This window comes from Kitasatospora sp. NPDC094016 (assembly GCF_040304045.1).
Classification (GTDB): Bacteria; Actinomycetota; Actinomycetes; order Streptomycetales; family Streptomycetaceae; genus Kitasatospora.
Window position 1 is genome coordinate 138,830 of record NZ_JBEOUK010000011.1, and the last position, 57,312, is coordinate 196,141.

Genomic DNA, 57,312 nt, shown 5'->3' on the forward strand with positions numbered 1-57,312 from the left:
GCCGGGAGCCGCCGCCGGGCGCCGTGCCGACCGCCGAGCCGGTGTGCAGGACGACGCCCAGTGCGCCGATCGCGTGGCCGCGGCGCAGCGAGTGCCGCAGCGAGTCGGCTGAGCGCTCGCGGGTGGCCGGGTTGTCCGAGCCGAAGTTGATCAGGTACGGGGCGTGCACCCAGGCGGGGAGCGCCTGCTCGGCGCAGGCCGCCCGGAACTCCTCGTCCTGTGCGTGGTTGCCCGGCGGAGTTGCCCAGCCGCGCGGGTTGGCCACGAACACCTGCACGGTCTCGGCGCCGACCCGGCGCGCGTACGCCAGCCCCGTTCCGGCCAGTCCGCGGGCGGCCACCGGGACGTGGGCGCCGACCGGGTTGCGGAGGGTGCCGAGGTGCGCTGCGGGTGCGGTGGTCATGGCCCCGAGGATGTCACGCCGCAGGCCGGCGGTGGTACGCGGCCCGGCCGACGGTGCCGGAGGCGGTCCGAGGGCGTGCCGTGCGGCCCGGCCCGGAGCGCGCCGCGCCGTACGCGCCACGCCGGGCCGTCCCACCACCGGCCGACGCCCCGTCAGTCCCGCAGCCCAGCCCTGGTGGCGGGCCCACTCGGCGGCCCATAGCGTCGAGTCGGCCGCACCCACCGGCCGTCACCACCCCCGCACACCGTGCGACAACAGACACCGCGTACCTAGCGCGCCGCCCGGCAGGCTCCGGCCGCACCCCGGCGAGCGCGCCGGAGAGAACAGGTCACCACTCATGCCCACGCGACGGGTCCACCACTTCGCCGCGGCCACCGCCGCCGCCACCGCCCTGACCACCGTCCTCGCCGGCCTGGCCGCCGTGCCCGCGGCCCACGCCGCCGACGGCCTGCACGTCGTCCAGCCGGGCGAATCGATTCAGCAGGCCGTCGACGCCGCCCTCCCCGGCGACACCGTCCAACTGCTCGCCGGCACCTACCCCGGCAGCGTCCGCATCACCACCCCGGGCCTCACCCTGCGCGGCGCCGGCGCGGACAGCGTGATCACCCCCGGAGGCGGTACCGAGAACGCCTGCGCCACCGCCGGACACGGCCTCTGCGTGGACGGCACCGAGACGGCCCCGCTGCCGGACGTCACCATCGAGACCCTCGCCGTCACCGGCTTCCGCAAGAACGGCATCGACGCCAGCGGCACCACCGGCCTGACCGTGCGCGACACCTACGTCCACGACAACGCCCAGCAGGGCATCAGCCAGGAGATCTCCACCCGGGCCCGGATCGTCGGCAACCGCGCGACCCGCAACGGCCAGTCCGGCGTCTTCCTCGCCAACTACGCCTACCGCGAGGGCGGCGCGCCCGACACCGGGGGCACCGTCGTGGAGGGCAACGAGCTGACCGAGAACCGGGTCGGCGTCACCGTCCGCCGACTGCGCGGGCTGGCCGTCCAGGACAACGAGCTCCGCGGCAACTGCGCCGGCGTCTTCGTGGTCGGCGACGAGGGCGTGCCCCGGGCCGGGGACCTCGACGTGCGCCGCAACGAGGTCGTCGCCAACAACATGTTCTGCCCGGCCAACCCGCGGCTGGGCGCCATCCAGGGCGCGGGCATCGTGCTCACCGGGGTCGAGGACGCCCGGGTCACCGACAACGAGGTCCACGACAACGTCGGCAGCTCGGACTTCTCCGGCGGGATCGTCCTCTTCAAGAGCGTCGTCGGCGTCGCCAACGCCCGCAACACCGTCGCCGACAACCACCTGAGCGGCAACAGCCCGGCCGACATCGCCGACCGCGACACCGGCGAGAACGCGTTCGCCCGCAACAGCTGCGCGCGGTCCGAGCCGTCCGGCCGCTGCTGAGCCGCGGCACCCGCACCCGGTACGACCCGCATCCGGTACTGCCCGCCCCCGGCACGCGCCCCCGGCACCCCCGCCCCCGTCGACAAGGAAGACCTCCCATGACGATCGCACCGCCCCCCACTCCCCAGGCCGCGATGCGCCTGCGCGAGCTCGTCTTCGGCGCCGCCTGCGCCGCCGCCGTCCGCGCGGCCGCCCGGCTCGGTGTCGCCGACGTGCTCGGCGACACCCCGACCAGCGTCACCGATCTCGCCGCCGCTCTCGACACCGAGCCCCTGCCGCTGCGCCGCCTGCTGCGCGCGCTCACCTGCTACGGCATCTTCTCCGAGACCTCCGACGACCGCTTCGAGCACACCGAGATGTCCCGCCTGCTGCGCGAGGACGCCCCCAACTCGCTGCGCTACATCTCCCTCTGGTGCACCGAGCCGTGGACCTGGGAGGCCTGGCCCAAGCTGGACGAGGCGGTCCGCTCCGGCCGCAACGTCTTCCCCGAGCTGTTCGGCAAGGAGTTCTTCGACTACCTGCACAGCGACGCGGGGGACTCCGCGAAGGTCTTCGACAAGGCGATGACCACCTCCAGCCGGCAGTCCGCCCACGACCTCGCCGAGTACCTGGACCTCACCGGCGTCGACTCGGTGGCGGACATCGGTGGCGGCCAGGGGCACGTGCTGGCCAGTCTGCTGGAGAAGCACCCGGCGCTGCACGGCACCCTGCTCGACCTGCCCAAGGTGGTCGCCGGTGCCGAACCCCGGCTCCAGGACGGCGGCGCCTTCTCGGCCCGCGCCCGGCTGGTGCCCGGTGACTGCCGGGTGGAGATCCCGGTCCGCGCCGACCTCTACATCATCAAGAACATCCTGGAGTGGGACGACGAGAGCACCCGCCGCACCCTCGCCAACGTGGTCGCCGCGGCCCGGCCCGGCGCCCGCGTCGTGGTGGTGGAGAACCTGGTCGACGACAGCCCGTCGATGCGCTTCACCACCGCGATGGACCTGATGCTGCTGCTCAACGTCGGCGGCGCCAAGCACTCCAAGGAGAGCATGGTGCGGCTGATGGAGGACGCCGGACTGGACGTCGCGGACGTCCACCCGGTCAACCCCTACCTGCACGCCTTCGAGGCCACCGTGCGCGGCTGAGCGCCGGCCCCCACGCGAACGACCGCCGTCCCCCCGGGAGTTGGGGGCGGCGGTCGTTCGCGTTGCCGGTCAGGCCGGGTGTGAGGAGTCCAGGTGCGCGAAGACCACCACGTTGTCCTGGTAGTCCTTCTGGCCCTTGTCGTACGCACCGCCGCAGGTGATCAGCCGCAGCTGGGCGTCGGGCGTCTGGCCGTACACCTTGTCGTCCGGGAAGGCGTTCTTGGGGAAGGCCTCCACCGAGTCCACCGAGAACACCGCGACCGTGCCGTCCGCGCGCTCCACCTCGATCTGCTGGTCCGGTTGCATCTGGCTCAGCATCAGGAACACCGCCGGGCCCGTGGTGGTGTCCACGTGCCCGGCGACCACCGAGCTGCCGGGCTCGCCCGGGGAGACGCCGTCCCGGTACCAACCGACCAGGTTGTCGTCGTCCGGCGGCGGCGCGGTGAGCTGGCCCTCCGGATCGAGCGTCAGCTCGGTGAACGGGGCGTCGACGCCGATCTGCGGGATCCGCAGCCGGGTCGGATTGGCGCGGCCCAGCGCCGGTGTCGCGGGGGCCGGGTCCTCGGCGGCCTCCGCGGGGGCGTCCGTGGGGGCGTCCGCAGGGGTGGTGGCCGGTGCGGACGGGCGGGGGGTGGCCGGCGCGACGATCGCCGGCGGACGGGTCATACGGGACGCCGAGTTGGCTCGCGGCGTGGTGTCGACCGAGTTGTACATCAGCAGCAGACCGACCGCCGCCGCACCGATGCCGGTGCGCAGCAGTCGGGACATTCCAGGGACGGGACCGCCCATCGCTCCTCTTTCTCCATTCCCATGCGCAGCCGGGCCGCTGACGGCCCGAAAAGGTCAGAAAGGTCCAGAAGGTCCAAAACGACCCGCCGCCCCCGTGCGCGCCGCCCTGGTGGGGAGGCGCGTGGGGGCGGCGTCAGATGCCGGACGTCAGATGGTGGCGCCGGTGTTGCGGCGGTTGCGACGCAGCGCGTACGCGCCGGCCCCGAGGCCGCCGATCAGCAGGACGGCACCGGAGGCGAGGCCGCCACCGGACAGCGTGGTGCCGGTCTCGGCCATGGCCAGGCCGCCACCGCCGGCGTGCACGCCGCCGTGCGGGCCCTTGCGACCGTGCTCGCCACCACGGCCGTGCTCGCCGCCGCGGCCCTCGCCGCCCTTGTCGCCACCGCGGCCCTCGCCGCCCTTGTCGTCGCCGCGGCCTTCGCCGCGACCGTGCTCGCCACCACGGCCGTGCTCGTCGCCGCGGCCCTCGCCACGGCCTTCGCCGCGGCCCTCGCCGCGACCGTGCTCGTCGCCGCGGCCTTCGCCACGGCCGTGCTCGTCGCCCCGGTCGTCGCCACGGCCGTGCTCGTCGCCGCGCCCGTGGTCGTCACCCCGGTCGTCGCCGCGACCGTCGCCGCGGTCGGACTGGTCCTGCGAGGTGGAGCTCTTCGCCTGGTCGGCGGAGCCGTCGGCGAAGGCCATGGGGGTGCCGACGGTGAGAACGGCGGCGACAGCCGCCCCGGCGAGCAGAGTGCGTGCAGAACGCATGAGGTTGATCCTTCCGATACACAGGCCCGCGACCGCCGGCACGGCGCCGGACAAGGGAATTCGTGGGAACTGCGTCTGATCCACCGTCAACCACCGCGACGTCCGCCGCCACCGGAGAGTGGCGGCTTGGGTACGGACTGTGCTCGATTCGAGTGGAGTCCCGGCCCGGTTCACCCGGGTGCCCCAGTGGGACGGGTGAAAAGGATTCGCGGCGGTCCGGGCCGATTCGGTCCCGTGCTGACGGCGTGTCGGGCCCGCCTCGAAGGCGCTGACGCCGCGTCGGGCCCGCCCCGGAGGCGCTGACGCCGCGTCGGGCGGGTCCGGACGGTGCTGACGCCGCGTCGGGCCGGCGCGCCTGGCGCTGACGCCGTGTCGGGCCGGCGTGCGGGCGGCGCTGACGCCGCGTCCGATCGGGCCGGACGCGCACGTGGGCCCGCCCCCGGCGGATAGCCGGGGGCGGGCCCAGGACGAGCGGGACGGGTGGGACGGGGTCAGCGGTCCCAGCGGTAGAACTCGTGCGCCATGGCGTCCTTCGGCTCGCGCCAGGTGGCCGGGTCGTAGGCCTGGACGAAGGCGGTCAACCGGTCGCTGACGGACCGGAACTCCGGGTGGCCGATGACCTTGGCGACGGCCGGGCCCGGCGGGCGCTCGGCCTCGATGAGGTGCAGGTAGACGTCGCCGAACTGGAACAGGCTGCGGCCGGTGACGCCGATCAGGTGCGGCAGTTCGCCCTGGTCGGACGTGGCGAACACCTCGGCGATGTCCGGTGCCGCCTCGGGCTTCATCCGGGCGACGATCAGGGCGCGGTGCATTCCGGTCACCGCTCCGCCGCCCGCTTCTCGACCTTCTCGCGGATCAGCTCCAGCTGGATCCGGGAGTTGCGGTTGATGTGGTTGACCATGCCGTGGTCGTCGACCGGGGCGGTGGGCTTCATCGCGAAGTCCTGGATCCAGCGCATCCTCGTCCCGGCCGGGACCTCCGCGTACTCCCAGCGGATGTCCATGAACTCGAACGGGCCGGGCTCGACCCGGCGGGCGCGCACCGCGAGCGAGGACTTGTCGGTGGTGCGCTCGGAGACCCAGCTCCACACCTGGCCGTTCTCGTCCGGGTGCATGGTGAGCCGGAAACGGACGCTGTCGCCGTCGCGCTCCAGCACCTCCACCGAGGCGTACTCGCTGAAGAGGTCCGGCCAGTTCTCCAGGTCGTTGGTGATCTCCCAGACCAGGTCGAGGGGCGCGGCGATGACGATCTCGTTGTCGGTGTGTCCGGGCATCTCAGGCACCAGCTTTCGGGGAGAGGAGGGAGGTGTTGACGAGCTGCAGGAACTCGGCCGGGGTCTTGGCGGACTCGGCGCCCGAGGTGACCTTGAGGCCGTGCCGGTTCTCCAGCTCGCCGACGACGCCGAGCAGGCCGAGCGAGTCGACGCCGAACTCGTCGAACTGCGCGCCCGGGCGCTCCAGGTGGAGCGGGTCGACGGTGACGCCGGCCCGGGCCTGGATCAGGGCGGCCAGCTCGTGATAGCTGAGGGTGTTGCTCACGGGGTGTCCCTTCGGTGGAATTGCGGGTGCGGTCTCAGGGCCGGTCTCCGCACCGGAGCACCAGCGCGGAGTTGGAACCCATCAGCCCGCGGCTGAGCACCAGTGCGGTGCGCAGTTCGGCCGGGCGGGCCCGGCCGGTCACCAGGGCGAGGTCGTGGCTGACCTCGGTGACGTTCGGGGTGGGCGGCAGCACGCCGTCCTCCATGGCCAGGACGGCGGCCGCCACGTCCAGCATCGGCGCGCCGCAGTAGGCCCGTCCGGTGCCGGACTTGGGGGCGGTGACCGGGACGCGTTCGGCCGCCGGGCCGAGCGCGTCGGCCAGTGCGAGCGCCTCGGCCCGGTCGGCGGCCGGAACGCCGAGCGCGTCCGCGAAGACCACGTCGATCTCCTCGGGCGCGATCCTGGCCTCGTCCAGGGCGATGCGGATCGCGGCGGCCAGCCCCTCGCGGGACTCCTCCCAGCGGGAGGCCCCGGTGAAGGTGGAGCCGTGTCCGGCCAGGTGGGCCCGGACGGCGGCGCCGCGCCGCCGGGCCGCCTGCTCGTCCTCCAGCAGCAGCATCGCGCCGCCCTCGGCGGGGGCGAAGCCGCAGGCCTGCGCGGTGAACGGCAGATAGGCCCGGTCGGGCTGCCCGGCGAGGCTGACCTCCGGGTAGCCGAGCTGGCAGACCATCGAGTACGGCGCCAGCGGTGCCTCGGCGGCGCCCGCCACCACCGCGTCGGTGCCGCGCTCGATCGTGCGGGCCGCGTGCGCGAGCGCGTCCAGGCCGCCGGCCTCGTCGCTGGCGACCACCCCGCACGGACCCTTGTAGCCGCCGCGGATCGAGATCTGGCCGGTGCTGGCGGCGTAGAACCAGGCGATGGACTGGTACGGACCGACGAACTGCGGCCCCTGGCCCCAGAGCTGCTGGAGCTCGCGCTGGCCGAACTCGCCGCCGCCGGAGCCGGCCGCGGTCACCACCCCGACCGCGAAGGGATGCTCGGGGTCGGGGTGGAATCCGGCGTCCGCCACCGCCAGGTCGGCGGCGGCCATCGCGTAGTGCGTGAACCGGTCGGTCTGCACCAGGTACCGGCTGTCGATCGCGGCCCGCGGGTCGAAGTCCCGCACCTGGCCGGCGACGCGCAGCGGCAGCCCGTCGCAGCCCTCGCGGGTGATCCGGTCGAGGACGCTCACGCCCTGCCTGGTGGCCTTCCAGAAGGCGTCGGCCCCAACGCCGTTCGGCGCCACCACGCCGAGGCCGGTGACCACCGCCCGGCGGCCCTGCTGACGTGACGTCATGACACTCACCCCGTTCTGTTGAGCACGACGGCGGACTGGAATCCGCCGAATCCGCTGCCGACCGAGAGGATGTGGCTCAGTGGCAGCTCGCGCGCGGTGCGCGGCACGTAGTCGAGGTCGCACTCCGGGTCCGGAGTCTCGTAGTTGGCGGTCGGCGGCACCACGCCGTGGGCCAGCGCCAGGGTGCAGGCGACCACCTCGATGGCGCCGATCGCGCCGAGCGAGTGCCCGACCATCGACTTGATGGAGCTCATCGGCGTCCGGTAGGCGTGGGCGCCGAGCGAGCGCTTGACGGCGGCGGTCTCGTGCCGGTCGTTCTGCTTGGTGCCCGAACCGTGCGCGTTGACGTATCCGACGTCGGTGCGGTCCACCCGGGCGTGGGCGAGCGCGTCGTCGATCGCCCGGGACATCTCCACCCCCTCCTGGGTGAGGCCGGTCATGTGGTAGGCGTTGCCGAAGGTGGCGAAGCCGCCGATCTCGCCGTAGATCCGGGCGCCGCGGCGGCGGGCGTGCTCCAGTTCCTCCAGCACCAGGACGGCGCCGCCCTCGCCGAGGACGAAGCCGTCCCGGTGGGCGTCGAAGGGCCGGGACGCGTGCTCCGGGTCGTCGTTGCGCTCGCTGGTGGCCTTGATGGCGTCGAAGCAGGCGACGGTGATCGGCGAGATCGGTGAGTCGGAGGCGCCGGCGATGCAGATGTCGGCGCGCCCCTCCTCGACGGCCTGGAAGCCGTAGCCGATCGCGTCGAGGCCGGAGGTGCAGCCGGTGGAGACGGTCTGCACCGGGCCGTGCGCGCCGGTCCGTTCGGCGACCGTGGAGGCCAGCGTGCTGGGCGCGAAGGCCCGGTGCAGCTGTGGTTCGGCCCGCTGGTGGTCGACGTCCCAGCGGGCGCCGCCGGCGCTGACCAGGGCGTAGTCGTGCTCCAGTCGGGTGGTGCCGCCGACGGCGGTGCCGAGCGAGACGGCGATCCGCCACGGGTCCTCGGCGGCCAGGTCCAGGCCCGCGTCGGCGATCGCCTCGTCCGCCGCGACCATCGCGAACTGCACGTAACGGTCGGCCCGCTGGACGTCCGCCGGGCCCAGCCCGTGGGCCGCCGGGTCGAAGTCGACCTCGGCGGCGATCCGGGAGCGGAACCCGGTGGGGTCGAAGAGCGTGATGCCCCGGGTGGCGGTGCGGCCGGCGGTGAGGAGCTCCCAGAACGCCGGGACCCCGACCCCGCCGGGCGCGACGACGCCGATCCCGGTGACGGCGACGCGCCGGGTCACGAGGCCACCTTGGCGTGTTCCGGCGGCCCGGCGGCGCCGGTCTCCTCGGTGTCCACGTGGCCGAGTTCGGGGCGGGGGGCGAGCGGGCCGAGGTGGAACACCATCCGGGCCTCGGTGTCGCCGACGTTGCGGAAGCGGTGGCGCATGTTGATCGGGATCATCAGGCCCTGGTTGGGCCTGATCGGACGGCTCTCGCCGTCCAGGTCCACCTCCAGGTCGCCGCTGACCACGAACACGAACTCCTCGGAGTACGGGTGGTAGTGCTCGCCGATCCGCTCGCCGGGCTGGACGATCGCCAGCCCCATGAACCCGCTGGTCGCCCCGCAGGTGGTCGGGGTGAGCATGGCGCGCAGGTCGCCGCCGCGCCGACGGTTCTCCGGTGCCTCGTCGACGTGCACGATCCGTGGGTACTGCGTGGTCATGGTGTTTTCCTCCGAGAGATGCGGCTGGTTCTTCAGTTGTCCTGCGAGCTGCGGTCGGTGACCGGGTTCATGGCGAGGGCGGCGAGGGCGGCGGCGAGCCCGGTGGAGGTGCGCAGGTCGCCCTGCGGGCCGAGGTCGAGCAGTCGGCCGAGCGCCGCGGCCTCCTGGTCGCCCGCCACACCGAGGGCGGCGGCCGGGTCGGCCTCGGCCGGCACCCGCAGGTCGACCAGGCGCACCACCACGTCCGCCCGGTGGAACACGGTGCCGGCCGCGACCGGGCCGGTCGGGTCGGCGGTGGCGAGGTTGTCGTAGTCGGCGAGCAGCTCGGCGACGGCCTGCCCCTCGCCCGGGCGGACGGGGTACAGCACGGCGTGCCGGTGCAGCCGGGCGGAGGTCGGGGAGCTGGCGATCGCCTGGTGCTTCGCCGGCAGCGCGGCCCGGGCGAAGAAGGCGCGCGCGGCCTGCGGGTCGCCCAGCTGGCGGGCCTCCTCCAGGTACGGGTTGATCGCCTCCTCGACGGCCCGCACCTCCGGCTGCATCGCCACGTGGCGCAGCGCGTCGCCGAGGTTGCCGACCACCTCGACGGCCCGGACCACCCGGTTGCCGTGCATGAACAGCGAGGTGCGGTGCAGCCGGGTGTGCTCGTCGACCTCGGCCCGGGGCGAGGCGTAGCCGGACAGGATCCGGGCCACCTCGTGCTCGCTGCCGGGCTTGACCGTGAAGGTGAGCGCGTGCCGGACCACGCCGTCCGGGCCGGGCTCGGCCTTCGGCGGGCCGACGTGCCCGGCGGGCTCGGTGCGCGGCAGGCCGGGCGGTACCTCCAGCGGGGCCCGGGTACCGGTGGAGCCGGCCGCGGAGGTCTCGCGCAGGATGCCGTAGCGCAGCGAGCGGAAGTTGTCGCTGACGCAGCCGTGCATCGGCTTGACCATCTCGCGGTGGGCGGGGCTGTCCACCCACTCCAGGAAGGTGTCCTGGTCCTCCCACTCGCTGGTGATCAGCCACTGGCGGGGGTCGTTGATCGACTGGCACAGCTGGTCGCTGACATGGCCGGGCACCGAGGCCACCTGGTGGCGCAGCTGCTCGTAGACGTCGAGGAAGCGCTGCTGGGCGCCGTCCTGGATCTCCAGCATCAGTACCACCCGGAGCCGGGTGTCGGAGTCGGCCTGCTGCTTCCGCTGCGGTTCGGACAGAGTTGTCATGATCCACTTTCTGCTCTGGGCCGCACGTTGCGGGCCGCGGTGGGCCGCGTCCGGGGGGTGCTCCCGGCTTGGGAGGGCGGTGCGACGGCGATCGGCCCGGTCGGTCGGCGCCAGGCCTGAAGTCGATCGTGAGCGGCGTACCGGGGTGCCGCGATATTTGCGGGCCATCCGGGCGAAGAGGCGGCACAAGCACCCTCGGGCGGGGGATGGAAGAGCGGGGCCCCCGGCCGTGCGGCCCCCTCGGCGGCGGCCCCGATTCCGGCTGCCGATCCGCTGAATCCCCTGACAGGGTGGAGCAATTGATGAATCCGAAGGTTGACGACCGGGTGCCGGTCCTGATCGTGGGAGGGTCGCTGGTCGGGCTGTCGGCCTCGCTCTTCCTCGGCCGACTGGGTGTCAGGCACCTGCTGGTCGAGAAGCACGCCGACACCTCGCATCACCCGCGTGGCCGAGGCAACAACGTCCGCACGATGGAGCTGTACCGGGTGGCCGGGATCGAGCCGGCGATCCGCGAGGCGGCGTCGGTCCTCGCCCCGAACCACGGCATCCTCCAGGCGCCCTCGCTGACCGGCACCGAGCAGGAGTGGCTGTTCCGGGAGATCGACCCCGGCGGGCGGCTCGCCCGGTTCAGCCCCAGCTCGTGGTGCCTGTGCAGCCAGAACGACCTGGAGCCGGTGCTGCTGCGCGCCACCCGCGACCTCGGCGGCGACGTCCGCTTCAACACCGAGCTGGTCTCCTTCGAGCAGGACGCCGAGGGCGTCACCTCGGTGCTGCGCAGCCGGGAGACCGGCGAGGAGCGCCGGGTGCGCTCGGACTACCTGATCGCCGCGGACGGCCCGCGCAGCCCGGCCCGCGAGCGCCTGGGCATCGGCCAGAGCGGCCAGGGCGAGCTGTTCCACAACGTCAGCATCACCTTCCGCGCCAAGCGGCTGGCCGACGTGGTCGGGGACCGGCACTTCATCGCCTGCTACCTGACCAACCCGGAGGCGGACGGCGCGCTGCTGCCGGTGGACAACCAGGAGGAGTGGGTCTTCCACGCGCCCTGGCACCCGGAGCACGGTGAGCCGCTGGAGGCGTTCACCGACGAGCGCTGCGAGCGGCACATCCGCACCGCCGTCGGCCTGCCGGAGCTCGACGTCGAGGTGACCGGCCGGGCGCCCTGGCACGCCGCGGAGCGGGTGGCCGAGCGGTACGGCGCCGGGCGGGTCTTCCTCGCCGGGGACTCCGCGCACGAGATGTCTCCGACCGGCGCGTTCGGCTCCAACACCGGCATCCAGGACGCGCACAACCTGGCCTGGAAGCTCGCCGCGGTGCTCTGCGGGTGGGCCGGGCCGGAGCTGTTGGAGACGTACGGGCAGGAGCGCCGCCCGGTCGCGCAGGTGACCGGTGAGCGCGCCTCGGCCCGCTCGGCCGAGCACAGCCACCCCGGGTACGCGGTGGTGCCGGGTGCTGGGCGGCAGACCGGGGTGCTCGGGGTGGCGCTCGGCTACCGCTACCCGGTGGGCGCGGTGGTCGGGACGGACCCGGCGGGCGCGGTCGTCCCCGAGAAGTTCGAGTCGGCCGGGGAGCCGGGCAGCCGGGCCCCGCACCAGTGGCTGCTGCGGGCGGGCGTGCGGCTGTCCACGCTGGACCTGTACGAGCAGGCGATGGTGCTGCTCACCGGCCCCGAGGGCGCGGCCTGGCAGGCCGCGGCGCGGCGGGCGGCCGACCGGCTGGCCGTCCCGCTGGACGCCTACCGGATCGGCGGCGGCGCCGAGGACGACCTGGCGCCGGAGCCGGGCGCGGACTTCGCGGAGCTGCACGGGATCGGCCCGGCCGGCGCCGTGCTGGTCCGGCCGGACGGCTTCGTCGCCTGGCGCTCGACGGGCGCGGCGGACGACCCGGAGGCGGAGGTCGCCGGGGCCCTGCGGGCGGTGCTGAGCCTGTAGCCCTCGGCCGACAACGGGACCTGCCCGCCGGTTGACCAACCGGCGGGCAGGTTTCGTGCTTGACGACCGATCCGGCCGGGGCCGCCGTCCGGGCGGCCGCCGGTCAGGGGGTGGCGAGGTCGGACGGGTCGGTGTTGGCGCCGCACAGGAGGACGGCGATCCGCTCGCCCTCCGCGTGGTCGAGGGCCGCCAGCGCGGTGGAGGCCGCGTACTCGACGGCGATGCGGCGGTCCTCCCAGAGCCGGCGGCGGGCGCGCACGATGGCCTCGTCGTCGACCAGGACGGACCGGACGCCCTCGTGGCGGGCGGCGTGGACGGCGAGGGCGGTGGCGCGGCGGGCGCCGAGGGCGTCCTGGGCCACGGAGGACACCGGGACGTCGACGGGGTGGCCGGCGGCGAGGGCGGCGTGCAGGGCCCGGCTGCCCTCCGGCTCCACCGCGACCACCCGGACGCCGTGCTCGCGGGCCGCGACGGCCACCCCGGCGAACAGCCCGCCGCCGCCGACCGACACCACCACCGTGTCCAGCCCGGGGACCCGGGCGCGGATCTCCTCCAGCACGGTGCCGGCGCCGGCGGCGATCAGCGGGTGGTCGTAGGCGTGCGAGGCCAGCGCCCCGCTGCCCGCCGCGAACTCCTCGCAGGCCGCCAGCGCCTCCGCGTACTCCCGGCCGACCAGCCGCACGTCGGCGCCGTACGAGCGCAGCCGCGCCAGCTTCACCGGGGAGGCCGTCTCGGGCAGGAACACCGTGGCGCGCACGCCGAGCTCGCGCGCCGCCCAGGCGCAGGCCAGCCCCGCGTTGCCGCCCGAGGCGATGGTGACCCCGGCCTCCGGCAGCGTGCCCGCCTCGGCGTGCGCGAGCAGGAAGTTCTGCGCGCCGCGCGCCTTGAAGCTGCCGGTGTGCTGAAGGAACTCCAGCGCCAGCCAGGTCCGCCCGCGGTCGTCCCCGGGGGCGACCGCGACCGGCCGCACCCTCCCGGCGATCCGCTCGCCAGCGGCCTTGACCTCGTCGTACGTCAATCGGTCCATCGTGCCTGCTCCTCAAGCCGGGTGCGTCGCCTCTGGGCTCGACGGTACGTCGCGGGCGCGGGACGAGGAAAGGATCACGGTCGGGTGGTACCGGGGCGGGGCCCGGTACCACCCGACGGTGGTCCTACGGCACCGGGCGGAGGGTGACCGGTCTGGGGGTGAGGGCGCGCAGCACGAGATCGATCCGGATCCTGGCGGCCCCGGCGCGCTGGAGGGCGGCGGCGACCGCCCGCAGTTCCTCGGGGCCGGTGCAGGCCAGGCGGAGCTCCAGGTCGGCGTCGCCGGCGAGGGAGAGTCCGCCCTGGACGGCCGGGTGCTCGGCCGCCAGCCGGTCGAAGTCGAGCGGAACCGGCCCGTAGCTGACCCGGGCGAGCGCGTGCAGCGCCCGGGCCGGCTCGGGTGGTTCCGGTTCGGGGTCCGGGTCCTCGGGGACCAGCTGGAGGGCGGTCACCGGTGCTGGAGCTGTGCGGTCGGGGCGGGGGTGAGCGGGGCGGCGGGTGCGGTGACGGGCGGGGCGACCAGGCGCGGGTCGAGGACGAGGGTGTCGACGCCGATCGGGGCGGTGAGCGCGCGCAGGGCGGGTTCACCGAGTTCGGTGAAGGCCTGGTCCGGCCCGAAGAGGGCGGCGAGCGACTCGGGGCTGGAGAAGCCGACGGCGCAGCGGCGGCCGTCGCGCAGGCGGAAGAGGCGGAGGGCGGTGGTGGGGCCGGTACCGGAGACGGTGACCGGAACGTGCCAGACGAGGCGGGCCATGCGAGTGCTCCCGGGTGGGGTGGTGGTGCCTGCCGGAACTGCTGCTTCGACGCTAGGCCGGGTTCCGGCGGGCGTCGCCGGTCCTGACGCGGCGTTGACCGAATGGGGGTGTGCGTTGACGCACCCCTGACGTTCGGTTCACCCGAGTGGACTAAACCACTCCCTATCATTACGTAAACATCCCTATCGGATGGTATGTTTCCTGCGGATGGGGGCGTTCGAGAGGATGGTCGCAGGTGGCGCAGTACTACTCGGTGGAACAGGTGGCCGAACTGCTCGGCCTGCACGTGCGCACCGTCCGCGGGTACATCCGCGACGGCCGGCTCGCCGCGGCCAGGATCGGCAAGCAGTACCGGATCGCCCGTGCGGACCTGGAGGCCTTCACCGGCGCCCCGGCCGCCCCGCCCGTGCCCGCGTCCGGCGCCGGCTCGCGGCGGGCCGAGGTGTCCGCCGTCGTCCGGATCGAGAACGTCGACCGGGCCGCCGCCGACCGGCTCTCCAACGCTGTGCTGGCCGCGATCGCCGGCCCGCGCGAGGGCGGCCGGCCGCTGCACGTCGAGGCCGTCCACGACGAGGAGCGGGAGACCCTGCGGCTCGTCGTCCTCGGCGATCCGGCCGACACCGCCGCGCTGCTCGGCATCGTCCACACGATGACCTCGTCCATGCACTGACGCCGGCCGCGTCGGATGGCGTCGGTCACACCGAATCCGCATCGAGATCGGCCTCGGATCCAGATCGGATCCACATCGACCAGGGAGAACGGCAATGTCCGAGCAGTACGGCACGACGGTCCTGCGGCTGCCCGCCGAGGGCGCGCCGATCCGCGAGGAGCAGGACGCCATGGACGTGATCGGCGACGCGTTCGGCCGCGGCGCCTCCTGGGTGGTCGTCCCCGTCGCCCGGCTGCACCCGGACTTCTTCACGCTGCGCACCCGGGTCGCCGGCGGCATCGTGCAGAAATTCGTCAACTACCGCGTCGGCCTCGTGGTCCTCGGCGACATCGCCGACCACGTCGCGGCGAGCGACCCGCTGCGCGACTTCGTCCGGGAGAGCAACCGCGGCCGGCAGCTCTGGTTCCTCGCCGACGAGACGGAGCTGGCGGCCCGGTTCCCCGAGGTCTGAGCGTTCTCCGCTTGCCCCGCACCCGCCCCGGGACCACGGTGGAGCTGACCGCCGGCGCGCCCCCGGGGCGCCCGGCGCGCGCTCCGGGGCGGGGGGAGGTGGAGCTAGGGGGCCGCGACGAGATATCTTGACGTCAAGACGTTGGAGACGTGAAGCGGAGTACCGATGACTGACTCGACCATCATCTATACGCACACCGACGAGGCTCCGGCCCTGGCGACCTACTCGTTCCTGCCGGTTGTCCAGGCATACGCCTCGACGGCGGGTGTGCGCGTGGAGACCCGCGACATCTCCCTGGCCGGGCGGATCATCGCGAGCTTCCCGGAGCGTCTCGCCGAGGGCCAGCGGATCGAGGACGCCCTCGCCGAGCTGGGCGACCTCGCCAAGACCCCGGGCGCCAACATCATCAAGCTGCCGAACATCTCGGCGTCCATCCCGCAGCTGAAGGCCGCCGTGGCCGAGCTGCAGGCGCAGGGCTACGCGCTCCCGGACTACCCGGACGACCCGCAGACCGACGAGGACAAGGACGTCCGCGCCCGTTACGACAAGGTCAAGGGCAGCGCCGTCAACCCCGTCCTGCGCGAGGGCAACTCGGACCGCCGTGCCCCGGGCTCGGTGAAGAACTACGCCAAGACCCACCCGCACCGCATGGGCGCCTGGTCGGCCGACTCCGAGACCAACGTCGCCACCATGGGCCAGAACGACTTCCGCTCCACCGAGAAGTCCGCCGTGATCGCCGCCGACGGGGCGCTGCGCATCGAGCTGGTCGCCGAGGACGGCAGCGCCACCGTGCTGCGCGAGCGCGTCCCGGTGCTGGCCGGCGAGGTCGTCGACGCCTCGGTGATGCGCGTCGCCGCCCTGCGTGAGTTCCTGACCGCCCAGGTCGAGCGCGCCAAGGCCGAGGGCGTGCTGTTCTCGGTCCACCTCAAGGCCACCATGATGAAGGTCTCCGACCCGATCATCTTCGGCCACGTGGTCCGCGCCTTCTTCCCGAAGACCTTCGCCAAGTACGGCGAGGTGCTGGTCGCCGCCGGTCTGGACCCGAACAACGGCCTCGGCGGCATCCTCAACGGCCTGGACGGCGTGCCGCACCTGGGCGCGGAGATCAAGGCCTCGTTCGAGGCCGAGCTCGCCGAGGGCCCGGCCCTGGCGATGGTCGACTCGGACAAGGGCATCACCAACCTGCACGTCCCGAGCGACGTCATCGTCGACGCCTCGATGCCGGCCATGATCCGCACCTCCGGCCACATGTGGGGCCCGGACGGCCAGGAGGCCGACACCCTCGCGGTGCTGCCCGACAGCAGCTACTCCGGCGTGTACCAGGCCGTCATCGACGACTGCCGCGCCCACGGCGCCCTGGACCCGGCCACCATCGGCTCCGTGCCGAACGTCGGCCTGATGGCCCAGAAGGCCGAGGAGTACGGCAGCCACGACAAGACCTTCGAGATCGCCGCGGCCGGCACCGTCCGCCTCGTCGACGCCGAGGGCAACGTGGTGCTGGAGCAGGCCGTCCAGCCGGGCGACATCTTCCGCGCCTGCCAGACCAAGGACCTGCCGATCCAGGACTGGGTCAAGCTGGCCGTCACCCGCGCCCGCGCCACCGGCGACCCGGCGGTGTTCTGGCTGGACGAGAACCGCGCCCACGACGCCGTCCTGATCGAGAAGGTCAAGAAGTACCTGCCGGAGCACGACACCACCGGCCTGCAGATCGAGATCAAGTCCCCGGTCGAGGCCACCGCGTTCTCGCTGGAGCGCATCCGCCGCGGCGAGAACACCATCTCGGTGACCGGCAACGTGCTGCGCGACTACCTGACCGACCTGTTCCCGATCCTGGAGCTGGGCACCAGCGCCAAGATGCTGTCGGTCGTCCCGCTGATGGCGGGCGGCGGCCTGTTCGAGACCGGCGCCGGCGGCTCCGCCCCGAAGCACGTCCAGCAGCTGGTCAAGGAGAACTACCTGCGCTGGGACAGCCTCGGCGAGTTCTTCGCCCTGGCCGCCAGCTTCGAGCACCTGGCCACCAGCACCGACAACGCCCGCGCCCAGGTGCTGGCCGACACCCTGGACCGCGCCACCGGCACCTTCCTCAACGAGGACAAGTCGCCGAGCCGCCGCCTCGGCGGCATCGACAACCGCGGCAGCCACTTCTACCTGGCCCTGTACTGGGCCCAGGAGCTGGCCCAGCAGACCGCCGACGCCGAGCTGGCCCAGGCGTTCGAGGGCCTGGCCAAGGCGCTCGGCGAGCAGGAGACGACCATCGTCGACGAGCTCAACGCCGTGCAGGGCTCGCCGGTCGACCTCGGCGGCTACTACCAGCCGGACCCGGCCAAGGCCGCGGCGGTGATGCGCCCGTCCAAGACCTTCAACGAGGCGCTCGCCAACCTCGCCTGATCCCAGGAGAGTCGAAGCACCGGGAGGCTCCCTGGTCCGTACCGGACCCGGGAGCCTCCCCGCGTTCGGGGGCCCGGCACGACCGCTCAGGCGAGGAAGGCTCCGGTGCCCGCGAGGAGCAGGAGGGCGGCGGCGTTGGCGCGCGGGTACGCGAGGGCCGTGCCGACCGCCTCCCGCAGCAGTGCGTACGGGCCGTGGGCGAGCAGTCCGTCCGCGCCGACCACCCGGCCGGGGGCGCCGGCCCGGCGGGCGGCGAGCGCGGTGCGGGCGGTGTGGAAGCCGCTGGTGACGACCGTGCACCGGTAGCCGGGCCGTTCGGCGGCCATCAGCGCCGCGCTGAAGCGCAGGTTCTCGACGGTGTTCACGGCCCGTTCCTCGCGCCGGATCCGGTCGGCCGGGACGCCCCGGGCGGTCAGGTAACGGGCCATCGCGGCGGCCTCGGTGCACTCCTCGTGCGGGCCCTTCCCGCCGGTGACCAGGAACAGCGGCGCGTGCCCGGCGGCCTCCTCGGCGGCAAAACGTTCCAGCGCGGCGTCCAGCCGGGCCGCCAGCGGCGGGGCGGGCTCGCAGCCGTCCAGGGCGGAGCCGAGGACGACCAGGTAGTCCGCCCCGACGGGGGCGGGGCGGCGCGCCTGCCGCAGCGCGCAGCCGAGGAAGCCGAGCAGCCAGAGCAGGACGTACCCGCCGAGCAGGACGGCGACGATCAGCAGAGCGTGCATACCGTCCGAACGTGTACGGCGGAACCCCCGTTCCACAGGGCGGTTTCCAGGGGACGGGGGTTCCGTGGTGCGGGCGGCGGCGGGGTCAGCCGGCGTCGGCCGCCGGGGTGACGGGGGCGACAGCGGCCGCCGGGGCGGCCGGGGCCGCCGGGCGCGGGCCGCGCTTGTGCAGCGAGGCCAGATAGGCGTTGTACGCCTCCAGCTCGGCGTCGCCGCTGCGCTCCTCGGCGCGGTCGGAGCGGCGGGCCTGCCGCTGTTCGGAGCGCATCCACTGGTACACCAGCGCGATCAGCACGATCGCGGTCGGGATCTCGCCGAACGCCCAGGTGATGCCGCCGGCCAGCTTCTGGTCCTCCAGGAGATCGGTGCCCGGTGGCGCGCCCTCCACGGTGAAGGTGGTGACCAGCGGGTGGCTGGCCATCATCACGGCCACGCCGAAGAAGGCGTGGAACGGCATGCCCATGAACAGCTCGATGATCCGCATCACATGGCCGGGACGGTGCGGGCCCGGGTCCACGCCCATGATCGGCCAGAAGAAGGCCAGACCGGTGAGGAGGAAGTGCACCATCATGAAGATGTGCCCGGCGCGGTACTGCATCAGGAAGTCGAACAACGGGGTGAAGTAGACCCCGTACAGGCTTGCGATGAACATCGGGATGGTGAAGGCCGGGTGCGAGATCACCCGGACGTACCGGCTGTGCAGCAGCGCCACCAGCAGTTCGCGCGGCCCGCGCGGGCGGCCCTTGCCGGCCGGCCGCAGCGCGCGCAGCGCCAGCGTGATCGGGGCGCCCAGCAGCAGCAGGATCGGCGTCAGCATGGACAGCACCATGTGCTGGATCATGTGCGCGCTGAACAGCACCATGCCGTAGTCGTTCAGCCCGGTGCAGGTGACCAGGATCAGGCTGCCGACACCGGCCGCCCAGCCGACCATCCGGCCGATCGGCCAGCGGTCGCCGCGCCGTTGGAGCCGGACCACGCCCGCCGCGTACAGGGCCAGGGCGGCCAGGCCGCCCAGCAGGAACACCCAGTCGGGGGACCAGGTCCAGACGTTGGACAAGGTGAACGGGCCTAGCTGGGTCATCCCGCCGTGGTGGTGCATGCCTGACATTCCGTCGCCCATCGGGGGGCCCTGCTTTCCGTCCTCGTGGCCCCTGGAGGGGGTCCGGTTCGCCCGTTTTGCTTGGGCTACAGCCTAGGTGGGCCTTACCTCGGGCCGTGCCCCGCCCCCTCCGTACGGGTGGCCGCCGGGCGGGTGGCGGCTGGGTAGACTGACCGGCCGGTCGACGGCGACACGCCGGGACCGCGACACGGGACACGCCGGGACGGCGAGGGGGCGGCATGGCGGCGGGACGGCGGTACCCGGAGCGCACCACGGTCGCGCTGACCGGGGCGACCGGCTTCATAGGCTCCGCGGTGCTGGCCGCCCTGACCGCCCGCGGTGCGGGGGTGCGGGCGCTGGCCCGCGCAGTGCCGGAGGGGCGCGGCCCGGCCGTCTGGGTGCCGGGGGACCTCGCCGACGGGGCGGCGCTGGCCGCGCTCTGCGAGGGTGCCGACGTCCTGCTCCACCTGGCCGCCCGGGTCTCCGGCGGCGCCGAGGAGTGCGCGGCGGTGAACGTGCGCGGCACCGAGGCGGTGACGGCCGCCGCGGCCCGGGCCGGGGTGCGACGGATCGTCCACCTGTCGACGACCGCGGTGTACGGCGAGGGGCCGCACTCCGGCATCGGGGTCGACGAGGTGCCGGCCGCCCCGGTCTCCGAGGCCAGCCGGACCAGGCTGCTCGGCGAACGCGTCGCGCTGGCGGCCGGCGCCGTCGTGCTGCGGCCCGGCCTGGTGACCGGGACGGGCGACCGCTGGGTGGTGCCCGCGCTGGCCGAACTGGTCCGCCGGGTGCCGGTGCCCTGGGCGGGCGGGAACGCCAGGCTCTCCGTGGTGGACCGCGCCGACCTGGCCCGGCTGATCACCGCCCTCGCCCTGGACGACCACGCCGTCCCGCCCGGAGTGCAGCACGCGAGCCACCCCGACCCGGTCCGGGCCGGCGACCTGCTCGCCGCCCTGGCCGGCCTCGGCCTGCTGCCCGCCCTGCCCGGCGCGGACGGCGCGGACGGCGTGGACGGCGTGGACGGGCCGGACGGCCCGGAGGCCTCGTGGGACGAATGCCGGCGTCTGCTCGCCGCCACCCCGGGCCGCGTCTCCGAGCGGCAGTTCTCGCTGATCGCCCGCGACCACTGGTACCGGGGGGACGACGTCTGGCGCCTCGCCGCCTGCCCGCCCGGCCCCGGCCCGCTGGCCCGGCTGCCCGCCGCCGCCTCCTGGTACCGCCAGGCGCTGGGGCTCACCGCACCGGCGTAGGACGAGACGCCGGTGCGGCGAGCGGGTTCAGGCGCTGTGCCGTCGGTCGGGCGCCGCGCCGACGGTCAGGGCCGCGCCGACGGTCAGCGGGGGCCGGGGTCGCTGGTGCCGGGGCGGCCGTTCTCCAGGTGGCCGGCCCAGCGGCGGCGGAAGGTCGGGCCGTCGGTGGCGGCGACCGTGATGTCGTACCAGCGGCTGTCGGGGCGTATGTCGAAGGTGAACTGGGCCGAGGCGCCGCGCCGGAGGCTGCGACTCTGCTGCGAGCCCTTGACGTAGGCGTTGGCGACGGTCACCGTCCGGGTGGTCGGCCCGTTGTTGGTGATCTTGACGCGCACCTTGGACTTCTGCGGGTCGAACAGCGCGACCAGCTCGGTCCGGGCGGTGCCCTCGAACTCGTACACCGACCCGTTCGGGCCGTGGGCGGCGAGGTGGTAGTCGCCGGAGGCGGAGTGCGGCCAGAAGTCGCCGAGGGTGTCGCCGCCCGAGATGGTGTAGCGGCGGGGGGCGGCCTTCGGCGCGGTCCGGTCGTAGACGTAGAGCCAGGCGCCCGCTTCGCCCCGGTTCTCCAGATCCAGTTGGAACCGCCCGGGGGTGTCCGTCTCCTCCTCGTTGACCACCAGGTCGTACGGGAGGGCGCGGGCCGGCCGGACGCCGGGCTCCTGGGTGGGCATCCGCTGGGGCAGCGGTACCTGGTACGGCTTGCCCTGGGAGGCGATCGGCGCGGGCACCGGGATCGAGACCGGCCGCGGGTCGGCGCCGGAGAAGTCGAGCGCCGAGGTGAGGTCGCCGCAGACCGACCGGCGCCAGGCGCTGATGTTGGGCTCCTCGATGCCGAACCGGGCCTCCAGGAAGCGCAGCACGGAGGTGTGGTCGAAGGTCTCCGAGCAGACCCAGCCGCCGCGCGACCACGGGGAGATGACGAGCATCGGCACGCGCGGGCCGAGGCCGATCGGCTGGAGGCCGCCCGGGTCGGCGCCGGGGACCAGCGGGCTCATCTCGCCCGGGTGCTTGCCGAGGTCGAGCAGTTCGTCGCGCAGGCTCGCCCTCAGGTCGGCGGAGACGATGCCCTGGCCTCCCGGGCCGCTGACGACCGGCGGCATCGGCGGGACGACGTGGTCGAACAGGCCGTCGTTCTCGTCGTAGTTGATGAGGAAGACCGTCCTGCCCCAGACCTCGGGGTTGGAGGTGAGCGCGTCCAGCACGAGGTTGATGTAGTACGCGCCGTCGGTGGGCGTCGCGGACGGGTGCTCGCTGTACTTGTACGGCGGGACGATCCAGGAGACCTGCGGCAGCCGGCCCTGCTGGACGTCGGCGCGGAACTCCTTCAGCGTGTGGTCGGTGGCGCCCTTGTCCACCAGGGGGCCCGACGCGCCCTCGGCGACCTGGTACCGCTCGAAGAACATCAGCGAGTTGTCGGTGTAGTTGTCCGTGGGGGTGCCCGGCTCGCCGGAGCCGCCCTGGTACAGCTTCCAGCTGACGCCGGCCTTCTCCAGGCGCTCGGGGTAGGTGGTCCAGGTGTAGCCGTTGGTGTTGTTGCGCTCCTCCAGGCCGGGGCCGTTGGGCTTGCGGCCGTAGACGTTGCGCGGGTCGCTGGTGCCCGTCCACAGGTAGATGCGGTTGGGCGCGGTGTCGGCGTGGACGGAGCAGAAGTACGAGTCGCAGAGGGTGAAGGCGTCGGCCAGGGCGAAGTGGTACGCCAGGTCCTGGCGCTTGAGGTGGCCCATCGTCATGACGTCCTGCTTCTGGTTCACCCACTGGTCGTGGCGCCCCTCGTTCCAGGCGAGGTGGCCGCTGCTCCAGCCGTGGTCGGTGCCGGCCTGGTACTCGGTGGTGTTCCTGGGGTCGATGTACCAGGGCAGCACCTCCTGCTCGGAGGCGGGCAGGCCGCGGTCGTGGTAGCGGCCGGTCTTCACGGCGGCGGCGGGCTGGTGCCAGTTCGGCCGGCCGTCGGGCAGCAGGGTGGGGCGCGGGTCGTCGAACCCGCGCACGCCGCGCAGGGTGCCGAAGTAGTGGTCGAAGGAACGGTTCTCCTGCATCAGGACGACGACGTGTTCGACGTCCTCGATCGAGCGGGTCCGGCCGATCGCGGGCAGTGCCAGGGCCTTGCTGACCGCGGGCGGGAACGCGCCGAGGCCTGCGGCGGCTGCGGACGCGCCGCTCAGCTGGAGGAATCGGCGCCGGTCGATGGAGGCCACGTGGTGTCCTTCCTTCTCGGGGTACATGGGGTGCCAAGAAGGTTCGAACATAGGTGCCGCGGCCAGGCCGTACGAGGTCCCCCAGCGAACGCCGCATGAGTTTTCGGCCAATTCCTGTCTAGCCAACTTCTCGTGACCCATCGGCGGCGGGCCTGCGCCGACCGCCGGTCCGCGCGGTATGACCGTGATCACATCAATTCCGTTGTGCCGTGGTCCGACCCTCATCGCGTCTGAGTTCGGGGGTCTGTGCCCACGAGCGAATCGGAGACCGGACTGTGCGTGCTCACCAAGGTGGCGGGGCCGAGAAGGAGAAGCCCGGAGGGGAGAGGCCCGAAGGGCGGCGGTGGATCGACTACCCGCGCAGAGGGCGGCGCGGAGTCCGCCGCTGGCTCCCGTCCTGGCGGCAGCTGCTCCTGGTGGCGGGGGCCGGGGCGGCGGTGCTGACGGGGTGGCTGGCCTGGTTCTACGTCACCACCAAGGTCCCGGAGGACCTGAACGCCTTCGCCACCCAGCAGAACAACGTGTACTTCTGGGCGGACGGCACCGAGATGGCGCGGATCGGTGAGACCAACCGGCAGGAGGTGCCGCTCGACCGGGTGCCGGAGTCGGTGCGGTGGGCCGTACTGGCCGCCGAGAACGAGACCTTCTACTCGGACCCGGGGATCTCCTTCACGGGCATCGGCCGCGCGGTCTACCAGATGGCCACGGGCGGTGAGACCCAGGGCGGATCGACCATCACCCAGCAGTACGTCAAGAACAGCTACCTGAACCAGCGTCAGGACTTCTCGCGCAAGCTCAGTGAGATCGTCATCGCGATCAAACTGGACCGGCGGATGAGCAAACCGGACATCCTGGCCGGCTATCTGAACACCAGTTGGTTCGGGCGCGGCAGCTACGGCATCGAACGGGCCGCGGCGGCGTACTACGGCAAGGACGTCTCGCAGCTCAACCCGAGCGAAGGGGCCTTGCTCGCCGCCCTGTTGAAGGGGGCCGGGCAGTTCGATCCGGGGATCAGCGCGAACAACCACCGGCGGGCCGAGGAGCGGTGGTCCTGGATCCTGGACCGGATGGTGAAGGTCGGCAAGCTCTCCGCCGCCGAGCGCGCCGGGTACACGGTGTTCCCCGAGCCCAGGACCCAGCCGAAGGCGGCGGGGCTGAGCGGCCAGGTCGGGTACCTGGTGGACATGGCCAGGACCTACGTGGAGGGCCACAGCGACATCACGCAGGCCCAGTTCGACCTCGGCGGCCACCAGATCTTCACCACCTTCGAGAAGCCGAAGGTCACCGCGCTGGCCGCCGCGGTGCGGGACGCCACCAAGGGGATCGACCCCGACAGCCGTGAGGCCGACCGGTTACTGAAGGTCGGCGCCGCCTCGGTGGCCCCGGACGGGAGGATCGTCGCGCTCTACGGCGGAACCGACTACCTGAAACAGGGCTTCGACAACGCCAACACCTCCACGGTGCCGGTCGGTTCGGCCTTCACCCCGCTGGTCTACGCCTCGGGCCTGAGCGAGGGCGTCCAGCGCCAGCGGGGCGGCAGCCGCACCCCGGTGACGCCCGCCACCACCTACGACGGCGACGACGGCGTGAACGTGATGACCCCGGAGGGGCCGTACTGGGGGCGTAACGGGCGAATAGCGAAGACCGCCAACGACGGCAAGCGGAGCTGGGGGGCGGTCACCCTGAGGAGCGCGGTGGAGCAGTCCGTCAACGGGCCGATGATGCAGCTCGCCATGGACGTCGGCCTGGACCGGGTGCAGAAGACCGCCGCCGATCTGGGCCTGCTCCCGGGCAGCATGGGGGAGTTGGTGCCGGCCTTCGGCGTCGGGAACTCCACACCGAGCGCGATCAGGACCGCCGACGCCTACGCCGCCTTCGCCGCGGGCGGCAGCCGCACGGACCCGTACTCCGTCCTGAGGATCACCCGGAACGGCGAGCCGCTCGCGCTGCGCCTGCCGACCGCCGTACAGGCGCTGACCCCGCAGGTCGCGGGGGAGGTGGACGCGGCGCTGAAGAGCGCGGTCCGCACCGGGAGCGCCAAGGCGGCGGCGGAGGCCGGGCCGGACCTGGCGGGGAAGCCGGGGACGACCCCGGACCGTACGGCGGGGTGGTTCGTCGGCTACGACGCGCAAATGTCCACGGCCGTCACGGTCTTCCGGGCGGACCTGAAGGACATGAAGCTGCTCTCACTGGAGGGGCTGGGCGGCGCCGCCCCGGACACCCCGGACTCCGCGCTGCCCACCCGGATCTGGACCTCGTACATGAAGGCGGCCGGCGGCCCGGGAGGCGGCCGGTAGGGCCGGGCGGCCGCGGGGCGTGGTGTCACGGCCCCGCGGCCGCCCGGGCAGGGTCACTTGACCAGACGGGACCAGTCGGCCGGCTGCCCCGGGTCCAGCGCGCGCAACTGGTCGAGGACCTTGGGGTCCTGGGCGTCCAGCCAGTCGGCGACCTGGCGGAAGGACACGCAGCGGACGCCCTCCCGGGTGCAGACGCTCTTCATCACGTCCTCGATGGCCTGCATGTAGATGCCGCCGTTCCAGTTCTCGAAGTGGTTCCCGATGAAGAGCGGCGCCCGGCTGCCGTTGTAGACCCGTTCGAAGCCGTTGAGGTAGCCGTTCCGGGTCTCCTTCTCCCACGCGTCGTACTTCTTCGGATCGCCCTTGGTGCTGTCCCCGGACTGGTTGGCGAGGAAGTTGAAGTCCATCGAGAGGACCTGGGTCGATTTGCCCGGGTAGGGCAGCAGTTGGAGCGGGAAGTTCCAGATGCCGTCCTTCTTGCCGGGCCAGACCTGGAACTCGCCCGGTGAGCTGGCGTCGTACCGGAAGCCGGCCGCCTTCTCGGCCGCGAGCAGGTTCTTCTGGCCCTCCAGGCAGGGGGCGCGGCCGCCGACCGCCTCCTTGGTGTAGTCGAAGGGCAGCGGCGGGAGGTTCTTGAAGCCGGTGTTGGTCTTCCAGTTGGTGACGAAGGAGATCGCCTGGTCGAGCTCGCTCTTCCACTCCTCGGTGCTCCAGTCGCCGCCGCCCTTGGAGCCGCAGAAGTGCCCGTTGAAGTGGGTGCCGATCTCGTTCCCGTCCTGCCAGGCCAGGCGCAGTTGCTCCAGGGTGTCCTTGATGTGGGCGTCGGTGGCGAAGTCGATGGCGGCGGCGCCGGCGTCGTGCTGCGGCGGGTGGTAGAGCGTGCGTTTGGACTTGGGCAGGGTGTACATGCCGCTCAGGAAGAACGTCATCTGGGCGTTGTTCTCCGTGCCCAGCTTGCGGAAGCGCGAGAACTGCTCGTCGTCGCCCTCCAGGGCCCCGTCCCAGGAGAACACCACGAACTGCGGCGGCTTCTCGCCGGGCTTCAGCTTCTCGGGCCGGGGTTGCCTGGGCTGCGGGCCGGTGTCGGAGGTGGAGCCGTCGCCGAGCACCTTGACCTGGCCGTCCCAGGTCGGCGTGGCGCTGGGGGTCGGGGTGGCAGCGGGGCTGCTGGGGCTGTCGGAGGGTGTGCCGCTCGGGTCGGGTGTGCTCTCCGGGGCGGCGTCGGCGGTGGCCGGTCTGCCCTTCGAGTCGGGGCCTCCCGTGCCCAGGCCGAGGGCCACGACGACCCCCGTTGCCAGCAGGACAGCCACGCCACGAGCAGGCCGCACCGTTCCTCCGCTTCTCCGACCCACCGTCAGGTTTCGGTCGGATAGTCATACGTATGGTGCGAACATCAGAACACCTTGATCGACAATGTGTCGAGGCTTGCACGGAAAGGGAGTTGGGAGATATGTGTGCGACGGGAGGCCGACCGCGCCCCGGGTGGGTGCGGCCGGCCTCCTGGTCGGGCGGGCTCCGGTCGGGCGGCTCAGCGGCCCGCGTAGACGTCCTCGACGTAGCGGCGCTCGTCGATCAGGCCCTGGAGCCAGGCCTGGGCCTGGCCCTCGTCGGCGCCGGGGGTCCGGCTCAGGTAGAGCTCGCGGAAGGCGGCGCGGACGCCCGGGGCCATCCGGGCGCCGTCGCCGCACACGTAGACCTCGGCGCCGGCGGCGAGCAGGCTCCAGACCTCCGCGCCCTCGGCGGCGATGCGGTCCTGGACGAAGCGCCGGCCGTCGACGGGCTGTTCGCTGAAGACCGGGCGCATCGAGACGGCGCCGGCCTGCTCGGCGGCGAGCAGTTCGTCGCGGTGCAGGTAGTCGGCGTCGGGTGCGTCGCAGCCGAAGTAGAGCAGGGCCGGGGCGAGTTCGGTCTCCCTGTCGGTGGCCTCGGCGGTGGCCTTGTCGGCGGTGGTGGCGAGCAGGGCGCGGCGGTCGGCGACCGCGCCGCGGAACGGCGCCAGGCCGGTGCCGGCCGCGATCATGATCACCGGGGCGCGGTGGCCGATCCGGAACGTCTCGCGGCACGGCTGGAGGCGCGCCAGCACGGTGTCCCCGACGGCCACCCGGTCGAGGTAGCCGGAGCCGACGCCCCGGAAGGTGCCCCGGCCGGAGCGGGCCGGGGCGTCGAGCACGGAGACCATCAGGTCCACGTGGCGCGGGGCGCTGGTCGGTGAGGTGGAGATGGAGTACATCCGGGGCCGGATCGGCGGCAGCAGTTCCAGCAGCACCGGCCAGGTCAGGACCTCCCGCAGGGCCGGGTGGTCCTCGACCAGCTCCAGCAGCGTCCGCGGGTCGTCCTCGGGCAGCGCCCGCAGCGCGGCCTGCTCGGGCGGGCAGGGGTTGAGGTCGGCCAGCGTCGCGCGTTGGGCGGCGTTCGGGCGGTCCTGCAACTCGACGTGGTGGGTCAGCAGTTCGCGAACCGTCAGCGGCCGGTCCACGGCCAGGATGGTGCGGCGGTTCGCCACGATGGCGAGCAGGGTGTCCGGGTCGGCGCCGAACACCTTGGCGGCGCGCTCGACCAGGGCCGGGTCGTTGGCCGGCAGCACCGAGACGTGGTCCGCGGTGCGGTAGTCGACGCCCTCCGGCAGGGCCAGCCGGACCAGGCGCTTGACCCGGGGGTAGGCGGGGTCGGTGAGGCTGCCGACCGCCGTGACGGTCAGCCCGATCACGCGGCGCTTCGCGGCCAGGGCGTCCAGCGGACCGCCGGCCAGCTCGGTCACGGTGTACGTCTCCAGGGCGGCGGCCTCGGCGGGGGCGGTGGCGGGGGCGACGACGGGTGCGGCGGCGTCGCCGTACCGCTCCAGCAGGGCGCGGCTCAGCGCCGTGGTGAACTCCGCCACCTTCCCGGCCAGATCGCCGGAGGCGTCGGCCGCGCCCCGGGCGAGCAGCCGGGTGCCGCCGAGGGCGGCGAGGCCCTCGTCGATCAGCGTCGGCACGCGCTGGTACGTGGCGGCGTACGTCCGGTCGCCGATGCCGAGCACCGCGTACCGGACGTCCTTCGCGAACCCGGCGGCGCCCTCGGCCTGTTCGGCCTGTTCGGCCTGTCCGGTCTGCTCGGTCGCCGCCCGGAGCCGGCGGAAGAACTCCGCCGCGTCGTCCGTCGGCTGGCCGTTGTACGAGGCGGCGGTGATCACCACCGGCCGGTCGGTGGGCAGCCCGTCCGCGTACGCGTCCAGCGGGGCGACAGCGGTGTCGCAGCCGAGTGCGGCCGCCGCGTCGGCCAGCTGCCGGGTGAACTCGCGGCAGGCGCCGTAGTTGGAGCCGTGCAGGAGCAGCAGGCCGGTGCCCTGACGGACCCGCCCGGGCAGGTCGGCGGCGCGGACCGGCGCGTCCACCACCGCCGGGGGCGTGGGCGTGCGCGGGGCGAGGGCGAGGGTGAAGTCGTCGGGCTTGATGGTGAGCGTCTGCTTGATGGTCAGCTGGTAGTCGGCGTGGTCGATCAGCCGGTAGCGGTGGACCAGCATGCCGAGCAGCATGGTTGCCTCGTGCAGCGCGAACTGCCGCCCGATGCAGGCGCGTTCGCCGGTGCCGAAGGGCTTGAAGGCGTGCGGCGAGCGGGCCGCCTCCGGCTCGGGGTCGAAGCGGGAGGGGTCGAACAGCTCCGGGTTGTCGCCCCAGACGGGATCGCGGTGCAGCATCATCGTGGCCACCAGGACCGGCTCCCCGGCGCGGACCGGGATCCGGCCGCCGAGCAGGGTGTCCGCGCGGGCCTCCCGGCTGAACGCGGGGGCCGTCGGCCACAGCCGCAGCGCCTCGTTGAGCACCTGCCGGGTGTACCGGAGCCGGCCGACGTCCTCGTACGAGGGCTCCGGGTCGGCCTGGTCGCCCCAGAGCGCGTCCACCTCGCGCTGGACCTCGCGGAGCACGGCGGGGTGCTTGACGAGGTAGTACAGGGCGAAGGAGAGCGCGCCCGAGGTGGTCTCGTGGCCGGCGATCAGGAAGGTGATCACCTGGTTGCGGATGTTCTCGGCGTCCAGTCTGCTGCCGTCGGCGGGGTGCACGGCGTCGAGCATCAGGCCCAGCAGGTCCTCGGCCGGGCCCTGTTCGGGGCTGCCCGCGCGGGCGGCGATCACCTCGTCCACCACCGAGGCCAGGTACCGGGCGTCGCCCCGGGCGGACTCGTCGCGCTCGCTGTGGTCGAGTTCCGGGTCGCGCAGGAGCTTGTTCATCGCCCAGTCCAGGGAGCGGACCATCGCCTCGACGAAGGGGTGCGGCTCCTCCCGGTCGAAGGAGCCGAAGTCGAAGCCGAAACCGGCCAGCCCGATGGTGTCCAGGGTCATCCGGGTCATGTCGCCGGGCACGTCGACGACCAGTCCGGCAGCCGACCTGCCGTCCCAGGACTCGATCAGGCGGCGGGCCACCCGCACCATCACCGGGTGGTAGGTGCGCATCGAGCCGAGCGCGAAGGCGGGCATCAGGATGTCGTGCGCCCTGGCCCAGTTCGGCTCCGCGTTGTACGCCGTGAACAGGCCGTCCCCGGTGAACGTGCGGACGTTCTCCAGGGCCGGTCCGATCGACTTGGTGAACCGCTCCTCGTCGGCCAGTTCCTCGGCCAGGTCCAGGCCGGTGACGATCAGGGTGTCCCGCCCGTGCAGGCGCTGGACGAAGGCCGGGGCGTGCCGCCGGGCCAGCTCCATGGTGCGCAGCACGGGAGCGGCGATCGGCGGCGCCGACGAGATGTCGACCAGCGGCACCCCGGCGGCGTTCTGCCGGGGCAGCAGGGTCTCGGCCGGGAGCCCGGCTCCAGCCGGATTCGCAGCCCCGGCCACCGCCGGAGTCATCGTCTCGGTCATGGGTTGTCGCCTTCCGTGGCAGGAGAAACCTCGTCGTCCTCCACTCTCGCCCGAGCGGGGCGGGAACCCGGGCCCGATGACTACATGTTTGTGCAGTAGCGGCGGTCGCGAAAGACTTGTCAACGGACCGTCAGGTCTGCAGCACGCGGGAGCCGTACACGGGAGGGGCCGGGCATGAGACTGACCGACTGCGAGTCGACCGCGGAGAGCTGGCAGGACCTCGCCGTCATCTGGCGCAACCGGACGCTGCGGTTGCTCGACCACGTGCCGGTGGCGCTGGCGGTGTGCGAGTTCAGCGGCCGGATCATGATCGTCAACCGGGCGATGGCCGCCGAATTCGGCCTGCTGCCCGGGCAGTTGCGCAACCGGAAGATCCTGGAGTTCTTCACCCTCCGGGACAGCGCCACGATACCGGCGCTCGCCGAGGCCGTCCGCCTGCACCGCCGCTCGCAGTACCCGGCGCCGGTCTCCTGGTCGGCCGCCGACGGCACCGAGCGGAGCGGCGAGATGACCGTCGCCCTGGTCGGCGACACCCCGGAGGAGGCCCCGAACCTGCTGCTCTCGCTGCCCGTCCGTACCGGGCCCGCCGCCCCGCCGGCCGCACCCCGCCCCGAGGTGAGCCCGATCGAGGCCCGGATCCTCGCCGCCGCCGCGCGCGGCGCCACTACCGCCCAGATCGGCCGGGAGATCGGCCTCACCCCGGACGGCGTCAACTACCACCTCGCCCGGCTCACCCGCCGCTGGCAGCTGCCCAACCGCACCGCGCTGGTCGCCCGCGCCTACGCCACCGGCGTCCTGACCGCCGGCGCCTGGCCGCCGGAGCCGGCTCCCCGGCCGTGACGGGAGCGGCCCGCGGGCTGGGCCGGGCTGCGAGGGCTGGGCTGTTCGGCGATTTAGTTATATGCTCACAATGATTGCAATCATACAAATACTTGTGGAGCCCCCACCATGCCGGACGCCGCCCCACGACGGCCCTGGCTCGTGCTCGCCATCTGCTGCATGAGCCTGCTGATCGTCAGCCTCGACAACACGATCCTGAACGTCGCCCTGCCCGCCATCCAGCGCGACCTGCACACCTCGGTGTCCGGGCTGCAGTGGACGGTCGACGCCTACACGCTGGTGCTGGCCAGCCTGCTGATGCTCTCCGGCTCGACCGCCGACCGGGTGGGCCGCCGCCGGGTCTTCCAGATCGGGCTGGTGGTCTTCACCGCGGCCTCGCTGCTGTGCAGCCTGGCCCCCGGGCTCGGCTGGCTCGTCGTCGCACGGATGCTCCAGGCGGTCGGCGGATCGATGCTGAACCCCGTCGCCATGTCGATCATCAGCAACACCTTCACCGACTCCCGGCAGCGTGCCCGCGCCATCGGCGTGTGGAGCGGCGTCGTGGGCATCAGCATGGCCGCCGGGCCGATCGTCGGCGGTGCCCTGGTCGAGTCGGCCGGCTGGCGGGCCGTCTTCTGGATCAACGTGCCGATCGGCCTGGCCGCGCTGTTCCTGACCCGCAGGTACGTGCCGGAATCGCGGGCACCGCGGCCCCGCCGGGTGGACCCGGTCGGCCAGGTGCTCGTCATCGTCCTGCTCACCACGCTCACGTACGCGATCATCGAGTCGCCGGAGCGCGGCTGGACCTCGCCGCTCGTCATCGGCTGCGCGGTGGCGGCGCTGGGCGCGCTGCTGGGCCTGCTGTGGTACGAGCCCAGGCGCACCGACCCGCTGATCGAGCTGCGCTTCTTCCGCTCCGCACCGTTCGCGGGCGCCACCGTGATCGCGGTCGCCGCCTTCGCCTCCCTGGGCGGGTTCCTGTTCGTCAGCTCCCTGTACCTGCAGAATGTGCGCGGGCTCACGCCGCTGCACGCCGGACTGTTCATGCTGCCGATGGCGGTGATGGCGCTGCTGACCGCACCGGTGTCCGGCCGCATGGTCGCCTCCCGGGGGCCGCGCGTCCCCCTGCTCCTCGCCGGGGCGGCCCTGTGTGCGAGCGCCGTGCTCCAGGCGCTCACCTACTCCGACCACCTTCCGACGGCCGTGCTGGTCGTCGCGTACCTGCTCTTCGGCACCGGCTTCGGCCTGGTCAACGCGCCGATCACCAACACCGCCGTTTCGGGCATGCCCCGTTCGCAGGCCGGCGTCGCGGCCGCGGTGGCCTCCACCAGCCGGCAGATCGGCCAGTCCCTCGGCGTGGCCGTCGTCGGCGCCCTGATGGCGGGCGGCGCGTACGCGCACACCGCGGCCTTCACCGACGCCGGGCGGACGGCGTGGTGGATCATCGCCGGCTGCGGCGCCGCCGTGCTGGTCACCGGTACGCTCACTTCCGGCCGCTGGGCCCGGGAGACGGCCCTGCGCACGGCGGAGCGGCTCGCCGCCGAGGAGACGCCGGAGACGCCGGAGACGCCTGGGACACCGGAGGCGCCGGAGACCAGGGAGACGAAGGAGACGGTGAACACCTGATGGACCGCCCGCACACCGGCGAGCACCACGAGGGCGACGAGGCCGCCACCAGGACGGCGACCAGGGTCTGGCAGGGGCTGAACGCGCTCGTCCTGGAGCGCTACGACCGCCGCAAGGCCGTCGCCGAAGCCCTCGGCATGAGCTTCAGCCGGGTCAGGGCGCTGCGCCGCCTCGGCGCCGACCCGATCACCCTGCGGGACCTGGCCGAGAGGCTGGGCAGCGACCCGCCCTACACCACCGTCATCGTCGACGACCTGGTGCGGCGCGGCCTCGCCGAACGCGTCACCAATCCCGCCGACCGCCGGTCCAAGCTGGTCCATCTGACCGAGGAGGGCCAAGCGAAGGCCGCCCTCGCCGTCAGGATCCTCACCACCCCGCCCGACGACCTGCTCGCCCTGCCCCCGGAGGACATCCAGGCGCTCGACCGCGTCCTGGCGAAGCTCCTGGACTGAACCTCCCGGAGCGGGGCGGGGCGCCGCCGTGGCGGCCGGGCCGGCCGCCACGGCCTCCGCGACGACGGACCCCGTCAGTCGCGTGCGCCGATCCAGGCCGCCCACAGCTGCGCGTACCGGCCGCCGGCCGCCACCAGCTGGTCGTGGCCGCCCTGTTCGACCAGCAGGCCGTCCTCCAGGACCAGGACCCGGTCGGCGCGCACCGACTGGGTCAGCCGGTGGGCGACCACCAGTGCGGTGCGCCCGGCCAGCGCCCGCTCGGCGGCGGCCTCCAGGATCCGTGAGCCGGCGCTGCCCGCCTCCGCCGTCGCCTCGTCCAGCACGGCGACCGGGGGATCGGCCAGGACCAGCCGGGCCAGCGCCAGCTGCTGGGCCTGGATCGGGGTGAGCTGGGCGCCGCCCTGGCCGACCACGGTGGCCAGCCCCTGCGGCAGGGCCGCCGCCCAGTCCCAGGCCTCGACCGTGCTGAGCGCGGCGCGCAGCTCCTCGTCCCCGGCGTCCGGGCGGGCGAGCCGGAGGTCATCGGCCAGCGTCCCGGCGAACACGTGGGTCTCCTGGTTGACCAGGGCGACCATCCGCCGCATCTCGCCGGACGTCAGTTCGTCGGCCGGGCGGCCGTCGAAGAGTATCCGCCCTTCGGAGGGCGGGTAGACGCCCGCCACCAGCCGGGCCAGCGTGCTCTTGCCGGCCCCGGTGGTGCCGACCACGGCCACCCGCTCGCCCGCGGCCAGGGTCAACTCCAGCTCCCGCAGCACCCGGTGGCCCGGGAGGTAGGCGTGGCCCACCGCACGCAGCTCCACGGCCGCACCGCGGCCCCGGGGCCGCGGTGCGGCCGTGGCCCCGGGTGCCTGCGGCTCCGAGGCCCTGGCCTGCGGCAGCCGGGCCAGCCCGACCACCCGGTCGGCGGCCGCGGCGGCCGACTGCACCTCGTCGACGGTCGACAGCAGGCCGTTGATCGGGTCGAACAGCCGCAGGAAGTAGAGCGCGGCGGCGCTGGCCGTGCCGACCTCGATGGTGCCCGAGCGGACCAACAGGTACCCGACGACGAGCAGGCCCGTCAGCCCGGTCAGCTCGGCACCGTTGAGCTTGCCGAAGAAACGCGTCCCGATGTGCGTGGAGCGCAGCGCGAGGTCGCGGGCGGCGCTGGAGCGCTGCTCGACGGACGCCAGTTGCTGCGGGCCCAGGCCGAACGCCCGTACGGTGTGGACGCCGTTCACCGACTCCAGGATCTGCTGCGCCTGCTCGCCCTGGGCGATCCGTTCCTGGCGCCGGACCGGGCCGGAGCGCCGGCGCAGCCACCGTACGGCGTACACCTGGAGCGGTACGGCGGCCAGCGCGGCCAGCGCCAGCCGCCAGTCCAGCAGGAGCAGGGCGGCCAGGGTCAGACCGATCTCCAGCACCGCGCCGATGAGCTGCGGCACCAGGGTGCGGACGGCCTCGCCCAGCACGGTGACGTCGCCGCTGACCCGAGCCACCAGGTCGCCGCTGCCGGAGCGTTCCAGCCGGGCCAGCCCGGTGGAGAGCGCGCTGCCCAGCGCGCTCTCCCGGAGGCCGGCCAGGACCTCCTCGCCGCGGCGGGCCACCAGCGCCCGGCCCCAGCCGGCGAAGAGCGCCTGGGCCAGGCAGGCCGCCGCGATCAGCAGGGCCGGTCCGGTGACGGCCGAGGTCCGGTGGCCGCCGGCCACGACCAGGTCCACGAGGTGCCCCAGCGCGCGCGGCACCACGAGGCCGGCCACGACCCCGGCCACGACCAGGAACAGGGCGGCCGCGGACTGCCAGGGGTGGCGCAGCAGCCGGCCCGCGATCTCCGCGCGGGTCTCGGCGGCGCCGGCGGTGGGCAGCGGTTCCGGTGCGTCGGGTGGGGTGGCCCCGCCCCGGGGGTCGGTCAGCAGCTGGGTCACGACATCACCGCCGCGCGGTAGGAGGGCTGGTCGGTGGTCAGTTCACGGTGGGTGCCGGCGGCCCGGACCGAGCCGTGGTCCAGGAACACCACCCGGTCGCAGCCCCGGAGCAGGATCGGGCTGGTGGTCACGAGCAGGGTGGTGCGGCCCGTGCGCATCGTGCGCAGGCCGTCGGCGATCTTCGCCTCGGTGGCCGCGTCCACGGCGGTGGTCGGCTCGTGCAGCACCAGCACCGCCGGGTCGGCGGCCAGCGCCCGGGCCAGGGCCACCCGCTGGCGCTGGCCGCCGGACAGGGCCCGGCCGCGCTCGCCGATCCGGCCGTGCGCACCGTGCGGGAGCACGCGGAGCACCTGGTCGGCGTCGGCCGCCGCCATCGCCCGCGCGACCAGCGCCGGGTCGGCGGGGGCGTCGGCCGGGCCGCGCACGTTCTCGGCGACGGTCAGGTCGAACAGGTCGGCCTCGTGGTCGGCGACCAGCAGCGTGCCGCGGGCCGCGGCCAGTCGCAGCTCGGCGAGTGGGACGCCGTCCAGCTCGACCCGCCCGCGCTCGGGGGGACACCGCAGCGCGAGGACGTCGAGCAGGGCGGCGGCGACCGCCGGGTCGGGGGTCACCACGCCCACGGTCGTGCCCGGGTGGACGGTCAGGTCCACCGCGCGCAACGCTCCCGCGCCGAGCCCGGCCAGGACCAGCCCGCCGCGCACCGGCCGGGCCGCCTCGCGCTCGCCGCCGAGCACCGCGTACGGCTCCGCCAGCAGCGCGGCCATGCGGGCGGCCGAACCGCGCGCCCTGGCCCGCAGGCCCATCGCCATGCCGAACCGGGTGCTGGGGCCGACCAGGAACTGGGCCAGTCCGACCGAGGCGACGAACTCGCCCACCGAGATGGACCCTTCGACGGCCAGCCTGGCCCCGGCCCAGGCCACCACGGCCAGGAAGCAGCCGTTGAGCAGCAGCGTGAGGCCCTGGTACCCGGCGTCCCAGCGGGCGGCGCGCACGGTGGCGGCCAACGAGGCGCCGCTGGCCACCCGGTACCTGCGCAGTGCGGCGTCCTCCGCGCCCAGCCCCTTGACCACCCGCAGGCCCCTGACCAGGTCGGCCGCCGTCCCGGTGGCGCGCGCGACCTCGGCCTGTTCGGCGCTGCCGCGCGCGGTCAGCGGCCTGGCCAGCAGCCGGGTGCCGGCCAGCAGCGGCACCAGGCCGACCAGGACCAGCAGGCCCAGCGGGACGGACGTCAGCAGCAGCGCCGTCGCGCCGAAGGCCAGCGCGGCGACGGCGCCCGCGCCGATCGCCCAGGCGCGGTTGCCCAGGCCGATCCGCAGCGCGTCGGCCGTCGCGGTGCTCAGCAGGGTGCCGGAACTGCCCGTCCGGGCGGCGAATCCGCGAGGGTCCAGGATCCTGGTCACCGCGGCCAACCGGAGTTCGTGCGCGGCGTCCTGGCTCGCGTGCCGGTTGCACCGTCCCGCCAGCCGCATCGCGCCGCTGAGCACCAGGAACAGCAGGGCCAGCAGCGCGATCCAGCGCACCAGGTCGACCGGGGCGCCGCCGTCGATCGCGTGGTCGACCACGGCGCCGACCAGGACCGGGACCGCGGCCTCGGCCGCCTGGTGGAGCGCCGTGAAGGCCATCGCCCCGGCGATCCAGCGCCGTTGGCGGTGGAAGACCCACCGTCGTACGTCCTGTTCGGTGGCCAGGCGGACAGGCCCTGAGGGGCCCGCCACCGACCGGGTTCGCTCGTCCTGGGGCACGGGGCCCTCCCATCGTTCGTTCGTGTTGACTGGTGCGGGCGGCTGTCGGGCGCGGCGCCGTCAGCGGGCCGCCCGCCACTGCGCGGCCAGCAGGAAGGCCAGGTAGACCCCGCCGAGGGCGCCGGTGGCCACGCCCACCGGGAGCTCGCTGCTCAGCGCGTGCTGGGCGGCGAGATCGCTCAGCGGGACGAGCAGGGCGCCGGTCAGCGCGGCGGGCCCGAAGCCGGCGCCCGGGGAGCGGGTCAGCCGGCGGGAGATCTGCGGTGCGGCCAGCGCCACGAAGCCGACCGGTCCGGCGGCGGCGGTGGCCGCGGCCACCAGACCGACCGCGAGCACCATCAGGGTCAGCCGGGTGCGTTCGACCCGCAGGCCGAGGGTGTGCGCCGACTCGTCGCCCAGCTCCAGTTGGTCGGCCCGCGGGCTGAGCAGCAGCAGCGGGGGAAGCAGCGCGAGCAGGGCCAGCGTCAGCGGACCGGCCTGCTGCCAGCCGCGGCTGTTGAGACTGCCGGTCAGCCAGATCTGGGCGGTCAGCGCGTCGTTGAGCGAGGCCCGGGTGAGCATCCACTGGTTGAACGCGGTCAGCATGCCGGTGACGCCGATGCCGATCAGCACCAGCCTGAACCCCTGGACGGTGCGGCCGCGCAGGGCCAGCAGGTAGACGGCGGTGGCGATGGCCAGGCCGCCGGCCAGGGCGCCGAGCGCGACCTCGCCGGGACCGCCGTGCGCCAGGACCAGGACCGTGACCGCGCCGGAGGCGGCTCCGGTGCCGAAGCCGATCACGTCGGGGCTGCCCAGCGGGTTGCGGGTGACGCCCTGGAAGACGGCGCCGGAGGCGCCGAGCGCGGCCCCGACCAGGATGCCGGTGGTGAGCCGGGGCAGCCGCAACGAGTCGACCACGAAGCGGGTGCCCGGATCGCCCCCGCCGGTCAGGGCCTTGAGCACGTCGGGGACCGGGATCGGGTAGTCGCCGGTGGTGAGGGTCACGACGGCGGTCACGAGCACGGCGGTCAGCAGCGCGGCGCAGACCGCGGCGGCCCGCGGGCGCACCCGCAACGAGACCCGCTCGCCCAGGCGCAGCACCCGGAAGGCCGGCCCGGCCGGCGGCCGCGGCGTGCGCGGTGGCACGGTCCGGAGGAGGTTCACAGCCGGGCCACCCGTCCGCCGCGGGCCAGCGCGATGAAGGCCGGTGCGCCCAGGAAGGCGGTGACCAGGCCCACTTCGATCTCGTTGGGCCTGGTGACCACCCGGCCCAGTACGTCGGCGCCGATCAGCAGGATCGGTGCCAGCAGTGCCGAGAAGGGCAGCACCCAGCGCTGGTCGGGGCCGGTGAGGAAACGCGCCAGGTGCGGGACGGCCAGCCCGATGAATCCGATCGGCCCGACCGCCGCGGTGGCCGCCCCGCACAGCAGGGTGATCGCCGCCATGGCCACCAGCCGGGTGCGGGTCGGGTGTGCGCCGAGCGCGCGGCCGGCCTCCTCGCCCAGGGCGAGGGCGTTCAGCGGGCGGCCCAGCGCCAGCGCGAGAACGGCGCCCACGGCGATGAACGGCAGCAGTTGGATCAGGACGTCCGTGCCGCGGCCGACCACCGAGCCCACGTTCCAGTAGCGGAACTGGTCGAAGGTCGCGGGGCGCAGCAGCAGGACGGCCGAGGTGAAGGCGGTGAGCGCGGCGGTCACCGCGGTGCCGGCCAGGGCCAGGCGTACCGGGGTCGCCCCGGACCGGCCGATCGAGCCCAGCAGGTAGACCAGCACGGAGACGGTGGCGGCACCGGCGAAGGCGAACCAGACGTAGCCGAGCGGGGAGCGCAGGCCGATGAAGCCGATCCCGACGGCGATCGCCGCCGAGGCGCCGGAGTTGACTCCGAGGAGGCCCGGATCGGCCAGCGGGTTGCGGGTCAGGGCCTGCATCAGCGCCCCGGCCAGGCCGAGGGCCGCGCCGACCACCAGGCCGAGTTCGGTCCGCGGCAGCCGTTCGTGCAGGACGACCAGCTGGTCCTGCCCGCCGGTGAAGTGGAAGAGCGCGTCGAAGGCGGTGTGGAGCGGGATGGACTTGGTCCCCACCGCGAGTGAGAGCAGGACCGTCAGGGCGAGGACGGTCGCGCACACCGCCAGGCCGCCGGCCCGGGCGGCCGCCGAGCGGCGCCGTACCGTCTTCTGGGGTGCAATGACCCTGGTGGGGAGGCCAGTTGGGGGGGAGCTAGTCCGAGGCACGAAGAGTTAGGTTAGCCTGCCCTTAGGAGTGCGGCAATGAACGGGCCCGAGCATCGTGGCGCGAGCCGACGCCGAGAGAGAGGGCTTTGCCATGACTCGTCCGATCCGAATCCCGCAGCGCGCCGCACTGGGCGCCGTCGGCGGAGCCCTGGCCCTCGCGCTGACCGCCTGTGGCGGCGGTGCCGCCGGAAGCGGCGGCGATGCCGGGTCCGCCTCGCAGGCCGACCCGGGCGCCTTCCCGGTCACCGTCCAGACCCAGTTCGGCACCGCCACCATCCCCAGGGCGCCCCGGCGCGTGGTGGCCCTGGGGTGGAGCGACCAGGACGCGGCGCTGGCTCTGGGGGTCAAGCCGGTGGCGATCGTCAAGACCGAGGACGGATTCAAGAACGGGGTGGGGCCCTGGGCCGAGCAGGCCCTCGGTGACGCCAGGCCCCAGGTCCTGGACACCACGGACGGCTACCCGATCGAGAAGGTCGCCGCCCTGCACCCCGACCTGATCCTCGCCGTGCAGTCCGGCCTGACCTCGGCGGACTACGGCAAGCTCTCGCAGATCGCGCCCACCGTGGGCTACCTGAGCGGCCGAACCGCCTACGGGACGCCGTGGGAGGAGCAGACCGAACTGATCGGCAAGGCCCTCGGGCGCGGCAAGGAGGCCGCCCAGGCGATCGCCGCGGTCGACCAGAGCCTCACCCGGGACGCCGCCACGTACCCGCAGTTGAAGGGCAAGAGCTTCCTCTACGCCTTTCCGCAGCCGAGCAACGGCCGGGTGGTGCTCTACACCGACGAGCGGACGAGGGTGCTGGAGCGGGCGGGTCTGGTCCTCGACCCGGTGGCGACCGGGGCGCCCAAACTGAACAGCTTCTCGAACGCGCTCAGCATGGAGCACCTGGGCTCGCTCACCTCGCAGGCGCTGCTCGTCTGGTACAGCACTCCGGAGAACCAGCAGCAGTTGGAGTCCAACCCGGTCTTCAAGGGTCTGCCCGCGGTCGCCTCCGGCGCCTACCTGCCGGTGAACCGCACGCTGGCCCAGGCCAGCAGTGCGCCCAGCGTGCTGAGCATCCCGTGGTCGGCGGAGCAGATCCTGCCGGCCCTGGCCAAGTCCCTGCACTGACAGGGCGGCTGCCGCTGCGGCAGCCGCGCCTCCGGTGCTTCGTCGACGGACCGCGCCCCGACTCCGGGCGCGGTCCGTCGGCATGCCCCCGAACCGCCTCCGGGTGGCCGGAAATGGAACACGTGGTCCTCAGGAGAACGCTTGACGGGTCGTCAAACTAAGGCAAGGCTTACCTAAGATTCGGGTCGGGGGCGGAGCGCCGCACGCCTCGACCCGAACCCTCCCAGCCTGCCCCCCTCCGGAGGAACGCCATGCCCCTGGACCCTGCCGACCTTCTCCCCCTGCTCGACCCGGGCGACCCGAACGGGATCGTGAAGGCGTTCGCCGCCAACACCGCCTTCCGGGCCGCCGAGTGGGAGGAACTGACCACGGAGGAGAACCCCTACCGGCGCCCCGTCCGGCCCGACGACCTCGCCTGGCTCGACTACGGCAAGCCGATGCCGGCGGCCAAGGCGCTCAAGCTGAGCGCGCTGCTCGGCCACCGGATGCTCCGCAACGTGTACGACGCGGGCCTGCTCTACCTCCCGCCGGTGCCCGGCCGGGCCGCCGCCGACGACGGCGCCGCCTTCTACAGCGCGCGCAACCGGGCGCTCGGCGCACTGGCCGGGCCGATCCTCGAACGCCACCTGTTCAGCCTGCTGGACGGCGAGTACAAGCCGCTCGACAGCGCCGACCCGCAGGCCCTGCGGCGCGAGATCCGCGCGTACCACGAGAACCGGCTCGCCGAACCGGGGCGGGCCTTCACGGTGGCCGCCGCCACCACGGACCGCAGGGCCGCCGCGACCTTCATGCTGCTCCAGCTGAGCGCCTACCTGCCGGCCGCCCGCGCCGCCGCGGGCCGTGCCGCGCTCGGCGAGTACGACGCCGCGCACCCGGGAGCCCGCCCGCTGCTGCTCGACGAGTACCGCAACTGGGCGGCGGCGCACCAGGATTACCGGGACCTGCTGGCGGGAGCCGGGTTGAAGCCCACCGCCGCGGCCTACTGGCAGCTGTACCTGGGGACCTCGCTGGGCCGCGGCAACCTGCTGCACCACCTGTCCGGCGACCGGGAGAAGTATCCGGAGTTCCTCGGCGCCCTGGTGCACCAGCAGATCGACGAGGCGGCGGACGGGCCCCGCTTCGCGGCGGTCCTGGAGGACGGACTCGGCCTGCGCACCGGCCTGTTCGACACCCTCGGCACGCTGACCCCGGACGGCCTCGACGCCCGGCTCGACAGCGTGCTGACCCCGCTGGCGGCCGCCTTCGGCCCCGAGGCGGTGCACCGGTTCCACCGGGGCTTCGCGGACGCCCGGTGGTTCGCCGGGCTCTGGGACGGCGATCTGGCCGACCAGTTGGCGTGGGCGGACAGCATCGAGCTGCACCGGGAGAAGGCCGAGCGGATCAGTCGTCACATCGCCGAGAGCGGCGTCGAGGTCGACCTGGACACCTTCGTGGAGAGCCATGAGGAGACCTCCACCACCCATGTGCACAACGAGCACCGGCTGGTGATGGTGGAGCGCGGCCAGATGCACTTCTGGAACAACGTCACGCACAAGATCGCGTTCGGGGAGGGGGACAAGGTGTTGATCCCGGTCTCCCGCCTGCACGGCTCGACCGTCCTGTCCGGGGAGTGCACCTACCACCAGCCGATCATCCCCGAGGCGATGTACCAGCAGTTCTGACGGATCGCCGGATGAAGTCCCGAGGCCCTGAAGCCCGGGTGAAAGACGTCGAAGCCGTCCTGCCGCCCTACGCCGAACGAGGACCCCGGGCGCCGTCGCGCGCCCGGCCGTCCCGGGATGGAGTTCTCGCAGTGACCCCCCTTGATCCCCCCGGCGGTCCCGCCGGTGCGCTCAGTCAACAGGCGCTGGCCTCCTGCACGATCGGCAGCACGCCGGTGTGGGGGCCGCCGGTCGCCCGCGGCCTGCTGGCGACGCTGCTCGACCCCGGCCGGCCCTTCCCCTGCACCTTCGCGGTCTCCGCCGCCAAGAAGAACGCCCTGCGGTTCGGCTACCTGGAGAGCGTCCACGACGACGGCACCTGGGGCCCGCTGGTGGACATCCTGCACGACTACCTGGACTGCTACCAGGAGCTGGGCAAGGACACCTCGCTCGTGGTGCTGTTCCGCCCGGAGGAGCAAGTGCTCTCCCTGGAGGCCTACTTCGAGCGCTTCTGGGCCGTGCTCCAGTTCCTGCACGAGAAGGACTCCCAGCCCTGGCCGGCCGAGGTGCCCACCGACCCGGAATCGCTCTGGTGGGAGTTCAGCTTCGCCGGCACCCAGATCTTCGTGGTCTGCAACACCCCGGCCCACCTCACCCGGCACAGCCGGCACGCGCCGGGTTTCATGATCACCTTCCAGCCCCGCTGGGTGTTCGAGGGGCTGGAGCCCGACACCCCCAGGGGTGCCCGGGCCCGCACCGTGATCCGCAACCGGATCCGCCGCTTCGACGGTCTCGAACCCGCCCCCGAACTCGGCAACCACGGGGAGGAGGGCAACCTCGAATGGCGGCAGTACTTCCTGCCGGACACCCCGGACGGAACCGTGCCCTCCTGCCCCTTCCGCGCCCGGCACGAACCCGCCATCGGCGACCAGACCCTGGAGGCCGACCGATGAGCCCGACCGACCCCGCGCACCGGTCCACCTCCGCGCCGCGGAGCCGCCCGCGGCCCCCGGCCGGCACCGCCCCGCCGGGCCGCGCGGCCGCACCGGAGGCAGGCCCGCCGGAGGCGGAGCCGCAGTCGCTCACCGGCGCGCAGGCCGGCATCTGGTACGCGCAGCAGCGCGACCCGGCCAGCCCGGCGTACCTGTGCGCCGAATACGTCGAGCTGGCCGGCCCGCTCGACGAGCGGCGGTTCGCCGAGGCGCTGCGCAAGACCCTGGCGCAGGCGCAGACGCTCTGGCTGCGCTTCGCCGAATCGGGCGCCGACGCCCTGCCGGTGGCCGTCCTCGGCGCCCCCCGGGCCCACGGGGCGGCGTCGGTGCGGGTGGACCTGACGGCGGAGCCCGAACCCCACGCCGCCGCACTGGCCTGGATGCGCGCCGACCTGACCCGGCCGATCGACCTCGCCACCGGGCCGCTGTTCGGCACCGCCCTGATCCGGCTGGGCCCGGAGCACCACCTGTGGTACCTGAAATGCCATCACATATCCCTGGACGCCTACGGATTCGGCCTGCTCCAACACCGCCTGGCCGAGCTCTACTCGGCCCCGGAGGGCGGCCTCCAGCCCCCCGAGCGCTTCGCCCCGCTCACCGAACTCCTCGCCGAGGAGGACGAGTACCGCCGCTCCGCGCAGCCCGAGCGCGACCGCGCCTTCTGGCGCGAGCGGCTGGCCGGGCTGCCCGCCCCGGTGACCCTGGCCGCCGGCAGCGCGCCGCCGAGCGCCACCCCGGTGACCGTCCGCGCCGCCCTGCCGCCCGCCGCCCAGGAGGCGCTGGCCCGCGCCGGCGCCGGCCTGCGGGCCCCCCGGGCCGAGATCCAACTCGCCGTGGTGGCCGCCTACCTGCACCGGGTCACCGGACGGACCGACCTCACCCTCGGGCTGCCGTTCGCCGGGCGGTTCGGTTCGGTCGCCGCCCGGGTGCCCGCCGACACCGTCAACGTGCTGCCGCTGCCGCTCACCGTCGACCCCGGGATGAGCGGCGCGCAGCTGGTCGCCCAGGTCGCCCGCAGGCTGCGCGAGGTGCGTCCGTACAGCAGGCTGCGCGGTGAGGAGCTCCGGCGTGAGCTGCGGCTGGGAGCCACCGACCGGCTCACCGGGCCGCTGGTCAACGTCGGCCTCGTCAGCCCCTCGCTGCGCTTCGCGCAGCTGCGGGCCAGGGTGCACCCCCTCGCCCCCGGGCCGATCGACGACCTCACCATCAGCTTCCGCGACGACGCGGACGGCCGGGCCACCACGGTGGACCTGGACGGCAACCCGGCGCTCCACTCGGCCGAGCGGCTGAGCGGGCACCACGACCGGCTGCTCGGCCTCCTGGCCGCCTTCACCGCCCGGCCCGACCGGGCGATCGCAACGCTGGACACCTTCGCGGAACGCGAGCGGGCCGCCGTCCCCGAACTGGCGCCCGCCGAAAGCCGGCGCGCCCCCGAGCCGCCCGGACCCACCATTTCGGAGCTGTTCCGCGAACAGGCGGCGGCCCACCCCGAGGCGATCGCCCTGGTGGCGGGGGAGGAGCGGCTGACCTACCGCGAACTGGCCGACCGGGTGGCCCGGCTCGCCGGACTGCTGCGCGACCGGGGCGCCGGGCGCGAGCAGGTCGTCGCCCTGGCACTGCCGCGCTCGGCCGACCTGGTGGTGGCGGTGCTCGCCGTCCTGAGCGCGGGCGCGGGCTACCTGCCGATCGACCCGTACCAGCCGGCCGCCCGCACCGGCGCCGTGCTCCGGGCCGCCCGCCCGCTGCTGCTGGTCACCGACCTCGGCCACGCGACCCGCCACCCGGCCGAGGCGGCAGCGGGCGGGCAGGTGCCCGTGCTGGTCCTGGACAGCCCCGGCACCCGGGCCGAACTGGCCCGCCGGCCCGCCACCGCACCCGCCGTCGAGGGCGCCGCCGACACCGACTGCGCCTACGTGCTGCACACCTCCGGATCCACCGGCGAGCCCAAGGGCGTCGTCCTGGAACACCGCAACGTGGTCCGCCTGCTGCGCACCACCGCGGCCGGATCCGGCTTCGGCCCCGCCGACACCTGGACGCTGTTCCACTCCTACGCCTTCGACTTCTCCGTCTGGGAGCTCTTCGGCGCGCTGCTGCACGGCGGACGCCTGGTGGTCGTCCCGTTCACCGTGAGCCGCTCCCCGGAGGAGTTCCTCGGCCTGCTGGTCCGTGAGCGGGTCACCGTCCTCAACCTCACCCCGTCGGCCTTCGAACAGCTGGTCCAGGCCGACCGCGACCTGCCGCACCTGGGCGACGCCCTGTCACTGCGCCAGGTGGTCCTGGGCGGCGAGGCGCTGCGCCCGGCGGTGCTCGCCGACTGGTACCGGCGGCACCCGGACACCGCGCCGCGGATCACCAACATGTACGGGATCACCGAGACCACCGTGCACGTGACCAGCCGCCACCTCACCCGCGCGGACGCCGACCCGGGGGCCACCGGGCTGATCGGCGAACCGCTCCCCGACCTGCGGGTCCGCCTGCTGGACGCCGCGCTGCGCCCGGTGCCGCCCGGGGAGGTCGGCGAGATCCACGTGGCCGGGCCCGGCCTCGCCCGCGGCTACCTCGGCCGCCCCGCGCTCACCGCCGAGCGGTTCCTGCCGGACCCGTACGGCCCGCCCGGATCGCGGATGTACCGCAGCGGGGACCTCGCCCGGCGCGACGCCCAGGGGCGGCTGGAGTACCTGGGCCGGTCCGACGACCAGATCAAGATCCGCGGCTTCCGGATCGAACCCGGCGAGGTCGCGGCCGCGCTGGCCCGGCACCCCGTCGTGCGGCAGGCCGCCGTGACGGCCAGGAGCGAGGCCGGCGGCGCGCGCCTGGTGGCGTACGTCGTGCCGCGCCGCGGCGAGCGCCTGGAACCGGCCGAGCTGCGCCGGCACGCCGCCGAGCTGCTGCCCGAACACCTGCGCCCGGCCGCCGTGGTGGTCCTCGACGCGCTGCCGCTGACCGGCAACGGCAAGCTGGACCTGGCCGCGCTGCCCGCCCCCGCCGCCGCCGGCCCGTCCCCGGGCCGCGACGCCAGGGGCCCGCGCGAGCAGGTGCTCTGCGAACTCTTCGCCGACCTCCTGGGCGCCGACCGGGTCGGCCCCGAGGAGGACTTCTTCGCCCTCGGCGGCCACTCGCTGCTGGCCACCCGCATGGTCGGCCGCATCCGTGCGGCACTGGGCGCCGCCGTCGGCGTCCGCGACCTGTTCGAGGCGCCGACCCCGGCCGCACTGGCCGCCCGGCTGGACCACGCGGCCGCCGAGCGGCCCCGGCTGACGGCCCGACCGCGTCCCGAACGACCACCGCTCTCGTACGCCCAGCGCGGGCTGTGGTTCCTGCACCGCATGGAGGGGCCCAGCGCCACCTACAACATCCCGCTGGCCCTGCGGCTCACCGGCCCGCTGGACGTGCCCGCGCTGCGCCGGGCGCTGAACGACCTGGTCGCCCGGCACGAGAGCCTGCGCACCCTGCTGGTCGCGGACGGCGACGAGCCCGGAGCGCGGGTGCTGGCCGCCGGACAGGCCGAGGTCGAACTCGACCTGCTGACGGCACGCACCGGCCGCCCGGTCTCCGCCGAGCTGGCCGCCGCCACCCGCTACGCCTTCGACCTCGCCGGTGAACTTCCCCTGCGGGCCCGGCTGCTGCGGGTCGACGAGAGCGAGCACGTGCTGCTCCTGCTGCTGCACCACACCGCGGGCGACGACTGGTCGCAGGCCCCGCTGGCCCGGGACCTGGCCGCCGCCTACGGTGCCCGGCTGGACGGCGCCGCCCCGGCGTTCGCACCGCTGCCGGTGCAGTACAGCGACTACGCGCTGTGGCAGCGCGATCTGCTCGCCCCCGACAGCGCCCTGTTCCGGAACCAACTCGGCTACTGGAAGGAGCGGCTGGCCGATCTGCCGGACCACCTGGAGCTGCCCACCGACCGGCCGCGACCGGCGGTCTCCAGCCATCGCGGCGCCGCCGTCCCGGTCCACCTGGACGCGGAACTCCACCGCGGCCTGCGGGCCCTGGCCAGGCACGGCGGCGCCACCGTCTTCATGGCCCTCCAGGCGGGCCTCACCGCGCTGCTCACCCGCCTCGGCGCCGGTACCGACATCCCCCTCGGCTGCCCGGTGGCCGGCCGCCAGGAGGGGGCGCTGGACGACCTGATCGGACTGTTCGCCAACACCCTGGTGCTGCGCACGGACACCTCCGGCGACCCGACCTTCCGCGAGCTCCTGACCCGGGTCCGGAAGGGGGATCTCGCCGACTTCGACCACCAGGAACTTCCGTTCGAACGGTTGGTCGAGGAGCTGGGCCCGGTCCGCTCGCCCTCGCGGCACCCGCTCTTCCAGCTGATGATCTCCTACGGCTCCGGCCGGCGCCCCGTCCGGCTGCCCGGACTGGACGCCACGGCCCTGCGCCCGCACAACGGCTCGGCCAAGTTCGACCTGACCCTCTCGCTGGCCGACCGTCCCGAGGGCGACGGCATCGACGGGTTCCTGGAGTACGCGCTCGACCTCTTCGACGAGGCGGGCGTGCGGGTGCTGGTCGAACGGCTGGTCCGGCTGCTGCGCCAGGCGGTCGACGCGCCGGACCGCCCGATCAGCACCCTGGAGGTGCTGGCGGACCCCGAACGCCGGCGCATCGTCCACGAGTGGAACGACACCGACGCGCCGGTGGATCCGCGCGCCTTCCCCGCGATGTTCGAGGAGCAGGCCCGCCGGGCACCCGACCGCCTCGCGCTGGTCGCCGGCCGCCACCGCCTGACGTACGGACAGGTCAACGTCCTCGCGAACCGGTTGGCGCACCACCTGGTCGCGATCGGGGTCGGCCCGGAGCGCACCGTCGGCATCCACCTGCCGCGCTCCGCGGAACTGGTGATCGGCCTGCTCGCCGTCCAGAAGGCCGGTGGCGCCTTCGTCCCGTTGGACCCGGGCTGGCCGCCGGCCCGGATCGCCGGGCTCGCCGCGGACGCCGGCCTCACCGCCGCCCTCACCTCGCCGGGCGGCGCCGGCCTGCCCGACCACCTGCCCGGCATCGAACTCGCGCTGGACGGGCACGGGCCGGGCGGCTGGTTCGCCGACCGGCCGGAGCACGACCCCGAGGTGGTGATCGACCCGGAGAGCCTGGCGTACGTCATCTACACCTCGGGCTCCACCGGCACGCCCAAGGGTGCGATGATCCGGCACCGGGCGATCAGCAACCGCCTGCCCTGGCAGATCGGCCTGCTCGGCCTGACCTCGGAGGACCCGGTGCTGCACAAGGCCCCGCTGACCTTCGACATCTCGGTCAACGAGATCTTCCTGCCGTGGGCGGCCGGTGCGCCGCTGGTAGTCGCCGAGGCGGGCCGCGAGGGCGACGTGGCGCACCTGCTGGAGCTGATCGAGCGGGAGCGGATCGCCTTCGTCTACCTGGTCTCCTCGATCCTCGACATCATGCTGGAGCGCCCCGACGTCTCCCGGGCCGCCGCCTCGCTCAAGCACGTGTGGTGCGGCGGCGAGGTGCTGACGCCCGAACTGTTCGCCCGGTTCCGCGAACGGCTCGGCCCGGCCACCATGTACCACGGCTACGGCCCGGCCGAGACGACCATCGGCGTCACCTGCCAGGTCTACCGGGGGGCGGCCGACCAGGGCATCACGATCGGCCGCCCGAACCCCAACACCCGGGTGTACGTCCTGGATCCGGCGATGCGCCCGGTGCCGGTCGGGGTGCCCGGCGAGCTCTACCTGGGCGGGGTGCCGCTGGGCCGGGGCTACCTGGGAGACCCGCGCCGCACCGCGGCCGCCTTCGTGCCCGACCCGTTCTCCGGGCGGCCGGGCGCCAGGCTGTACCGCAGCGGCGACCTGGCCCGTTACCGCGCCGACGGCAACATCGAGTTCCTCGGCCGGGCGGACAACCAGGTCAAGATCCACGGAGTGCGGGTCGAGCTGGAGGAGATCGAGTCGGTGCTGAGCCGGCACCCGGCCGTCCGCCAGGCGGTGGTGCTGGTGCTCCGGGGTGCCCCGGGAGGGGACCGGCTGGCCGCGTGGTGCACCCCGGACCCGAAGCGGCCGCGCCCGGACCCGGCCGACCTGCGCGACTGGATGCTGGCCGTCCTGCCGGAGTACCTGGTGCCCCGGGAGGTCCGCGTGGTGGCGGCGCTGCCGCTGATGAGCTCCGGCAAGGTGGACCGCAAGGCGCTGGCCGGGCAGGCGCTCCGGGACGGTCGCGACGGGCCCCCCGAGGCGGTCGGCCACCGCGCCCCGGCGGAGGGCACCGAGCGGCTGATCGCCGAGGTCTGGTCCGCGGCGCTGGGCCTGGAGCGGATCGGCGCCGAGTCCAACTTCTTCGACCTCGGCGGCCATTCGCTGCTGCTGGCCCGGGTGCAGACCGGGCTGCGAGCCCGCCTGGGCTGGGACGTGCCGGTGCTCGACCTGTTCACCCGCCCGACCATCGCCCAGCTCGCCCGCCACCTGGACAGCCGGGACGGCCGCGCACCGGAGTCGGCGGCCGGCGCCGGCAGCCGCGAGGCCCTGGAGGTGCTCCTCCCGCTGCGCACCGGCGGCGGGTTGGCGCCGCTGTTCTGCGTGCACCCGGCCTCCGGGCTGAGCTGGCCGTTCGCGGGCCTGCGTCCGCACCTGGACCCGCGCCGCCCGCTCTACGGACTGCAGAGCCGTACCCTGCTGGGCCGGCCCGTCCCCGAGTCCCTGGAGGAACTGGCGGACGAGTACCTGGAGCGGGTCCGCGAAGTCCAGCCCGCCGGGCCGTACCACCTGGTCGGCTGGTCCTTCGGGGGCGTGATCGCGCACACCATGGCCACCCGCCTGCAACAGCGGGGCGAGCGGGTCGCGCTGCTGGCGATGCTCGACTCCTATCCCCGCTACCCCTGGCGCCGGCTCGCCCGCGATCACCGGCAGCAGGCGCTGCGGTCGCTGCTCCACATGTCCCACTACGACCTGTCCCGGCTGGACGGCACCCGGCTCGACCGGGCCGAGGTGCTCCGGACCATCGCCGAACAGGGCGGTGTGCTGGCCGAGTTGGCCGAGGACACGATCCAGGGGGTGATGGACGCCTTCGTCTCCTCCGCCGAACTCCAGCAGCGGGTCGAGCACCAGGTGTTCCACGGGGACCTGCTCTTCTTCACCGCCACGGTGGACCCGGTCGACCCGGCGCTCTCCCACCGGGACTGGAAGCCCCACCTCGACGGCACGATCGAGAACCACGGGATCACCTGCGAGCACAAGGACATGACCCGCAGCGGCCCGCTCTCCGAGATCGGCCGCCGTCTCGACCGGCGCCTTCGCGACCTGGCCGAGGCCGGAGAAGGATGAGCCCGGTGCGCCGGGGGTCCGTCAGCCCCCGGCGCACCGTTCGACGTCAGCCCGCGACCAGGCCGCCGATCAGTGCCTCGAGCGCGGTGCGCAGTTCCCGGCAGTGGGCGCCCGGACCGCGGTACGGGGCCTCGGCCAGCGCGCGGGTCAGGGCGGGGAGGGTCTGCGGATCGGCGGCGGCGATGGCCGCGGCCCGCTGGTTGGGCTGGCGCGGCGGGCTGACGAGGTGTTCGGAGAGGAGCTCGCCGAGCACGAGCTGCCAGCAGGAGCGGAAGGCGGCCGCCGCGCGGGCGGGCGGCAGGCCGGCGGCCATCAGGTCGGCGAGGCAGGCGTCGCTGAAGGGCAGCGCGTTCTCGGCGACGAGTTCGCCGCGGATGAGGATGTGCGGCACCCAGGCGTGGCCGGCCATGAAGTCGTGTGCGTCGAGGAGGCGGCGGAGCAGCCGGGCGGCCGGGGAGGCGCCGGGGACGGCCACCGGCAGGCCGGCGGCGACCTCCTCCAGCACGGCGAGCAGCAGGCTGTCGCGGTCGGCGACGTGCCGGTACAGCGAGGCGGCGGCGGTGCCGAGTTCGGCGGCCACGGCGCGCATGGTGAGGGCGTCGATCCCGTCGCGCTCGATCACCCGGTGCGCGGCCGCGACGACCGACCCGGTGGTGAGCCCGGGGCGTTGGCGCCGGGGGCCGTAGCGGCCGCGCTCGGCGGTGGTGTGCTGCTCTGCCGTCCGGTCTGCCATTGCGCCATCCTGCCACGCCCGGTCGGCCCGCGACCTGCGCGGTTGCCGTCGAGGTCAACTTAGGCTTACCTTACGCGAACAACGTTCGCATCATTGGAGGTGGCCGTGCCCGGCCCAGCCCTGCCCTCACCCTCGACCGGCGCGCCCGCGGCGTCGGCCCCGTCCGCGCACGGTCGGCGCGCCCCTTCCGGTCCGCGCGCCGGCCTCGTGCTCGCCACCGCGTGCCTGTGCCAGCTGATCGTCACGCTCGACGCCAGCATCGTGAACATCGCGCTGCCCGCCATGGGTCAGTCCCTGGGCTTCGGGGACAGCGCGCTCGCCTGGATCGTCAACGCCTACGCGCTCGCCTTCGGCGGGCTGCTCCTGCTGGGCGGACGGGTGGCCGACCTGGCCGGTCACCGCCGGGCGCTGCTCGCCGGCCTGGCCCTGTTCGGGGTCGCCTCGGTGCTCGGCGGGTTCGCGCAGACCCCCGCTCAACTGATCGCCGCCCGGGCCGGGCAGGGCGTCGCCAGCGCCCTCCTCGCGCCGATCAGCCTGACCCTCATCATGGTCACCTTCGCCGAGGGGGCCGCCCGGGCCCGGGCCCTGGGGGTCTGGTCGATGGTGACGGCCGCGGGCAGCGCGATCGGAGTCCTGCTCGGCGGGGTGCTCACCGACCTGCTCGACTGGCGCTGGGTGTTCTTCGTGAACGCCCCGCTGGTGCTGCTGGCCGTCGTGCTGGCCCTGCGCTCGGTCGCCATCGCCCGGCCGGTACCCGGCGGGAGGCTGGACGTGGTCGGCGCGGTGCTCGGCACGGGCGCGATGAGCGTGCTCGTCTACGGGCTGATGGAGACCGGCCGGCACCCGTGGGGCTCGACCCGCACCCTCGTCACCCTCGGCGCCGCCGTGCTGCTGGGCCTCGCCTTCCTCGGCTGGGAGGCCCGCTTCGCGTCCGCGCCGATCGTCCGGCTCGGGGTGCTGCGGGCGCGGACGGCGTGGTCCGCGACGGTGATCGTCACGCTGATCGGGGCGGCGATGCTGGTCGGCTTCTACTTCTGCTCGCTGCACCTCCAGAACGTCCTCCACTACGGGCCGCTGGCGGCCGGTGCCGCCTTCCTGCCCTTCTGCGCCGGGGTGATGGCGGGCAGCATGGCGGCCGGCCGGCTCGGCGCCCGGTTCGGTGGGCGGGCCACGCTCACCGGCGGGCTGCTGCTGGCGGGCCTGGGGATGCTGTGGTTCAGCGACCTCGGCGTCGACTCGGGTTATCTGACCGCGTTCGTCGGGCCGTCCGTGGTCACCAGCGCGGGTGTCGGAATCTGCATGGTCGCCAACACCGCGATGGGCACCTCGGGGGTCGCCCGGCACGAGGCCGGCCTGGTCAGCGGGCTGCTCAACGCCGGGCGCCAGTGCGGCGGCAGCATCGGCCTGGCCGTGCTCTCCTCGCTCGCCGTGGCGGCGACCCGGAACGCGGCGGAGGAGGGCCGGGCCCCGCTGGAGGCGCTCGCGGCCGGCTACGACCGGGCGTTCGTCGTCACCGCGGTGCTGTTGGCCGTGGCCGCGTTGATCGCGGTGCTCTTCGTTCCGGGCCCCGCGCCGAAGGCGGCGGCGACCGGAGACGCGTCGGCGCGCTGACGGCGCGACCGTGCACCGGAGACGCGTCGGCGAACCGGCGGCGCGTCTCCCCGCCCCGTCCGGCGATCGATCGGACCGGCCTGGCCGGTGGGGATACCCCCGCCCGGCATATTAGGTTAGCCTAACCTCAATTGTGGCGTGCTGATGGCGTACCGAACGGCGCGGCCGTGGTGCCCGGCCGCCTGTTGGAAGGAGCCCACCCTGTCCTCCGTCACCGCTCCCGTGCGTTACGCGCTCTTCCCGCTGAGGGTCGCCCGCACCGAGACACTCACTCCGCACATGGTCCGGATCACGCTCGTCGGCGAGAGCCTCGCGGGCTTCGTCAACGGCGGCCTCGACCAGAGGGTCAAGCTGCTGCTACCGCTCCCCGGCCAGGCCGAGCCGGTGATCCCGCCCGGCGAGGGCGACTTCGGCTGGTACCACAGCTGGCGGGGGATGTCCCCGGACGAGCGCCCGGTGCTGCGCACCTACACCGTCCGCGAGCAGCGTCGCGATCCCGACGAGATCGACATCGACATCGCCGTCCACGGCGACGCGGGCCCCGGATCCCGCTGGGCGGCCGCGGCCGCCCCCGGCGACCGGGTGGTGGTCTGCGGCCCGGCGGTGGAGCAGGCCGGCGGCGTCGAGTTCGACCTCCCGGACGCCGCCGACTGGGTCCTGCTGGTCGGGGACGAGTCGGCGCTGCCGGCCATGGCCGCCGTCCTGGAGGCGCTTCCCGCCGGACTGCCGGTCCGGGTCTTCGCCGAGGTGGAGGGGGTGGAGGAGGAGAAGTACCTGCCGACCGGACGGCCGGGCGTCGAGACCGTGTGGCTGCACCGGAGCGCCGGCGGACCCGGGCTCACCGGGGCCGTGCGCGTCGCCGACCTGCCGGCCGGCGAGCCGTACGCCTGGATCGCCGGAGAGGCGGCCGCGGTGCGGGAACTGCGCCGCCACCTGGTCGGCGAGCGGGGGATCGACCGGCGCGCCGTCTGCTTCATGGGCTACTGGCGGTCCGGGCGCAGCGAGGACCAGCGGGCCGAGGAGGGCCCGGAGGACTGATCCGGCCGGCCTGGTGGCCGCTCGTCACCGGGCGCGGGGCGGCGCGGCCCTGACCTCCCGGCAGTGTCCGCGGCGCCACCGGGCCCGGGCCGGCGGGGCGGTGCGGCGGGGAGGTCGGCGGGCCGGGCGCCGAGGGATGGTGACGGCATCAGGGGAGCAATGTAAGGTAACCCTTGCCTAAATTCCCTGGTGGGAGCGGACGCGATTTCGAGCCGGGTGCCGAGCGGGTCCAGTGGGCTGTGGTGCGACCGGCGCCGCATGGGGTCGGATCACGGATGCGGGGCACTGGTGGGCGAAGAGAGCTCGGCTGCTTTCGGCGCGGAACGGATCCTGGCGGACCGGTACCCCCCGGACCTCGCCTCCTGCCTCTCCGACCTGCGCCGCTTCCAGGGCGCCGTCGTGGTGGTCAAGTTCGGTGGCAACGCCATGGTCGACGACCGGCTCAAGGCGGCCTTCGCCCGGGACGTGGTGTTCCTGCGCTACGCGGGTCTGCGTCCGGTCGTGGTCCACGGTGGTGGCCCGCAGATCGGTGCGCAGCTGAGCCGGCTGGGGCTGGCGTCCTCCTTCGTCGGCGGGCTGCGGGTCACCACGCCCGAGGCGATGAACGTCGTACGGATGGTGCTCGCCGGACAGGTCCAGCGTGAACTGGTCGGGCTGATCAACGCCCACGGGCCGTTCGCCGTCGGACTGACGGGGGAGGACGCGGGCACGATGACCGCGGTGAAACGTTTCGCCGACGTGGCGGGCGAGCAGGTGGACATCGGCCTCGTCGGTGACGTCGCGTCGGTGCGCCCCGCTCTGCTGGAGTCCCTGGTCGGCGACTGCCGGGTCCCGGTGGTGTCCTCGGTGGCGCCGGGGCCGGACGGCGAGGTCTACAACGTCAACGCGGACACGGCCGCCGCCGCGGTGGCGGGTGCGCTGCGGGCGGACGTCCTCCTGATGCTGACCGACGTGCCCGGGCTCTACCGCTCCTGGCCGCCGGAGGGCGAAGTGATCCCCCGTCTGGGATCCGACGAGTTGACGGCGATGATGCCCGGTCTCGCGGGCGGGATGGCGCCGAAGATGGGGGCCTGTCTGGCGGCCCTGAGGGCCGGGGTGCGCGCGGTCCGGGTGCTGGACGGACGGACTCCGTACGCCCTCGTGCGGGCCTTCGGTGCCGGGGCCCCGGGCACGGAGATCGTGCCGTCGCCCTCCGGTCCGCGCGACGGGGCGCGCGGTCGGTCGTCGGGTGAACTCGCCCTGAGGTGACGGCCGGTGGCGCGGCGGGGGGCGTTGCCGGGCCCGTTCGGGCAGGTCGCCGCGCTGTGCGGGGGAGGGGGCTCGCCACGCCTGAACTTGACTACGTCACCTTCCGTAAGAAAACTTAGGCAAGCCTAACCAAAGTGATCCGGTAATTGCTCCGGGGTTGCGAGCCGGGTCCCCGGGTTGTGAACGACCAGCAGATGGACGGAAGGACAAGTCATGTCGCGCGAGAACGAGGCCATCCACGAAGGTGCGAGCGTCGACGACCTGGTCGGCATAGGCTTCGGCCCCGCCAACCTCGCCCTCGCCATCGCGATCGACGACCACAATCGCCGGAGTGCCGAACAGGCCCTGCGGGTCCGGTTCCTGGAGAAGCAGGAACGATTCGGCTGGCACCGGGGCATGCTGCTCGACGGCGCCACGATGCAGGTGTCCTTCCTCAAGGACCTGGTCACCCTGCGTGACCCGCGCAGCCGCTTCACCTTCCTGTCCTACCTCCAGGAGCGCGGCCGCCTGGTCGACTTCATCAACCTGAAGAGCTTCTACCCCACCCGGCTGGAGTTCCACGACTACTTCGAGTGGTGCGCCGCGGAGTTCGCCGGCCAGACCGGATACGGCCGCAAGGTCACCGCGGTCCGCCCGGTGGAGTCGGACGGCCGGATCGACAGCGTCGAGGTCGTCTCCGAGGCGGTCGCCGGCGGTGACCGCGAGGTCCGCCGGGCCCGCAACATCGCGGTGGGCACCGGCCTGACCCCGCGCCTGCCCGCCGGAGTCACCCTCGGCGAGCGCGTCTGGCACACCCGCGACCTGCTGACCAAGGCCCCCGAGCTGGCCGGCCGGCCGCTGCGCCACCGCCGGATCGCCGTCGTCGGTGCCGGCCAGTCCGCCGCGGAGACCGTCGAGTACCTGCACCGCACCTTCCCCGACGCGGAGATCTGCGCCGTCCTCACCCGCTACGGCTACAGCCCGGCGGACGACAGCCCGTTCGCCAACCGGATCTTCGACCCGTCCGCCGTGGACGAGTTCTACGCGGCCTCCGAGGACGCCAAGCGGACCCTGCTCGACTACCACGCGAACACCAACTACTCGGTCGTCGACGGCGACCTGATAGAGCAGCTCTACCGCACGGTGTACCAGGAGAAGGTCGCCGGCCGGGAGCGCCTGCGGATCCTCAACGCCAACCGTCTGACCGGCGTCGGCCACGAGGCGGACGGCGTCACCGCGACGATCGCCTCCCTGACCACCGGCCAGGATCAGGTGCTCGACTGCGACGCCGTCGTCCTCGCCACCGGCTACGCCCACGTCGACCCGCGCGAACTGCTGGGCGCCCTCGCCCCCGCCTGCCTCACCGACGCCTCCGGCCGGCTGAGGATCGACCGCGACCACCGGGTGCTGACCGAGGACCACGTCGGCGTGGGGATCTACCTCCAGGGCGGCACCGAGCACACCCACGGGATCACCTCCTCGCTGCTCTCCACCCTCGCCGTCCGTTCCGGCGAGATCTGCGACTCGCTCCTCCTCCGCCGCACCGGCGAGCAGCTGAGGGCGCAGAACGGCCGCCTCGGCGTGGCCGGCTGAACCGGCTCCTGGCCCCCGCCGACCCGAAACCCCCCGAAAACGAACGGAGTCCTCGCATGAGCACCGACCCCGCGGCCGACCGCACCGGCTTCGACCCGGACGCCGTCCGGGCAGACGTCGCCGACATCCTCGGCGAGCGTCCCGAGGACGTCTCCGACGAGGACGACCTGCGCGAACTCGGCCTCGACTCGATGCGTCTGATGCACCTCGTCGAGATCTGGCGGGCCCGCGGCGCCCGCGCCGAGTTCGCCGACCTGGCCGACCTCGGCACCTCGCCGACCGTCGCCTCCTGGTCGGCCTACCTCAGCCGCCCCTGATCAGCCCCGAATCCCGTTACGGCGTCCCGCCGTTCCCCGCTCCCGGGCGGCCCCGAACCCGCACCCGGCGGACCCGCCGCGCACCATGCAGCACCCAAGGAGAACCATGAACACCCGTGCCCTGACGACCCGCAGCGTCAGGCTCGCCGCCGTCGCCGCGACCGCCGCCCTCACCCTCGCGGCCTGCGGCTCCAACGGTGGGAGCAAGGACGCCGCGGACTCCTCGAACGGGGCCTCCGCCGCGTCGGGCCCGGTCGTGGTCGAGGCCACCAACGGCAAGATCACCGTCCCGGCCGGCGTCAAGCGCATCGTCAGCGTCTCCTACGCCACCGGCGCCCTGCTCGACCTCGGCGTGCAGCCCGTCGGCACCAGCACCATCGACGACAACAACCCGATGGAGCTGCTGCCCTCGCAGACCGAGGCGGCCAAGAAGATCGAGCCGATCGGCTCCGGCATCGAGATCAACATCGAGAAGGTCGCCTCGCTCAAGCCCGACCTGATCATCGTCGAGGGCGCCACCGCCTTCGACTGGGGCGTCAAGAAGCTGGAAGGCGTCGCCCCGACCCTGTACTTCGGCGTCGACAAGCCGGTCGACCTGCTGAACGCCCAGGAGAAGATCGCCACCGCCGTCGGCAAGGAGGCGGAGTTCAAGAAGCTGAAGTCCGACTACGACGCCAAGGCCGCCAAGATCAAGGCCGACTACGCGGGCAAGCTCAACAACGTCAAGTGGACCATCGCCTCCTCCTACGGCGGCGGCGAGTTCCTCGTCGACACCAGCACCTCCTGGGTCGGCCGCGTCCTGAGCGACGCGGGTGCCACCTTCTCGAAGGCCTCCTCGGACACCAAGGACCACGAGGTCACGTACTCCGTCGAGAAGCTGGACGTGCTCTCCGACGCCGACATCATCCTGGTCCCCAAGGCGGCCGCCACCGGCGAGGTCCCGCAGGACACCAAGGACCTGCAGCAGCAGCCGTCCTGGAAGAACCTCAAGGCCGTCCAGGCCGGCAAGGTCATCCCGGTCACCTACGCCACCACCGACCGGTACGGCACCTCGATCAACGTCCTCGACCAGATCGAGACCATCCTCAAGGGCCTCTAGCCCACAGCGTCAAGGGCCTCCGGGCCCCGCAGCGTCAAGGGCCTCCGGCCCCACCGCGTCCGGGCGGCCGCACCTCGTGCGCCCGCCCGGACGCGGACACCACCTCATCGCACCGAGCGCACGAGCACCCCGGGCCGGCAC

At 73.9% G+C, this 57,312-nt stretch carries 44 protein-coding genes (1 of these 44 running past the window's edge); 21 read left to right on the plus strand and 23 right to left on the minus strand.

The genetic code is table 11. The features are described 5' to 3' along the window. Positions 1 to 403 carry the 5' end (the start) of a deoxyribonuclease IV gene (locus ABT015_RS13820; protein WP_350879132.1) on the minus strand. It extends 548 nt beyond the left edge of the window, so the window shows 403 of its 951 coding nt (coding positions 1-403); it begins with the start codon at positions 401 to 403; its stop codon lies off the left edge, out of view. A 337-nt stretch (positions 404 to 740) separates the two neighbouring features. Here ABT015_RS13820 and ABT015_RS13825 point away from each other — a divergent pair, with 337 nt between their 5' ends. Next, entirely contained in the window at positions 741 to 1,814 is a 1,074-nt protein-coding gene (locus ABT015_RS13825) for a right-handed parallel beta-helix repeat-containing protein (protein WP_350879133.1), read from the plus strand. Positions 1,815 to 1,912: 98 nt separating this feature from the next. Then, positions 1,913 to 2,944: a methyltransferase gene (locus ABT015_RS13830; protein ID WP_350879134.1), complete on the plus strand. Its 1,032-nt coding sequence runs from the start codon at positions 1,913 to 1,915 to the stop codon at positions 2,942 to 2,944. A gap of 69 nt (positions 2,945 to 3,013) precedes the next feature. Here the strand turns inward: ABT015_RS13830 and ABT015_RS13835 are convergent, their stop codons facing one another. From ABT015_RS13835 to ABT015_RS13875, 9 genes are all read right to left on the minus strand, one after another. After that, complete coding sequence (locus ABT015_RS13835; protein WP_350879135.1) at positions 3,014 to 3,712, minus strand: class F sortase; 699 nt, start codon at positions 3,710 to 3,712, stop codon at positions 3,014 to 3,016. 168 nt (positions 3,713 to 3,880) lie between these two features. Beyond that, complete coding sequence (locus tag ABT015_RS13840) at positions 3,881 to 4,480, minus strand: hypothetical protein (RefSeq protein WP_350879136.1); 600 nt, start codon at positions 4,478 to 4,480, stop codon at positions 3,881 to 3,883. Positions 4,481 to 4,971: 491 nt separating this feature from the next. Then, positions 4,972 to 5,292: a TcmI family type II polyketide cyclase gene (locus ABT015_RS13845; protein WP_350879205.1), complete on the minus strand. Its 321-nt coding sequence runs from the start codon at positions 5,290 to 5,292 to the stop codon at positions 4,972 to 4,974. Between the two features lie 5 nt (positions 5,293 to 5,297). After that, positions 5,298 to 5,753: an SRPBCC family protein gene (locus ABT015_RS13850; RefSeq protein ID WP_063350292.1), complete on the minus strand. Its 456-nt coding sequence runs from the start codon at positions 5,751 to 5,753 to the stop codon at positions 5,298 to 5,300. A gap of 1 nt (position 5,754) precedes the next feature. Then, on the minus strand, positions 5,755 to 6,018 hold the full coding sequence (locus ABT015_RS13855) for an acyl carrier protein (protein WP_350879137.1): 264 nt from the start codon (positions 6,016 to 6,018) through the stop codon (positions 5,755 to 5,757). Between the two features lie 34 nt (positions 6,019 to 6,052). Continuing rightward, positions 6,053 to 7,294, minus strand: coding sequence for a beta-ketoacyl synthase N-terminal-like domain-containing protein (locus tag ABT015_RS13860; protein WP_350879138.1), 1,242 nt, complete (start codon positions 7,292 to 7,294; stop codon positions 6,053 to 6,055). Between the two features lie 5 nt (positions 7,295 to 7,299). Beyond that, positions 7,300 to 8,556, minus strand: coding sequence for a beta-ketoacyl-[acyl-carrier-protein] synthase family protein (locus tag ABT015_RS13865; protein ID WP_350879139.1), 1,257 nt, complete (start codon positions 8,554 to 8,556; stop codon positions 7,300 to 7,302). Continuing rightward, positions 8,553 to 8,978: a cupin domain-containing protein gene (locus ABT015_RS13870; RefSeq protein WP_350879141.1), complete on the minus strand. Its 426-nt coding sequence runs from the start codon at positions 8,976 to 8,978 to the stop codon at positions 8,553 to 8,555. The genes ABT015_RS13865 and ABT015_RS13870 overlap by 4 nt, the downstream gene beginning before the upstream one ends. 32 nt (positions 8,979 to 9,010) lie before the next feature. After that, the gene (locus tag ABT015_RS13875; RefSeq protein WP_350879142.1) at positions 9,011 to 10,177 is read right to left on the minus strand and encodes a SchA/CurD-like domain-containing protein; all 1,167 of its coding nucleotides are present in this window, start codon (positions 10,175 to 10,177) and stop codon (positions 9,011 to 9,013) included. A gap of 302 nt (positions 10,178 to 10,479) precedes the next feature. Here ABT015_RS13875 and ABT015_RS13880 point away from each other — a divergent pair, with 302 nt between their 5' ends. Then, positions 10,480 to 12,105 (plus strand): FAD-dependent oxidoreductase, encoded by a 1,626-nt coding sequence (locus tag ABT015_RS13880; RefSeq protein ID WP_350879144.1) that lies wholly within the window; start codon positions 10,480 to 10,482, stop codon positions 12,103 to 12,105. Positions 12,106 to 12,208: 103 nt separating this feature from the next. On the opposite strand, the gene ABT015_RS13885 is transcribed toward ABT015_RS13880, so the two are convergent. The 3 genes from ABT015_RS13885 to ABT015_RS13895 form a co-directional block, all read right to left on the minus strand. Next, a complete protein-coding gene (locus ABT015_RS13885; protein ID WP_350879145.1) occupies positions 12,209 to 13,132 on the minus strand; it encodes a serine/threonine dehydratase in 924 nt (307 codons plus the stop codon). A 124-nt stretch (positions 13,133 to 13,256) separates the two neighbouring features. Next, complete coding sequence (locus ABT015_RS13890; protein ID WP_063350300.1) at positions 13,257 to 13,583, minus strand: hypothetical protein; 327 nt, start codon at positions 13,581 to 13,583, stop codon at positions 13,257 to 13,259. After that, positions 13,580 to 13,885: an SAV_915 family protein gene (locus ABT015_RS13895; protein ID WP_350879146.1), complete on the minus strand. Its 306-nt coding sequence runs from the start codon at positions 13,883 to 13,885 to the stop codon at positions 13,580 to 13,582. The genes ABT015_RS13890 and ABT015_RS13895 overlap by 4 nt, the downstream gene beginning before the upstream one ends. A 236-nt stretch (positions 13,886 to 14,121) precedes the next feature. On the opposite strand from ABT015_RS13895, the gene ABT015_RS13900 reads away from it, so the two are divergent. From ABT015_RS13900 to ABT015_RS13910, 3 genes are all read left to right on the plus strand, one after another. Further along, positions 14,122 to 14,556: a helix-turn-helix domain-containing protein gene (locus ABT015_RS13900; RefSeq protein ID WP_350879147.1), complete on the plus strand. Its 435-nt coding sequence runs from the start codon at positions 14,122 to 14,124 to the stop codon at positions 14,554 to 14,556. Between the two features lie 94 nt (positions 14,557 to 14,650). Next, positions 14,651 to 15,007, plus strand: a complete 357-nt coding sequence (locus ABT015_RS13905; protein WP_350879148.1) for a DUF4180 domain-containing protein — start codon at positions 14,651 to 14,653, stop codon at positions 15,005 to 15,007. 165 nt (positions 15,008 to 15,172) lie between these two features. Then, positions 15,173 to 17,395, plus strand: coding sequence for an NADP-dependent isocitrate dehydrogenase (locus ABT015_RS13910; protein WP_350879150.1), 2,223 nt, complete (start codon positions 15,173 to 15,175; stop codon positions 17,393 to 17,395). A gap of 86 nt (positions 17,396 to 17,481) precedes the next feature. On the opposite strand, the gene ABT015_RS13915 is transcribed toward ABT015_RS13910, so the two are convergent. Both ABT015_RS13915 and ABT015_RS13920 read right to left on the minus strand, forming a co-directional pair. Continuing rightward, entirely contained in the window at positions 17,482 to 18,114 is a 633-nt protein-coding gene (locus ABT015_RS13915; RefSeq protein ID WP_350879152.1) for a YdcF family protein, read from the minus strand. Between the two features lie 85 nt (positions 18,115 to 18,199). Then, complete coding sequence (locus tag ABT015_RS13920; RefSeq protein WP_350879153.1) at positions 18,200 to 19,213, minus strand: cytochrome c oxidase assembly protein; 1,014 nt, start codon at positions 19,211 to 19,213, stop codon at positions 18,200 to 18,202. Between the two features lie 239 nt (positions 19,214 to 19,452). On the opposite strand from ABT015_RS13920, the gene ABT015_RS13925 reads away from it, so the two are divergent. Continuing rightward, positions 19,453 to 20,463 (plus strand): NAD-dependent epimerase/dehydratase family protein, encoded by a 1,011-nt coding sequence (locus tag ABT015_RS13925; RefSeq protein ID WP_350879154.1) that lies wholly within the window; start codon positions 19,453 to 19,455, stop codon positions 20,461 to 20,463. A gap of 83 nt (positions 20,464 to 20,546) precedes the next feature. Here the strand turns inward: ABT015_RS13925 and ABT015_RS13930 are convergent, their stop codons facing one another. Then, positions 20,547 to 22,658, minus strand: coding sequence for a phosphocholine-specific phospholipase C (locus tag ABT015_RS13930; RefSeq protein WP_350879155.1), 2,112 nt, complete (start codon positions 22,656 to 22,658; stop codon positions 20,547 to 20,549). 275 nt (positions 22,659 to 22,933) lie between these two features. On the opposite strand from ABT015_RS13930, the gene ABT015_RS13935 reads away from it, so the two are divergent. Further along, positions 22,934 to 24,955 carry a transglycosylase domain-containing protein gene (locus tag ABT015_RS13935; RefSeq protein WP_350879156.1) on the plus strand — a complete coding sequence of 674 codons (2,022 nt, stop codon included), beginning with the start codon at positions 22,934 to 22,936 and terminating at the stop codon, positions 24,953 to 24,955. Positions 24,956 to 25,008: 53 nt separating this feature from the next. Here ABT015_RS13935 and ABT015_RS13940 read toward each other — a convergent pair whose 3' ends face one another. Both ABT015_RS13940 and ABT015_RS13945 read right to left on the minus strand, forming a co-directional pair. Continuing rightward, on the minus strand, positions 25,009 to 26,265 hold the full coding sequence (locus ABT015_RS13940) for a polysaccharide deacetylase family protein (RefSeq protein ID WP_350879157.1): 1,257 nt from the start codon (positions 26,263 to 26,265) through the stop codon (positions 25,009 to 25,011). 218 nt (positions 26,266 to 26,483) lie between these two features. Beyond that, positions 26,484 to 29,786 (minus strand): cytochrome P450, encoded by a 3,303-nt coding sequence (locus ABT015_RS13945; protein ID WP_350879158.1) that lies wholly within the window; start codon positions 29,784 to 29,786, stop codon positions 26,484 to 26,486. Positions 29,787 to 29,960: 174 nt separating this feature from the next. Between ABT015_RS13945 and ABT015_RS13950 the strand changes: the two genes are divergently transcribed. The 3 genes from ABT015_RS13950 to ABT015_RS13960 all read left to right on the plus strand — a co-directional run bounded on the left by ABT015_RS13950 (position 29,961) and on the right by ABT015_RS13960 (position 32,683). Beyond that, positions 29,961 to 30,626: a LuxR C-terminal-related transcriptional regulator gene (locus ABT015_RS13950; RefSeq protein WP_350879159.1), complete on the plus strand. Its 666-nt coding sequence runs from the start codon at positions 29,961 to 29,963 to the stop codon at positions 30,624 to 30,626. Positions 30,627 to 30,734: 108 nt separating this feature from the next. Beyond that, positions 30,735 to 32,231, plus strand: coding sequence for an MFS transporter (locus tag ABT015_RS13955; RefSeq protein ID WP_350879160.1), 1,497 nt, complete (start codon positions 30,735 to 30,737; stop codon positions 32,229 to 32,231). Beyond that, positions 32,231 to 32,683, plus strand: coding sequence for a MarR family winged helix-turn-helix transcriptional regulator (locus tag ABT015_RS13960; protein WP_350879161.1), 453 nt, complete (start codon positions 32,231 to 32,233; stop codon positions 32,681 to 32,683). The genes ABT015_RS13955 and ABT015_RS13960 overlap by 1 nt, the downstream gene beginning before the upstream one ends. Before the next feature lie 74 nt (positions 32,684 to 32,757). On the opposite strand, the gene ABT015_RS13965 is transcribed toward ABT015_RS13960, so the two are convergent. From ABT015_RS13965 to ABT015_RS13980, 4 genes are all read right to left on the minus strand, one after another. Then, positions 32,758 to 34,584, minus strand: a complete 1,827-nt coding sequence (locus tag ABT015_RS13965; RefSeq protein ID WP_350879163.1) for an ABC transporter ATP-binding protein — start codon at positions 34,582 to 34,584, stop codon at positions 32,758 to 32,760. Continuing rightward, positions 34,581 to 36,206, minus strand: coding sequence for an ABC transporter transmembrane domain-containing protein (locus ABT015_RS13970; RefSeq protein WP_402449453.1), 1,626 nt, complete (start codon positions 36,204 to 36,206; stop codon positions 34,581 to 34,583). Before ABT015_RS13970 ends, ABT015_RS13965 begins: the two co-directional genes overlap by 4 nt. 180 nt (positions 36,207 to 36,386) lie before the next feature. Beyond that, positions 36,387 to 37,451: a FecCD family ABC transporter permease gene (locus tag ABT015_RS13975; protein ID WP_350879165.1), complete on the minus strand. Its 1,065-nt coding sequence runs from the start codon at positions 37,449 to 37,451 to the stop codon at positions 36,387 to 36,389. A gap of 14 nt (positions 37,452 to 37,465) precedes the next feature. Next, entirely contained in the window at positions 37,466 to 38,491 is a 1,026-nt protein-coding gene (locus tag ABT015_RS13980; protein WP_402449452.1) for a FecCD family ABC transporter permease, read from the minus strand. A 136-nt stretch (positions 38,492 to 38,627) separates the two neighbouring features. Between ABT015_RS13980 and ABT015_RS13985 the strand changes: the two genes are divergently transcribed. The 4 genes from ABT015_RS13985 (at position 38,628) to ABT015_RS14000 (ending at position 49,553) form a co-directional block, all read left to right on the plus strand. Continuing rightward, positions 38,628 to 39,647: an iron-siderophore ABC transporter substrate-binding protein gene (locus ABT015_RS13985; RefSeq protein ID WP_350879169.1), complete on the plus strand. Its 1,020-nt coding sequence runs from the start codon at positions 38,628 to 38,630 to the stop codon at positions 39,645 to 39,647. Positions 39,648 to 39,898: 251 nt separating this feature from the next. After that, positions 39,899 to 41,308 (plus strand): cupin domain-containing protein, encoded by a 1,410-nt coding sequence (locus ABT015_RS13990; RefSeq protein ID WP_350879171.1) that lies wholly within the window; start codon positions 39,899 to 39,901, stop codon positions 41,306 to 41,308. Positions 41,309 to 41,439: 131 nt separating this feature from the next. Further along, a complete protein-coding gene (locus ABT015_RS13995; RefSeq protein WP_350879173.1) occupies positions 41,440 to 42,240 on the plus strand; it encodes a YqcI/YcgG family protein in 801 nt (266 codons plus the stop codon). Then, positions 42,237 to 49,553 (plus strand): non-ribosomal peptide synthetase, encoded by a 7,317-nt coding sequence (locus ABT015_RS14000; RefSeq protein WP_350879175.1) that lies wholly within the window; start codon positions 42,237 to 42,239, stop codon positions 49,551 to 49,553. Before ABT015_RS13995 ends, ABT015_RS14000 begins: the two co-directional genes overlap by 4 nt. 46 nt (positions 49,554 to 49,599) lie before the next feature. On the opposite strand, the gene ABT015_RS14005 is transcribed toward ABT015_RS14000, so the two are convergent. Beyond that, positions 49,600 to 50,286, minus strand: a complete 687-nt coding sequence (locus ABT015_RS14005) for a TetR/AcrR family transcriptional regulator (RefSeq protein WP_350879177.1) — start codon at positions 50,284 to 50,286, stop codon at positions 49,600 to 49,602. A gap of 105 nt (positions 50,287 to 50,391) precedes the next feature. On the opposite strand from ABT015_RS14005, the gene ABT015_RS14010 reads away from it, so the two are divergent. The 6 genes from ABT015_RS14010 (at position 50,392) to ABT015_RS14035 (ending at position 57,171) form a co-directional block, all read left to right on the plus strand. Continuing rightward, entirely contained in the window at positions 50,392 to 51,897 is a 1,506-nt protein-coding gene (locus ABT015_RS14010; protein ID WP_350879179.1) for an MFS transporter, read from the plus strand. A gap of 144 nt (positions 51,898 to 52,041) precedes the next feature. After that, positions 52,042 to 52,935, plus strand: coding sequence for a siderophore-interacting protein (locus ABT015_RS14015; protein ID WP_350879181.1), 894 nt, complete (start codon positions 52,042 to 52,044; stop codon positions 52,933 to 52,935). A 327-nt stretch (positions 52,936 to 53,262) separates the two neighbouring features. Further along, positions 53,263 to 54,183 (plus strand): acetylglutamate kinase, encoded by a 921-nt coding sequence (gene argB, locus ABT015_RS14020; protein WP_502897309.1) that lies wholly within the window; start codon positions 53,263 to 53,265, stop codon positions 54,181 to 54,183. 213 nt (positions 54,184 to 54,396) lie between these two features. Beyond that, positions 54,397 to 55,755 (plus strand): lysine N(6)-hydroxylase/L-ornithine N(5)-oxygenase family protein, encoded by a 1,359-nt coding sequence (locus ABT015_RS14025; protein WP_350879183.1) that lies wholly within the window; start codon positions 54,397 to 54,399, stop codon positions 55,753 to 55,755. Between the two features lie 56 nt (positions 55,756 to 55,811). Then, the gene (locus ABT015_RS14030) at positions 55,812 to 56,072 is read left to right on the plus strand and encodes a phosphopantetheine-binding protein (RefSeq protein ID WP_350879185.1); all 261 of its coding nucleotides are present in this window, start codon (positions 55,812 to 55,814) and stop codon (positions 56,070 to 56,072) included. A 106-nt stretch (positions 56,073 to 56,178) separates the two neighbouring features. Beyond that, positions 56,179 to 57,171, plus strand: a complete 993-nt coding sequence (locus tag ABT015_RS14035) for an ABC transporter substrate-binding protein (RefSeq protein ID WP_350879187.1) — start codon at positions 56,179 to 56,181, stop codon at positions 57,169 to 57,171. Positions 57,172 to 57,312: the final 141 nt, after the last annotated feature.

What these genes read in the sequence shown, in the direction of transcription:
- ABT015_RS13825 (WP_350879133.1), top strand. Translation starts at nt 741, where the DNA reads ATGCCCACGCGACGGGTCCACCACTTCGCCGCGGCCACCGCCGCCGCC.
- ABT015_RS13830 (WP_350879134.1), top strand. Translation starts at nt 1,913, where the DNA reads ATGACGATCGCACCGCCCCCCACTCCCCAGGCCGCGATGCGCCTGCGC.
- ABT015_RS13835 (WP_350879135.1), bottom strand. Translation starts at nt 3,712, where the DNA reads ATGTCCCGACTGCTGCGCACCGGCATCGGTGCGGCGGCGGTCGGTCTG.
- ABT015_RS13840 (WP_350879136.1), bottom strand. Translation starts at nt 4,480, where the DNA reads ATGCGTTCTGCACGCACTCTGCTCGCCGGGGCGGCTGTCGCCGCCGTT.
- ABT015_RS13845 (WP_350879205.1), bottom strand. Translation starts at nt 5,292, where the DNA reads ATGCACCGCGCCCTGATCGTCGCCCGGATGAAGCCCGAGGCGGCACCG.
- ABT015_RS13850 (WP_063350292.1), bottom strand. Translation starts at nt 5,753, where the DNA reads ATGCCCGGACACACCGACAACGAGATCGTCATCGCCGCGCCCCTCGAC.
- ABT015_RS13860 (WP_350879138.1), bottom strand. Translation starts at nt 7,294, where the DNA reads ATGACGTCACGTCAGCAGGGCCGCCGGGCGGTGGTCACCGGCCTCGGC.
- ABT015_RS13870 (WP_350879141.1), bottom strand. Translation starts at nt 8,978, where the DNA reads ATGACCACGCAGTACCCACGGATCGTGCACGTCGACGAGGCACCGGAG.
- ABT015_RS13875 (WP_350879142.1), bottom strand. Translation starts at nt 10,177, where the DNA reads ATGACAACTCTGTCCGAACCGCAGCGGAAGCAGCAGGCCGACTCCGAC.
- ABT015_RS13880 (WP_350879144.1), top strand. Translation starts at nt 10,480, where the DNA reads ATGAATCCGAAGGTTGACGACCGGGTGCCGGTCCTGATCGTGGGAGGG.
- ABT015_RS13885 (WP_350879145.1), bottom strand. Translation starts at nt 13,132, where the DNA reads ATGGACCGATTGACGTACGACGAGGTCAAGGCCGCTGGCGAGCGGATC.
- ABT015_RS13895 (WP_350879146.1), bottom strand. Translation starts at nt 13,885, where the DNA reads ATGGCCCGCCTCGTCTGGCACGTTCCGGTCACCGTCTCCGGTACCGGC.
- ABT015_RS13905 (WP_350879148.1), top strand. Translation starts at nt 14,651, where the DNA reads ATGTCCGAGCAGTACGGCACGACGGTCCTGCGGCTGCCCGCCGAGGGC.
- ABT015_RS13910 (WP_350879150.1), top strand. Translation starts at nt 15,173, where the DNA reads ATGACTGACTCGACCATCATCTATACGCACACCGACGAGGCTCCGGCC.
- ABT015_RS13915 (WP_350879152.1), bottom strand. Translation starts at nt 18,114, where the DNA reads ATGCACGCTCTGCTGATCGTCGCCGTCCTGCTCGGCGGGTACGTCCTG.
- ABT015_RS13920 (WP_350879153.1), bottom strand. Translation starts at nt 19,213, where the DNA reads ATGCACCACCACGGCGGGATGACCCAGCTAGGCCCGTTCACCTTGTCC.
- ABT015_RS13925 (WP_350879154.1), top strand. Translation starts at nt 19,453, where the DNA reads ATGGCGGCGGGACGGCGGTACCCGGAGCGCACCACGGTCGCGCTGACC.
- ABT015_RS13945 (WP_350879158.1), bottom strand. Translation starts at nt 29,786, where the DNA reads ATGACCGAGACGATGACTCCGGCGGTGGCCGGGGCTGCGAATCCGGCT.
- ABT015_RS13950 (WP_350879159.1), top strand. Translation starts at nt 29,961, where the DNA reads ATGAGACTGACCGACTGCGAGTCGACCGCGGAGAGCTGGCAGGACCTC.
- ABT015_RS13955 (WP_350879160.1), top strand. Translation starts at nt 30,735, where the DNA reads ATGCCGGACGCCGCCCCACGACGGCCCTGGCTCGTGCTCGCCATCTGC.
- ABT015_RS13960 (WP_350879161.1), top strand. Translation starts at nt 32,231, where the DNA reads ATGGACCGCCCGCACACCGGCGAGCACCACGAGGGCGACGAGGCCGCC.
- ABT015_RS13970 (WP_402449453.1), bottom strand. Translation starts at nt 36,206, where the DNA reads ATGGCCTTCACGGCGCTCCACCAGGCGGCCGAGGCCGCGGTCCCGGTC.
- ABT015_RS13985 (WP_350879169.1), top strand. Translation starts at nt 38,628, where the DNA reads ATGACTCGTCCGATCCGAATCCCGCAGCGCGCCGCACTGGGCGCCGTC.
- ABT015_RS13990 (WP_350879171.1), top strand. Translation starts at nt 39,899, where the DNA reads ATGCCCCTGGACCCTGCCGACCTTCTCCCCCTGCTCGACCCGGGCGAC.
- ABT015_RS14000 (WP_350879175.1), top strand. Translation starts at nt 42,237, where the DNA reads ATGAGCCCGACCGACCCCGCGCACCGGTCCACCTCCGCGCCGCGGAGC.
- ABT015_RS14005 (WP_350879177.1), bottom strand. Translation starts at nt 50,286, where the DNA reads ATGGCAGACCGGACGGCAGAGCAGCACACCACCGCCGAGCGCGGCCGC.
- ABT015_RS14015 (WP_350879181.1), top strand. Translation starts at nt 52,042, where the DNA reads ATGGCGTACCGAACGGCGCGGCCGTGGTGCCCGGCCGCCTGTTGGAAG.
- ABT015_RS14025 (WP_350879183.1), top strand. Translation starts at nt 54,397, where the DNA reads ATGTCGCGCGAGAACGAGGCCATCCACGAAGGTGCGAGCGTCGACGAC.
- ABT015_RS14030 (WP_350879185.1), top strand. Translation starts at nt 55,812, where the DNA reads ATGAGCACCGACCCCGCGGCCGACCGCACCGGCTTCGACCCGGACGCC.
- ABT015_RS14035 (WP_350879187.1), top strand. Translation starts at nt 56,179, where the DNA reads ATGAACACCCGTGCCCTGACGACCCGCAGCGTCAGGCTCGCCGCCGTC.